40 protein-coding genes are annotated in these 42,804 nt (G+C 42.5%); 22 read left to right on the top strand and 18 right to left on the bottom strand.

Features of this window, described 5'->3' with window-relative positions:
* The first annotated feature begins 561 nt into the window (after positions 1 to 561).
* Positions 562 to 1,089 (top strand): gamma carbonic anhydrase family protein, encoded by a 528-nt coding sequence (locus KYS23_RS19450; RefSeq protein WP_420838766.1) that lies wholly within the window; start codon positions 562 to 564, stop codon positions 1,087 to 1,089.
* 35 nt (positions 1,090 to 1,124) lie between these two features.
* Here the strand turns inward: KYS23_RS19450 and KYS23_RS19455 are convergent, their stop codons facing one another.
* Positions 1,125 to 2,069 carry a hypothetical protein gene (locus KYS23_RS19455; RefSeq protein ID WP_159534305.1) on the bottom strand — a complete coding sequence of 315 codons (945 nt, stop codon included), beginning with the start codon at positions 2,067 to 2,069 and terminating at the stop codon, positions 1,125 to 1,127.
* A 139-nt stretch (positions 2,070 to 2,208) separates the two neighbouring features.
* The gene (gene aroE / locus KYS23_RS19460; RefSeq protein ID WP_218419901.1) at positions 2,209 to 3,033 is read right to left on the bottom strand and encodes a shikimate dehydrogenase; all 825 of its coding nucleotides are present in this window, start codon (positions 3,031 to 3,033) and stop codon (positions 2,209 to 2,211) included.
* A gap of 25 nt (positions 3,034 to 3,058) precedes the next feature.
* On the opposite strand from aroE, the gene KYS23_RS19465 reads away from it, so the two are divergent.
* Positions 3,059 to 3,490 (top strand): group II truncated hemoglobin, encoded by a 432-nt coding sequence (locus KYS23_RS19465; RefSeq protein WP_057794997.1) that lies wholly within the window; start codon positions 3,059 to 3,061, stop codon positions 3,488 to 3,490.
* 100 nt (positions 3,491 to 3,590) lie between these two features.
* Here KYS23_RS19465 and KYS23_RS19470 read toward each other — a convergent pair whose 3' ends face one another.
* From KYS23_RS19470 to KYS23_RS19500, 7 genes are all read right to left on the bottom strand, one after another.
* Positions 3,591 to 4,265, bottom strand: a complete 675-nt coding sequence (locus KYS23_RS19470) for an OmpW family outer membrane protein (RefSeq protein WP_218419884.1) — start codon at positions 4,263 to 4,265, stop codon at positions 3,591 to 3,593.
* Between the two features lie 165 nt (positions 4,266 to 4,430).
* Positions 4,431 to 5,375, bottom strand: a complete 945-nt coding sequence (gene hemF, locus KYS23_RS19475; RefSeq protein ID WP_159534299.1) for an oxygen-dependent coproporphyrinogen oxidase — start codon at positions 5,373 to 5,375, stop codon at positions 4,431 to 4,433.
* Entirely contained in the window at positions 5,372 to 5,947 is a 576-nt protein-coding gene (tsaC, locus tag KYS23_RS19480) for an L-threonylcarbamoyladenylate synthase type 1 TsaC (RefSeq protein ID WP_126871557.1), read from the bottom strand. The genes hemF and tsaC overlap by 4 nt, the downstream gene beginning before the upstream one ends.
* A 21-nt stretch (positions 5,948 to 5,968) precedes the next feature.
* Positions 5,969 to 6,520: a DNA topoisomerase family protein gene (locus KYS23_RS19485; protein WP_159534297.1), complete on the bottom strand. Its 552-nt coding sequence runs from the start codon at positions 6,518 to 6,520 to the stop codon at positions 5,969 to 5,971.
* Positions 6,521 to 6,550: 30 nt separating this feature from the next.
* A complete protein-coding gene (locus KYS23_RS19490) occupies positions 6,551 to 7,027 on the bottom strand; it encodes a DUF494 family protein (RefSeq protein WP_013782529.1) in 477 nt (158 codons plus the stop codon).
* Position 7,028: 1 nt separating this feature from the next.
* Entirely contained in the window at positions 7,029 to 8,186 is a 1,158-nt protein-coding gene (dprA, locus tag KYS23_RS19495) for a DNA-processing protein DprA (RefSeq protein WP_246604511.1), read from the bottom strand.
* A 33-nt stretch (positions 8,187 to 8,219) separates the two neighbouring features.
* Positions 8,220 to 9,293, bottom strand: a complete 1,074-nt coding sequence (locus KYS23_RS19500) for a LysM peptidoglycan-binding domain-containing protein (protein WP_246604512.1) — start codon at positions 9,291 to 9,293, stop codon at positions 8,220 to 8,222.
* 216 nt (positions 9,294 to 9,509) lie between these two features.
* On the opposite strand from KYS23_RS19500, the gene def reads away from it, so the two are divergent.
* Genes def through trkA form a run of 4 tightly spaced genes read left to right on the top strand, consistent with a single transcriptional unit; the run spans position 9,510 to position 13,722 of the window.
* Complete coding sequence (gene def / locus KYS23_RS19505) at positions 9,510 to 10,019, top strand: peptide deformylase (protein WP_013782526.1); 510 nt, start codon at positions 9,510 to 9,512, stop codon at positions 10,017 to 10,019.
* Positions 10,020 to 10,027: 8 nt separating this feature from the next.
* Entirely contained in the window at positions 10,028 to 10,984 is a 957-nt protein-coding gene (fmt, locus tag KYS23_RS19510) for a methionyl-tRNA formyltransferase (protein ID WP_218419885.1), read from the top strand.
* Positions 10,984 to 12,318: a 16S rRNA (cytosine(967)-C(5))-methyltransferase RsmB gene (gene rsmB, locus KYS23_RS19515; protein ID WP_218419887.1), complete on the top strand. Its 1,335-nt coding sequence runs from the start codon at positions 10,984 to 10,986 to the stop codon at positions 12,316 to 12,318. The genes fmt and rsmB overlap by 1 nt, the downstream gene beginning before the upstream one ends.
* Before the next feature lie 24 nt (positions 12,319 to 12,342).
* Positions 12,343 to 13,722 carry a Trk system potassium transporter TrkA gene (gene trkA, locus KYS23_RS19520; RefSeq protein WP_013782523.1) on the top strand — a complete coding sequence of 460 codons (1,380 nt, stop codon included), beginning with the start codon at positions 12,343 to 12,345 and terminating at the stop codon, positions 13,720 to 13,722.
* Positions 13,723 to 13,750: 28 nt separating this feature from the next.
* On the opposite strand, the gene KYS23_RS19525 is transcribed toward trkA, so the two are convergent.
* Both KYS23_RS19525 and elbB read right to left on the bottom strand, forming a co-directional pair.
* Positions 13,751 to 15,202 carry a TrkH family potassium uptake protein gene (locus tag KYS23_RS19525; protein ID WP_159534287.1) on the bottom strand — a complete coding sequence of 484 codons (1,452 nt, stop codon included), beginning with the start codon at positions 15,200 to 15,202 and terminating at the stop codon, positions 13,751 to 13,753.
* Positions 15,203 to 15,311: 109 nt separating this feature from the next.
* The gene (gene elbB, locus KYS23_RS19530; protein ID WP_218419888.1) at positions 15,312 to 15,965 is read right to left on the bottom strand and encodes an isoprenoid biosynthesis glyoxalase ElbB; all 654 of its coding nucleotides are present in this window, start codon (positions 15,963 to 15,965) and stop codon (positions 15,312 to 15,314) included.
* 409 nt (positions 15,966 to 16,374) lie between these two features.
* Here elbB and polA point away from each other — a divergent pair, with 409 nt between their 5' ends.
* Positions 16,375 to 19,167 carry a DNA polymerase I gene (gene polA, locus KYS23_RS19535; RefSeq protein WP_159534283.1) on the top strand — a complete coding sequence of 931 codons (2,793 nt, stop codon included), beginning with the start codon at positions 16,375 to 16,377 and terminating at the stop codon, positions 19,165 to 19,167.
* Between the two features lie 383 nt (positions 19,168 to 19,550).
* On the opposite strand, the gene yihA is transcribed toward polA, so the two are convergent.
* Complete coding sequence (gene yihA / locus KYS23_RS19540; RefSeq protein WP_126871553.1) at positions 19,551 to 20,168, bottom strand: ribosome biogenesis GTP-binding protein YihA/YsxC; 618 nt, start codon at positions 20,166 to 20,168, stop codon at positions 19,551 to 19,553.
* 174 nt (positions 20,169 to 20,342) lie between these two features.
* Here yihA and KYS23_RS19545 point away from each other — a divergent pair, with 174 nt between their 5' ends.
* From KYS23_RS19545 to KYS23_RS19555, 3 genes are all read left to right on the top strand, one after another.
* Positions 20,343 to 20,966, top strand: coding sequence for a c-type cytochrome (locus KYS23_RS19545; RefSeq protein WP_159534281.1), 624 nt, complete (start codon positions 20,343 to 20,345; stop codon positions 20,964 to 20,966).
* Positions 20,967 to 21,497: 531 nt separating this feature from the next.
* On the top strand, positions 21,498 to 22,013 hold the full coding sequence (yihI, locus tag KYS23_RS19550; RefSeq protein WP_218419889.1) for a Der GTPase-activating protein YihI: 516 nt from the start codon (positions 21,498 to 21,500) through the stop codon (positions 22,011 to 22,013).
* A gap of 18 nt (positions 22,014 to 22,031) precedes the next feature.
* A complete protein-coding gene (locus KYS23_RS19555; protein ID WP_218419891.1) occupies positions 22,032 to 22,484 on the top strand; it encodes a DUF2489 domain-containing protein in 453 nt (150 codons plus the stop codon).
* Between the two features lie 75 nt (positions 22,485 to 22,559).
* Here KYS23_RS19555 and KYS23_RS19560 read toward each other — a convergent pair whose 3' ends face one another.
* On the bottom strand, positions 22,560 to 23,147 hold the full coding sequence (locus KYS23_RS19560; RefSeq protein WP_218419892.1) for a DNA-3-methyladenine glycosylase I: 588 nt from the start codon (positions 23,145 to 23,147) through the stop codon (positions 22,560 to 22,562).
* Between the two features lie 148 nt (positions 23,148 to 23,295).
* Here KYS23_RS19560 and glyQ point away from each other — a divergent pair, with 148 nt between their 5' ends.
* The 3 genes from glyQ to KYS23_RS19575 all read left to right on the top strand — a co-directional run bounded on the left by glyQ (position 23,296) and on the right by KYS23_RS19575 (position 26,827).
* Complete coding sequence (gene glyQ / locus KYS23_RS19565; RefSeq protein ID WP_013782512.1) at positions 23,296 to 24,201, top strand: glycine--tRNA ligase subunit alpha; 906 nt, start codon at positions 23,296 to 23,298, stop codon at positions 24,199 to 24,201.
* Positions 24,202 to 24,203: 2 nt separating this feature from the next.
* Positions 24,204 to 26,282, top strand: a complete 2,079-nt coding sequence (gene glyS / locus KYS23_RS19570; protein ID WP_159534273.1) for a glycine--tRNA ligase subunit beta — start codon at positions 24,204 to 24,206, stop codon at positions 26,280 to 26,282.
* Positions 26,283 to 26,377: 95 nt separating this feature from the next.
* Complete coding sequence (locus tag KYS23_RS19575) at positions 26,378 to 26,827, top strand: putative periplasmic lipoprotein (protein ID WP_159534271.1); 450 nt, start codon at positions 26,378 to 26,380, stop codon at positions 26,825 to 26,827.
* A gap of 169 nt (positions 26,828 to 26,996) precedes the next feature.
* Here the strand turns inward: KYS23_RS19575 and gyrB are convergent, their stop codons facing one another.
* The 4 genes from gyrB to dnaA form a co-directional block, all read right to left on the bottom strand.
* On the bottom strand, positions 26,997 to 29,417 hold the full coding sequence (gene gyrB, locus KYS23_RS19580; protein ID WP_159534269.1) for a DNA topoisomerase (ATP-hydrolyzing) subunit B: 2,421 nt from the start codon (positions 29,415 to 29,417) through the stop codon (positions 26,997 to 26,999).
* Between the two features lie 8 nt (positions 29,418 to 29,425).
* The gene (recF, locus tag KYS23_RS19585) at positions 29,426 to 30,514 is read right to left on the bottom strand and encodes a DNA replication/repair protein RecF (RefSeq protein WP_218419894.1); all 1,089 of its coding nucleotides are present in this window, start codon (positions 30,512 to 30,514) and stop codon (positions 29,426 to 29,428) included.
* Positions 30,515 to 30,617: 103 nt separating this feature from the next.
* Positions 30,618 to 31,718: a DNA polymerase III subunit beta gene (gene dnaN / locus KYS23_RS19590; protein ID WP_159534265.1), complete on the bottom strand. Its 1,101-nt coding sequence runs from the start codon at positions 31,716 to 31,718 to the stop codon at positions 30,618 to 30,620.
* A gap of 32 nt (positions 31,719 to 31,750) precedes the next feature.
* Positions 31,751 to 33,424: a chromosomal replication initiator protein DnaA gene (dnaA, locus tag KYS23_RS19595; protein ID WP_218397624.1), complete on the bottom strand. Its 1,674-nt coding sequence runs from the start codon at positions 33,422 to 33,424 to the stop codon at positions 31,751 to 31,753.
* Between the two features lie 604 nt (positions 33,425 to 34,028).
* Between dnaA and rpmH the strand changes: the two genes are divergently transcribed.
* The 6 genes from rpmH (at position 34,029) to mnmE (ending at position 38,387) form a co-directional block, all read left to right on the top strand.
* Entirely contained in the window at positions 34,029 to 34,163 is a 135-nt protein-coding gene (gene rpmH / locus KYS23_RS19600; RefSeq protein ID WP_049791785.1) for a 50S ribosomal protein L34, read from the top strand.
* A gap of 22 nt (positions 34,164 to 34,185) precedes the next feature.
* The gene (gene rnpA / locus KYS23_RS19605) at positions 34,186 to 34,545 is read left to right on the top strand and encodes a ribonuclease P protein component (protein ID WP_013786828.1); all 360 of its coding nucleotides are present in this window, start codon (positions 34,186 to 34,188) and stop codon (positions 34,543 to 34,545) included.
* Complete coding sequence (gene yidD / locus KYS23_RS19610; RefSeq protein ID WP_159534766.1) at positions 34,530 to 34,778, top strand: membrane protein insertion efficiency factor YidD; 249 nt, start codon at positions 34,530 to 34,532, stop codon at positions 34,776 to 34,778. Before rnpA ends, yidD begins: the two co-directional genes overlap by 16 nt.
* A 10-nt stretch (positions 34,779 to 34,788) precedes the next feature.
* Complete coding sequence (gene yidC / locus KYS23_RS19615) at positions 34,789 to 36,441, top strand: membrane protein insertase YidC (protein WP_218419895.1); 1,653 nt, start codon at positions 34,789 to 34,791, stop codon at positions 36,439 to 36,441.
* A 71-nt stretch (positions 36,442 to 36,512) separates the two neighbouring features.
* Positions 36,513 to 36,995: a YajQ family cyclic di-GMP-binding protein gene (locus KYS23_RS19620; protein ID WP_159534259.1), complete on the top strand. Its 483-nt coding sequence runs from the start codon at positions 36,513 to 36,515 to the stop codon at positions 36,993 to 36,995.
* Positions 36,996 to 36,998: 3 nt separating this feature from the next.
* Positions 36,999 to 38,387 carry a tRNA uridine-5-carboxymethylaminomethyl(34) synthesis GTPase MnmE gene (gene mnmE / locus KYS23_RS19625; RefSeq protein ID WP_218419897.1) on the top strand — a complete coding sequence of 463 codons (1,389 nt, stop codon included), beginning with the start codon at positions 36,999 to 37,001 and terminating at the stop codon, positions 38,385 to 38,387.
* A 35-nt stretch (positions 38,388 to 38,422) separates the two neighbouring features.
* Here the strand turns inward: mnmE and KYS23_RS19630 are convergent, their stop codons facing one another.
* The gene (locus tag KYS23_RS19630; RefSeq protein WP_218397618.1) at positions 38,423 to 40,069 is read right to left on the bottom strand and encodes an endonuclease; all 1,647 of its coding nucleotides are present in this window, start codon (positions 40,067 to 40,069) and stop codon (positions 38,423 to 38,425) included.
* Between the two features lie 277 nt (positions 40,070 to 40,346).
* Between KYS23_RS19630 and KYS23_RS19635 the strand changes: the two genes are divergently transcribed.
* From KYS23_RS19635 to KYS23_RS19645, 3 genes are read left to right on the top strand one after another with little or no spacing between them, the layout of a single operon-like run.
* On the top strand, positions 40,347 to 40,784 hold the full coding sequence (locus KYS23_RS19635; RefSeq protein WP_159534253.1) for a flavodoxin domain-containing protein: 438 nt from the start codon (positions 40,347 to 40,349) through the stop codon (positions 40,782 to 40,784).
* Positions 40,781 to 41,452, top strand: a complete 672-nt coding sequence (locus KYS23_RS19640; protein ID WP_218419899.1) for a DnaT-like ssDNA-binding domain-containing protein — start codon at positions 40,781 to 40,783, stop codon at positions 41,450 to 41,452. Before KYS23_RS19635 ends, KYS23_RS19640 begins: the two co-directional genes overlap by 4 nt.
* 4 nt (positions 41,453 to 41,456) lie before the next feature.
* Positions 41,457 to 42,278 carry an ATP-binding protein gene (locus KYS23_RS19645; RefSeq protein ID WP_218397614.1) on the top strand — a complete coding sequence of 274 codons (822 nt, stop codon included), beginning with the start codon at positions 41,457 to 41,459 and terminating at the stop codon, positions 42,276 to 42,278.
* Positions 42,279 to 42,804: the final 526 nt, after the last annotated feature.

Genomic DNA, 42,804 nt, shown 5'->3' on the forward strand with positions numbered 1-42,804 from the left:
ACTCTTCAATTAAATATATCGAATATGAATCGTCGTTGTGTGACACTCTTAATGAGTGCCCACACAGATTGTCTTGTCTAAATTGTTAAAGAACGTTGCGACTTCGTCGCAATTCACTAGAAGCCATTGCTTTTTCGTGACTCACTCTGCTTGAGCGAGGTGCGTATTATACGCTTGAAGTTTTCAGTGTCAACACTTTTTGAATTTTTATTTTCTGAAGTGTTTTCTTTAAAACCCCGTCACACTTGGCCTTAAAGGTAAGTAGTGACTTGCTTTGCCAGTGTAAGTTATTTCACTTTCCTGTCGAAGCGGATGCGCATTCTAGAGATTTCTGAGCCTGCGTCAACCTCTGATTTAAAAAAAGTGTCACATTTCGTTTAACTGCTTAAAATACCAACCACACAGCCTATAAATCACACATAAATACGGGTTTTCGCCAATTAACTATTACGTCCATTGCCTACTTTTACTTAAACAGTGGTGGAATAAGATTGGTTCTTTCCCCCTGTTCTCTGTTTTAATGCAATCACTATTGATGAATTTATGTATAAAGGTGCAATTTTGACAATTAGAACCTATCAATCAACTTCTCCCACACTCGGTGATCGCTGTTATATAGATGAGTCTGCCGTTATCGTTGGCGACGTTACCCTAGGCGACGATGCCAGTATCTGGCCATTGGTCGCTGCCCGTGGAGATGTAAATTATATTTCGATTGGTGCACGCAGCAATATTCAAGATGGCAGTGTGTTACATGTATCTCGTAAATCTGTGTCCAACCCAGACGGTTTTCCACTCATTATTGGTGACGATGTTACTGTGGGCCATAAATGTATGCTTCATGGCTGTGAGCTTGGAAATCGTATTTTGGTAGGGATGGGCGCTATTGTTATGGACGGCGTTATTGTTGAAGACGATGTGTTCATTGGCGCAGGTACATTGGTACCGCCAAACAAAAGATTAAAGAGCGGGTTTCTTTATGTTGGCAACCCAATGCAAAAGAAAAGACCGCTCAATGACGCTGAAATGGCATTTTTAAAACAATCGGCCGTCAACTATATTGTATTAAAAGATGAGTATCTTAAATAAAAACAGCATCCAATATTGGATGCTGTTTTTAAGAATTATTGATCTTCGACTTCGCCGATATCGGGATCATTAATATCTGTTATTGTTACTGTGCCACGTCGGCTATTCCAAGATAATCCAAGGTTCAAGCCGGCAAGCCAATTACTCATAGACGATTGATTACTTCCATTATACGCGAAAGTTTTTCCAAAAACGGCCTCAAGATTAGCAATTCCATTTTCCACTGGTATCTCAAATACTACTACTCCATTATCAATAACACTCAGTGCTTTAACTTCTGCTGAAACCCCATTCGCGCCATTGTAGGTTAACTTCACAGCAACAGTTAGATAATTATTACCTTTAAAATATACTGTCATTTGATTTGAAGAGGACTGAGTTACTGCGACAGAGGCTGAAATGGAACCCGTAATTACCTTAGATATTGCAGCTTGTAATGCCGCCGACAAACTAACTTGAACATCTACTTTTCTAAGCTCAGCCGCTCTTTGAAGCTTAGAAGAGATTGCGCTATTTATTTGATAAATAGACTGACTCAATTCCGGTAAACTCTGGGGCCCGTCCCATACATCACTAAGCATATATACAGGCCTTCCGTTGACTACACTTAATTTCGTAGATGCATCATCTAGTGTATTTCCAAGAGGATCGGTACTAAACCCGATGAATTCTGCAGCAGCTATAGTAACCTCATCGGGTAAAGTTGATACTTTTCGCGCTCCCACTGTATACATACCAGGGAATTCAAGCCCACCAGCATCAATCACCGCGACCTCATAGTGAAAACTCTTTCCATTTAGAATGTCCAACACAATTACATCAGCTGATTCGCCTTGAGCGACAGAAATAACATGGCTTTTCAATGCAGAATCAGAACAGGCTGAGTTACTCTGACAAACAGTAACCTTTGTCGTAGCATGCGAATAACCTGCGCTGATGATAAGGCCAGCGGTGAATAAGAGAGAAGAAATTGATTTCATAACTTTCCTTGTTTATAAATTTTATTGTAAGTCCTTAGCGACTATTGACGACCGTGTAAATACAAGTAATCACTTTCGCCAACTATCGTGAAAATATCAAACTACGAGGGGGGGGGGGCAACCATTTCCTTAACTAAACCTATCCAACGACGACTTTTCTGAGATATTCAATAACGTCTTTTGTATTCGGTTGTTTGTCCGTCCATATATAGAATGATTCGGCAGCTTGTTCAACTAACATCCCTAGCCCATCTATCTGTGTCTTTACACCCAACTCTGCCGCATCTCTCATAAAACGCGTGGGCGAGTTTTTATAAACCATGTCGTAAACCACTTCACAGTGATGTAAAACACCGCCATCTAAACTACACGGTAACTCATTGCTTAAACTGGCGGCTGTTGAATTGATAATAATATGTGGGGCTACTGTATCGCAGTCTTCTATACCAACAACCTTAACCTTTCCTCCGCCCGTTTCACTTGCCACTATTTCTGCTTTAGCCTTTGTCCTGTTAGTAAGATGTAACGACGCTATGCCTGAAGCAATAAGTGGCGCTATCACGCCTCTTGCTGCTCCACCGGCACCTATTAATAGCACACGTTTATTTTTTAGCTGTACGCCGTGGTTAAGTAAATCATTCACCAGCCCCACCCCGTCGGTATTAAAACCTGCAACAGTGCCATCGCTGCGCTTCATTAAGGTGTTAACTGCTTTTGCGTCTAACGCAGCCTGGTCGTCTACGTTGGCAAGGGCAAAGGCATCTTGTTTAAACGGCATAGTGACATTACAACCCACTGCGCTCGGTTGCGCTAGGAATGCCTTCGCTTCAGGCGTAAAACCATCTTCTGGCGCAAGGATCTTTTCGTAACTAATTTGCTCGCCACATTGCTTAGCGAACATTTCATGAATAGTTGGTGATAGACTCTGAACAATAGGGTTACCGAAAACGGCAAACTTTTTCATTGGATTATTAATAAGGCTGTCTGTCATGGGAATGTCTAACTTCTTTAAATCGATACGAAAGGAAAAACCTGCTGTGTCAGAGACTACACCATATTACCGTATAGGTGGAGAAGATAAGGTACGCCTTTTGGCAAACCGCTTTTATGATGTTATGCGTGATGATCCTATTGCGAAGGAGCTTTACGCCATTCATCCTCAGCCAACAGATAGAATTAGAGAAGTGTTTTTTCTTTATTTAAGTTTGTGGTTAGGCGGACCTGACACCTATCAGCAACAATATGGTCACCCAAGGTTACGTTCACGGCATCTTTCTTTTAGTGTTACACCTGAATTAAAAGACCAGTGGATGTATTGTATGCGCAAAGCCATGCACGAGACTGTTGATGACCTCCCCCTCGCACAGCAACTTCTTAATGCACTCGATCAACTTGCCGAGCATATGATTAATAGTAAATAAAAAAGCGCTCCGTAAAACACGGAACGCTTTAGATTACGATATAAGGTTTTATGCCTTGCTAAGCTGCTTATTTAAGGCAACTTACCTTATTAAACGAACCTTAGAATGTGTAACCTACTGACAAGGTATAAACCCAAGGGTCGATGTCAATATCGTTTACGCTACCTTCTGCACCACCTACGGTAAATGACGCCTCGGTATTAATATCGATGTAACGTACTGACGCATTTACATGCCACTCTTTATCTATTTGATAGTCCATCCCTACTTGTGCAGAAATGCCTACAGAGTTATCTAAAGATAAATCATCAAGCCCCGCTTCCTTATTTGCAGCAGTAAATGATTCATCAAAGATAAAGGTATAGTTTAAACCCGCACCAACATATGGCTGAAACGCTGAGTTTGCGTCGTTGAAGTAGTAGTTAACGGTAATAGTAGGGGGTAAGTGCGTGACCTCTCCCAATGTGTTACCTGTACCTAGTGGATCGCTTACCGAAAAATTCACGTCGTGAGTAAACGGCGTTGCGGCCAACAATTCAACATTGATATTGTCGGTGATGAAATAAGCAACGTTTAATCCTAACTGGGTATCGTTATCGATAGTCAGTGCTACACCTAAATCGCTACCACCGGCAATGATGTTAGAGGATGATTCGTCGGGCGCAACGGTTGTTAATCCACCACGAACTATCCAATCACCCTTTTCATGAGCAGAAGCAAAAGGAGCGGCAAGCGCTAAAGAAATACATATGGCTGAAAGTGTGTGTGTACGCATTGTGTGTCTCTTGTGTGTTTAATGATAATGACGACACTGTAAACGTTTAAAAAGAAAATAATTTGATCCAGCGCAAGGTGCAATCTAGCTACATACCTTGGTAATGAGGGAATTTGATGTGGATCAAGGGAATGGCACCACAGGAAGAACCCATGGTGCAAAATATTACCAGTTTGTAGGCTGAAGCCAATCAGTTAGCTTTGCTTCCGCGCTACCTGGGGCTGGAGTATAGCAATACTCCCATCGGGCAAGTGGTGGCATAGACATTAAGATTGATTCGGTTCTACCACCAGTTTGTAACCCGAACAAGGTGCCTCTATCGAATACCAAGTTGAACTCTACATAGCGACCACGGCGATAAAGCTGAAAGTCACGCTCTCTTTCACCGTATGAGGTACTTTTTCGCTTTTCTACGATAGGTACGTAAGCATCGACAAAACCATTACCCACTGCCTGCATAAAGTTAAATGAAGTTTCAAAACCCCAATCATTTAAATCGTCAAAGAATAAACCGCCTACACCACGTGTTTCATTGCGATGCTTTAAGAAGAAGTAGTCATCACACCACTTCTTATATTTCCCGTACACGTCTTCACCAAAGGGAGCACACAATTTCTTCGCGGTATTGTGCCAATGCACGACGTCGTCTTTAAAGGGGTAAAACGGGGTTAAATCGAACCCACCGCCAAACCACCAAATAGGGGCTTCACCTTCTTTTTCGGCAATAAAAAAGCGTACATTTGCATGAGACGTTGGAATATAGGGGTTGTGTGGGTGAATAACTAACGAGACCCCCATGGCTTGAAAGTTTCTACCCGCAAGTTCCGGACGGTTAGCCGTGGCAGACGCCGGCATTTGGCTACCAAACACGTGAGAAAAATTAACCCCACCTTGCTCTATTACTGCGCCGTTTTTAATAACCCGTGAACGCCCGCCACCACCTTCCTCGCGAACCCAAGAATCTTCTTTGAACTGCCCTTTACCGTCGGCAAGTTCTAAGGTTTGGCAAATGTTGTCCTGCAAAGACAATAAGTACGCTTTTACTTGTTCTATTACTTCACCGGCGTCTTTACCGTCTAACTGTTGATTTACGTGTTGGGGGTCAATCATGATCTTATTATCTCTCCGGTGTCGCCGTCACGGATGGTACTGGGTTTAGCGTGGCCACCTACTTCCCCATCAATATAGAAAACACTATCACCAAATATATTGATTGCATCCTGCTGCGTGATTGCGGGTTGTTGGCCAGTTAGGTTGGCACTTGTAGATACAAGTGGCTTTTCTAGCTTTTCACATAAAGCTTTAACCACTGGATGGTTGCTGACTCGAACCGCTATTTTTTCATGCTTGCCAGTTAACCATTGTGGCGTCGACGCCGACTTAGGTAGCAGCCAAGTATTTGGCCCAGGCCAACTAGACACAATTTCAGTACGTCTGTGCTGAAGTATGGCTTCATCATTTATATAAGGTAATAACTGAGAATAGTTAGCGGCAATCAAAATTACCCCTTTTTCTATGGGGCGCTGCTTCAATGCTAAGAGCGCTAACACAGCCGCTTCGTTGTCTGGGTCACAGCCTATGCCCATAACCGCTTCGGTAGGGTAAACCAATAAGTCACCATTTTTAAACGCGGATACAATTGGGTCGCTAGTGTCTACTTGCCCCTTGGTCGGGATACTCATTAGTGTTTTTCTCTGTAGGTGTTATTTATCGTCTTTTTTGAAGCCACACGCTGGCTGAGGGCAACAAATTTGGCCTTTCTTTTTAATCAGAACGGTCCATCCACAATCGGGGCATGTTTCATTTACTGGCGTGAAATTTAGCACATAACGACAGTGGGGATAATGGTCACACGCAAAAAACTGCTTACCGTATTTATTGGTGCGGGACGCAAGTTGTCCTTTTTTACACTTAGGGCAAGTAACGTGGGTGTCTTCTTGCTGTTTAATTGGCGAGATATAGTGGCATTCAGGAAAATTGGTACAGCCTATAAACATACCAAACCGCCCCTTCTTGATAGCCAAGGTAGAATCACATTCTGGGCAGGAAACTCCATCAAGTAGTTTTAATAAGGTAGTTTGTTTATCGTGTAATGGCTTGCTGAAATGACAGTCTGGGTAACCGGTGCAGCCAATAAAAGGGCCTGATTTGCTGTTTTTTATATGCAGTGGTTTACCGCAATCGGGACAATCACCGAAAGCGTCTTCTAAGGCATGTTCGTGCGCAGAGAAAAGTGAATGATCAATTTTCGACATAAACCAGCAACTAGCACGACATGAAGCACATTAGTGCAACACGCCGTCAGGTTCATCAAATAATAAATCTTCCATTTGTGCGTAGGCTTTTTCTTTACCTGGCACATTAAACAGTACCATTAGCACTACCCACTTTAGGTCTTCTAAACAGAATTCAGAAGAGTCTATTTCCATTACCCTGTCTATTACCATTTCTCGCGTTGACGCATCTACCACGCCCACTTGCTCTAAAAATAACAAGAAGCCACGGCACTCTACGTCTAATCGCATCTGCTCTTCATGCGTATAAATACGACTGAGGCTGGTACTAATCCCTTTACAAAAATAAGGCTTAATATCTGTTTCTTGCAAAGCCGCTAGCTTTTCAAGCCACGCTAATGCTTTGTAGATTTCATCATGATGGAAACCCGCGCGTACCAACTCCTCGGTAAGCTCGTCTTGATCGACTCGAATTTCAGTTTCACTGTGAATGAAGTTTTCAAACAGGTACATGAGGATATCGAACATATTATTTTCCCCTCAATTTAATGTAGCCACCAGGGACAGCAGCTACTAAACCACGCAACTCATATTCTAATAATGATGCCATAACCTCATTAACAGGAGAGGTACAGCGCTGCGCTATAACATCAATAGCGGTGATGTCGTAATCCACACTATCTAATAATTTATCGGTTGCCAAGTTATTCACTTCACTTTTTTTACTTAACGCTTCGTTCTGGCATTCTCTCTCACCAGTCGACACTACAATTTCATCGAAAATGTCATCAACACAGGTTACCAGCTTAGCGCCTTGCTGAATTAACCAATGACATCCTTCGGAGTAAGCATGGAAGATACTTCCAGGAACTGCAAATACTTCACGCCCCATATCTGCGGCCAAATTCGCAGTTATCAAGGTACCACTCTTTATTTTTGCCTCTATGACTAGGGTTCCAAGTGACATAGCAGCAATTATTCGGTTTCTTCGGGGAAAATGCCAAGGCTTAGCAGATACACCTGGAAAGAACTCGGTAATACAAGCGCCCCCTGCATTCACGATGTCCCGGTGTAGTGATACATTTTTAGGGGGGTACACAATATCAGGCCCCGTCCCCATTACCGCAAGGGTGCCACCTTCGCACACCAAACCACCTTTGTGGGCAGCTGAATCTATTCCTGCTGCCAACCCGCTGGTTACTGCTACGCCGTTACTTGCTAGTGCTTCGGCAAAATCAGTGGCAATTTGCTTACCTTGATGGCTAGCTCGCCTACTCCCTACTATCGCTATTTGGGGCATTACCAAGGTATCAATATTACCTATAACGAATAGCACCAGTGGTGGGTTTGGCAGGGTTTTTAATAGTTCAGGGTAATAGGCACACCCTAGGGTAACGATATGATGCTTTGCATGTGAAGCGTGCCAGTGTTTCGCTTTTTCAAGTAAGTTGAGAGATATTGATTGTGTAAGGGTATGAAGAACACCCGAGGTGAAAGCCGTTTTGTGAAAAGCATCGAGTAATGCTACTTCGCTAAGAGAGTGTGCTTCAAGCGCCTTGAGCCACTTCCCTGTAGCGATATTTATTGCTGACGCCATTGTCAGCCACGCCATCTGTTCTTTGCTTAAGGTTTTATCCAATACTTGAACAGAATCACTACTTGCTTCATGTGGTTGGGAAGTTGTCATTGCCGCTCCTAAATAATAAGCGGCAATAACGTATTAGGGTTTTGCCACAATGAAGCCGCGTCTTACGCCTTCTTTTGCTCGAGTTATAATGCCGTAGCTAGCTGAATCAAAAGTTTTAAACACAATGACTTCACCAATTTTAAGTGCAGGTTGCTGTACTTTATCGGTAAAAATCCCGTTTCCTTTTATAACATCACGGTTGCTTGCGTATTGGGGTTCTTCGCCATCTATAATGTCAGGCCCACCAGCGTAGATGCCCATTACGGTACCCGCTGTTAGCTCACGTGCGCCTAAATCTAACACCACAACATCGTAACGGCCGAGTAAGTCGTGATCGTGTAAATCGCCAATTACAAAACCCCGTTGTGATGTTGCTTCTTGCAGAACTAAATCATCGTCTAACGTAAAGTTACCCGTAAGTAGCTTATCTCCACGTTTTGCTTCTTGATTTGAATCTGAAAGCTTCACCATTCTAGCGTTTGGCAATGACACGTCATTCTCTAAGCTAGCTTTCGCTACATGGGTAAGTTGCACACCAAGCACCTTACCCTGCATATTGCGTATAATAGATTGCTTTCTTACCACCTGATACTGATCCTCAGTGCGGTTTTCTTTTTGGCTTACCACTAGGTCGTTAGACACAAAACTCACATTACCATCGTGGTTACCTAATAAATGAGGAAGTAATTCATACTCTTCCTCAGATACCAGCGTGTGTTGTTTTATATAAGGGGCTAATACCGACCATGATAGGGTCTCTATAGGTGTACTCTTCACTCTTCGGGTAGAACCAGGCGAAAGCACTAGGGTTGGCTTATCTCGATTTATCGAAAATACGGGTTCACCATTTATATAAGACACCGAGATAACATCACCGGGGTAAATTAAATGCGGGTTATCTATTTGGGTGTTGTGACGCCAAAGTTCAGGCCACAGCCATGGCTGATTTAAAAAAAGATTAGCGATGCCCCATAAGGTATCGCCTTGTTGAACTGTGTAAGTATCTGGCGCGGATTCTTTTAGCGGTTTGGCCATTGCTGAAAATGCGGCAAAACACGCCACTACTATTACCATTGCACGTGTTACATTCTTCAATCGATTTTTCAAATTAACCTTCCGCAATTTTTCCACTGCCATTTACTGTTGAAATTTCAGACAATACTACTATATCGATATTGTGCCCCAATACTGTGGCGCGGCAGCAAAAAACTGCACGATATAACTCGATATACGTTAGAATAGTAACTCAAAAGGCACTGTAAAGGGTGCGAGCGACTAGATCGTATATGAATTTATACAGCGAAAAGGTTAAATAAGCGACACATGGCAATTTTAGACGTATTAAGTTTTCCCGATGAGCGACTTCGTACCGTAGCAAAACCGGTAGAAGAAGTGAATGACGACATTAAACAATTGGTTTCAGATATGTTTGAAACCATGAAAGACGAGAATGGAATTGGTTTGGCTGCTACTCAAGTCGACAGACATGTTCAAGTTGTTGTAATGAACGTAGCGGAAGATCAAGACGAGCCTCGTGTTTTTATCAACCCGGAAATCACCAAAAAAGACGGCAGCACTATTAGTGAAGAAGGTTGTCTTTCGGTTCCAGGCAACTACGCAAAAGTTGAGCGCGCAGAAGAAATTACGGTAAAAGCACTGAATGAAAATGGTGAAGCATTTGAGTTGGAAGCAGACGGTCTATTGGCTATTTGTATTCAGCACGAATTGGATCATCTCAAAGGCAAACTGTTTATTGATTACTTGTCTCCGCTTAAACGCCAGCGTATTCGTAAAAAGCTTGAAAAAGAAGCACGTTTAGCTGCACGCGACTGAGGTTAGTTTTGATCAAACCATTACGCATCATTTTTGCAGGCACACCGGATTTTGCTGCTCAGCATCTGAGTGCTTTATTATCTAGCACTCATGAAGTTGTTGCGGTGTACACCCAACCAGACCGTCCTGCTGGACGAGGCAAAAAACTTACACCAAGCCCCGTAAAAGTACTTGCTCAAGAACATGAGATTCCAGTTTATCAGCCAGCCAGCTTAAAGAATGACGAAGCGCAGAAAATATTGGCAGACATTAACGCCGATGTAATGATTGTGGTTGCCTATGGATTAATTTTACCTAAGCCCGTACTTGATGCACCTAAATTAGGTTGCCTTAATGTGCATGGGTCAATTTTGCCTAAGTGGCGAGGTGCTGCACCGATTCAACGCGCGATATGGGCCGGTGATAGCGAGACTGGTGTTACCATCATGCAGATGGATGAAGGGCTAGATACAGGTGACATGTTGCATATAGCAACCTTGCCAATTAGCGAAAGCGATACAAGTGCCTCACTTTACGAGAAACTTGCTGAACTTGGCCCTACTGCACTATTAGATGTAGTAAATGGTATCGACACCCTATCACCTGTAAAGCAAGATGATAGCGAAGCAACTTACGCCAAAAAGCTTTCCAAAGAAGAAGCTTTTATTAATTGGCACGATAGCGCAGCGCAAATTGCACGAAACGTACGCGCCTTTAATCCATGGCCTGTAGCGTGGACTAAAATTGAGTCGCAAAATATTAAAATTTGGTCGGTGGATGTGGTTGACGGCCTACCAACTTCACATGCGCCAGGTACTATCATTCAAGCTGACAAGCACGGCATTGTGGTAGCCACGGGAACAAGTGCCCTTCGAATCAACACCCTGCAAATACCTGGGAAAAAAGCATTGCCCGCTGCAGATGTCGTTAATGCTCGCAAAGACTGGTTCACACCAGGTAACTGCATTGCCAGTACGGAAGAATAGTGAAACCCACTCCATTACCTAAACAAAAAAACCTGCGTGCCGATTGTGCATGGGTGATATACCAAATTCTAGAACAAGGTAAATCGTCAAGAGACTGTCTAGAGCGGGTTCAACGTCGCCATCATCCTAGAGACAATGCGTGGATCCAAGAAATGTCTTTGGGCGTCATGCGTAAACTTCCCATATTACAGCACTGGTTACGAGAGTTACTCGATCGCCCTTTAAAAGGGAATAAAAAAGTAATAGAGCACCTTATTCTGTTGGGGCTGTACCAGTTAGCGTTTTCTCGCGTAAGTCAACATGCTGCGGTAGGCGAAACCGTTAATGCCTCTCCTTACTTAGGCGGCACAGCTTTAAAAGGCTTAGTTAACGCTGTACTGCGCAACTTTATGCGCCAAGAACTGGTTAACAAACCTATCGATAATCCCATTATTGCCAGTGGGTTACCCAAGTGGTTATTTAAGGCTCTAGAAGATGCCTATGGCCAAGATGCTGATGCCGTGCGCGAAGCTACCAATGCCATGGCGCCTATTTGGCTAAGAGTAAATACTAAACAAGTATCTCTTACCGATTACGCTGCTGCATTGGATGCTGCTGAGATTAACTATTCGTTAAGTGCTGAACACCCAGATGCTATCAGACTTGAAGGCCGAGAGGATATTACGGGGCTGTCAGGGTTTGAAAAAGGCCACTTTGCTGTACAAGATGGTGCAGCTCAGCTTGCAGCCCATTATTTAGATGCTCAACCACACGAGCGCGTATTAGATTGTTGCGCAGCCCCTGGTGGTAAAACGGGTCATATTATTGAGCGTACCCCTGAATTAGCCTATTGCCTTGCCCTTGATGCTGACGAGAACCGCTTAAAGCGCGTTGAAGAAAACATGACTCGCCTGCAGCATACTCAAACCAATTTGCCCGTTATAAAGCAAGGCGATGCGGCTAAGCCTGATACATGGTGGGATGGACAACACTTCGACCGAATTTTGCTTGATGCACCCTGCTCTGCCACTGGTGTTATACGACGCCACCCCGATATTCGCTGGCTAAGAAAGTCTAGTGATATTGATGCACTTGCAGCACTACAAGCTGAAATACTGACTAGCTTGTGGCAAACACTCAAGCCCGGTGGCACATTGCTTTACGCCACCTGCTCGATTCTGCCACAAGAAAATAGTCAACAGATTAGCGCATTTTTAGAACGTAATGCAGATGCCACATTAGTACCTGTTATAAAAACGGAAACTCCGAGTAACCCTGGTAGACAAATCCTACCTGGTGAGCAACAAATGGATGGTTTCTACTATGCGAGACTGGTAAAGTCGTTGAGCAAATAAAAGCAATAAGGCACATAAACACCGATGAAAATCATCATTTTAGGCGCAGGGCAGGTTGGCGGAACACTTGCTGAAAACCTTGTAGGAGAGAAGAACGATATTACGGTTATCGATTCTGATCCCAATACCTTGCGTGCGCTTCAAGACCGATTAGATTTACAGGTGGTTAATGGCGTGGGTTCTCACCCGGACGTATTACGAAAAGCCGGTGCAGAAGATGCCGACATGCTTATCGCGGTAACGAACAGTGATGAAAGCAATATGCTCGCTTGCCAAGTTGCCTTTAGTTTATTCAAAACCCCGACCAAGATTGCTCGCGTTCGCTCAGAACAATACATTATTTACCAAGAACAACTCTATAAGCAGCAGGACATACCTGTAGACCACATCATTGCTCCTGAACAGCTAGTGACTAAAGCTATTAAACGGCTTATAGACTACCCTGGTGCTTTACAGGTTGTTGAATTTGCTGATGGTAAAGCCAGCTTAGTGGCGGTAAAAGCCTATTATGGTGGTTTACTGGTAGGTCATGCGTTATCAGCGTTAAAAGACCACATGCCCAATGTGGAAACACGGGTGGCAGCAATCTATCGCCGCGGTCGCCCTATTCGACCACTGGGTACTACCGTTATCGAAGCCGATGATGAAGTATTCTTTATTGCTGCAACTAAGCATATTCGTGCGGTAATGAGTGAACTTCAAAAATTAGAGTCTAGCTATAAACGTATTATGATAGCCGGTGGCGGCTTAATTGGTGCAGGACTAGCGAAAAAACTTGAACACAAACATAACGTGAAGCTGATTGAGTTTAGTCACGAAAGAGCAAAATACCTTTCTGCTCACTTAGACAAAACGATTGTGTTTAGCGGTGATGCATCAGATCCAGAGTTGCTCAGTGAAGAGAATGTCGAGCAAGTTGATGCATTCATTGCGGTGACCAATGATGATGAAGCTAACATTATGTCTGCCATGTTGGCCAAGCGCATGGGCGCACAAAAAGCCATGGTACTGATTCAACGTAGTGCTTATGTAGACTTAGTACAAGGTGGAGAAATAGACATTGCTTTTTCACCGCAACAGGCGACGATTTCGGCCCTACTTACCCATGTTAGACGCGGAGATATTGTAAACGTATATTCTTTGCGCCGTGGTGCAGCAGAGGCGATAGAAGCGATTGCACATGGTGATGAAAATACGTCCAAGGTTGTGGGTAAAGAAATCGGTAAAATTAAACTTCCTCCTGGTACTACCATAGGCGCGGTAGTAAGAGACGACCAAGTGATCATTGCCCATAGCGATACGCTTATTGAAGCAAATGACCACGTTATTCTGTTCTTAGTCGACAAAAAATACATTGGCGATGTAGAAAAGCTGTTCCAACCCAGCGCATTCTTCTTTGGGTAAATAGAACAATGCACGTATCGAAAGCGTATTAACTTCGCCAGAACGTAGGTGAAAATAGTACCAGTAACGAAAAGACCTCCAGTCGCCCAAACACCATTCCCACCACTAAAATCCACTTTCCAGCATCGGTTACGCCCGCATAGTTAGACGCAACACTGCCCAATCCAGGGCCAAGGTTGTTTAGCATGGCTGCGGTAGCGGTAAACGCGCTTAAGTTATCTAGTCCTGTTGCAATAAGCCCTATCATAAGTACAACAAACACCACCGCGTAAGCAGAGAAGAAGCCCCATACCGCCTCTACTACTTTATCAGGCATTGCACGTTCTCCTAACTTAACGGAATACACTGCCTTAGGGTGAATAAGCCTGTCTACTTCACGCTTCCCCTGAAGGAACAGTAAACAGACTCGAACCACTTTTAAGCCGCCTCCTGTTGAACTTGCGCAGCCTCCAATGAAACTTGAAAAGATGAGTAGTATGGGCAAAAACGTCGGCCAAATTGAGAAGTCTGTGGTCGCAAACCCCGCAGTAGTACTGATTGATACGGCTTGAATCATAGCTTGATCGAGCGCGGTTTCAGCAGAATCGTAAAAACCTGATAGCGTGAGTACCAAGAAGCACAGCATGATAAGTGTGGCTTGAATAAAGAAAAAGGCTTTAAATTCTGGGTCGTTAAAATAGCCTTTTACCGAACGGGTACTCACTGCTGCGTAATGGAGTGAAAAGTTAAGTGCAGCAATTAATAGAAAGACCGTACAAACCACATTCACCATTGGGCTATTAAAGTAGCCAAGGCTAGCATCGTGTGTTGAGAAGCCCCCAATGGCAACGGTTGAAAACGCATGGCAAATGGCATCAAACATATCCATGCCGGCCAACCAATACGCTGCGGCGCATGCAATAGTGATAGAAAGATAAATGTACCAAAGGTGTTTAGCGGTATCTGCAATACGAGGCGTCATTTTATTATCTTTAACCGGCCCTGGAGTTTCTGCACGGTACAGCTGCATACCCCCAACCCCTAAGATAGGCAGTATTGCTACGGCAAGTACAATGATACCCATACCGCCTAGCCATTGTAGTTGTTGTCGATAAAACTGTACCGAATGGGGTAAGAAATCAATGCCTTCGATTACCGTTGCACCGGTGGTGGTTAGTCCTGAGAATGATTCAAAAAAGGCATCCGTTATGGTCATGCTAGGCTGTTCTAGCAACATAAGAGGAATGGCACCCACACTTGCTAGTACCGACCAGAACAGGGCAACGATTAAAAAGCCTTCTCGCGCTCGTAAATCGTTTTTTTGCTGGCGGTTTGGGTACCAAAGCACCATACCGCCACCTACGCAAATAAAGAACGCAAGGGTAAAAGGCAAACCACTGCCGTCTTGATAAATCAGAGATACCACAGCTGGTGGGATCATGGTGACGCTAAATAGCGCAATAAGGAGCCCTAGAATTCGTACAATGGCACGGTAGTGCATGCTTCTTTATGCCTTTCGTTATTAGTAAACGCGCGATTAACAGTGTTCGCGGTTTTTAGAGGATACAAGGTTTCTACTACATTGACGCGATTATAGGGCTATAAGCAAATTATTTCATCGCTAGTACTGTTTCTACCATTTTACTAATACTAGCATGGGCTTGTAAGATATTTTGTGCCGTCATGTAGGCTGGCGTAGTAACCAGTTTATTTTCAACGTCTACCACCACTTCATTTACTTCACAGTTTACATGGCATGCCCCTAACGCGTTCAAGGCATTGGCGGTATCTTCATCGCTACCAATGGTCAGTTTAACATTGTTTCCATATACACTAGCTGCAATAGCAGGGGCAATGCATGCATAGGCCACAGGTTTCTTTGCTTTCGCAAAGTCATTGCACACCGCAAGCACATCTTTATCTACCCTACTTTTTTCACCATCAACGGCAAATGAGCATAAATTCTTAGCAGCACCAAAACCACCAGGTACGATAAGGTAGTCGAAGTCTGATACCTTACATTCTGTAACAGGCTTTACATTGCCTCGGGCAATTCGTGCAGACTCAACCAATACGTTACGAGTCTCATCTTCTGAAACTTCTCCCGTTAAATGATTCACTACGTGCATTTGAGCCTTATCTGGCGCAAAGCATTGGTATTTTACTCCGGCTTGTTCAATAGCTAAAAGCGTTAATACTGACTCATGAATTTCAGCGCCATCGAATACACCACACCCACTTAAAATCACTGCAACTTGCTTCATAATGTCCTCCTAGACCTTGCCAAACCGACTTATTCTATTTTTGGCTATAAAATCACCAGCCGTTTAAAAAAAAGTCTTAATAACCAGTATTGGATTGCTAATTTCTTATGCTACATTATCTGACCAATTTGGTTAAACGAAAAAAATAAGTTCACCAAGTTATCCACATAAAATGGAATGATGAGTTACAGGTACGCAGTCCACACTCTTATTTTTCATTCCCTTATTTTTATTGCTTTACAGCACGATCTTTCTTTTAAAAAAGATCATTATTTTTGCTGTGCGAATTTCATTAGATCACAATCTTATCCACAGATGATCTCGTTATTTATGTTGTGATGCTCTATGGCGATCCACTAGCGCCTATGGCATGCTTGCGCCTTATTCTAAGCTTGGTTAATGCATAGCTATGACAGATTCGAAAAAGCCCCCTTTTATTCTAGTAGATGGATCATCTTATCTATTTAGAGCATTTCACGGATTGCCGCCCCTGACGAACTCAAAAGGTCAGGATACCGGTGCGATCTATGGTGTTGTCAACATGCTGAAAAGCTTGATTAGACAATACAACCCTACTCACATGGCAGTCATCTTTGATGCCAAAGGTAAAACGTTTCGCGACGATATTTATGAAGAATATAAAGCGAATCGCCCACCTATGCCGGAAGAGTTACGCAGTCAGATAGCACCATTGCACACCATCATCAAAGCCATGGGTTTACCTGTCATCGTTGAGTCTGGCGTTGAAGCCGATGATGTGATTGGTACCCTAGCCTGTCGCGCCACAGAACATGGTATTGATACCCTGATCAGTACTGGCGATAAAGACATGGCACAACTGGTCAACGAAAATGTCACCTTGATCAATACTATGACAAATCAGATTATGGACATTGAAGGGGTAAATACGAAATTCGGTATTCCACCAGAACTGGTTATTGATTTCTTAGCCCTTAAGGGTGACAAAGTCGATAACATTCCTGGCGTACCTGGTGTGGGTGATAAAAGTGCACAAGCACTGTTAAACGGTATTGGTGGCATCAGTGCTATCTATGACAACCTTGATAAAATTGCCGATCTCTCGTTTAGAGGGAGCAAAACTATGGCAACTAAAATGCGAGAGTATGAAGAGCAAGCTCGCCTGTCATACACCCTTGCCACGATTGCCATTGATTTAGATCTACAATACAAAATAGATGAGCTTTGCCCTACATCACCAGATAACGAAACATTACAGTCATTATTTGCAGAGTATGAGTTTAAGCGCTGGCATACAGAAATTAGCGCATTGATCGCAAGCGATGGTAATGAGCCCTCAAAATCAACGGGGACTGAGAGCACATCAGATTCAAGCGATACAGATGAAGTACAACCAGAAAGTAATATCGATAAGTCTGGTTATGACGTGGTGCTAGATGAAGCTACGTTTGATAGCTGGATTAAAAAGCTAAAAGCAGCGCCGCTTATTGCTGTTGATACTGAAACGACCAGTGTTAACTACATGGAAGCTGAACTTGTTGGTGTTTCTTTTTGTATCGAACCCGGTGCTGCGGCTTACGTGCCTGTTGCTCATGATTATCCCGATGCACCCACGCAGTTATCACGAGATTACGTACTTACGGCATTGAAGCCTATTTTAGAGTCTGAAACCATTATCAAAGTGGGTCAGCACATTAAATATGACAAGAATGTACTCGCGCATTATGACATAACGTTAAATGGCATCGGCTTTGACACTATGCTGGAAAGCTATGTGTTAAACAGTACAGCGCAGCGTCATGACATGGACTCGCTAGCCCTTGCCTATTTAGGTCATAAAACAATTCACTTTGAAGAAATTGCAGGTAAAGGTGCTAAGCAGCTTACTTTTAACCAAATTGGATTAGAAGAAGCAGGTCCTTATGCTGCCGAAGATGCTGATATTACTATGCGCCTTCATCAAGCAATATGGGCAAAACTAGAAAACGAACCCAAGCTTAAAGCACTATTGGTTGATGTTGAAGTGCCGGTTGCCTGTGTTTTATCTCGTATGGAACAGCAAGGTGTATTAATTGAAAGCCAACGGTTACGTCAGCAGAGCCAAGACTTAGCTACGCGTATTGCTGAACTAGAAAAAGAAGTGCATGAAGAAGCCGGCGAGGTATTTAATTTAGGTTCGCCAAAACAGCTTCAACACATTTTGTTTGAGAAAATGTCATTACCGGTTATTAAGAAAACCCCCAAGGGTGCCCCTTCTACTTCAGAAGAAGTATTACAAGAACTCGCCCTTGAATTTCCGTTACCTAAAAAGTTAATGGAGTATAGAGGGTTAACCAAGCTTAAAAATACGTATACCGACAAACTCCCTAAAATGATTAATCATCGCACGGGTCGAGTTCATACTTCTTACCATCAAGCTATTACAGCAACGGGACGGTTATCGTCAACGGATCCAAACCTTCAAAATATTCCCATTCGAAATGAAGAAGGCCGTAAGGTAAGACAAGCATTTGTTCCACGTGAAGGTTACAAGATTGTTGCTGCCGATTATTCTCAAATTGAACTTAGAATAATGGCCCATTTATCGGGCGATGAAGGCTTGCTTGATGCATTTGCTCACGGCAGAGACATCCACAAAGCAACCGCGGCAGAAGTGTTTGGGGTAACCCTTGATGAAGTCACGACTGAACAACGTCGCAGTGCTAAAGCTATAAACTTTGGTTTGATCTATGGAATGAGTGCCTTTGGCCTTGCCAAACAACTTAATATTCCACGTCACGAAGCCCAAAAATACATGGACTTATATTTTGAACGCTACCCTGGTGTGCTTGAATACATGGACAGCACCAGAGAAGGCGCTAAAGAAAAAGGCTACGTGGAAACTGTGTTTGGTCGCCGCTTGTACCTACCGGATATCAAAGCCAGCAATGGCGCACGTCGCAAAGGCGCAGAGCGCGCAGCAATCAACGCGCCTATGCAAGGTACAGCTGCCGACATCATCAAAATGGCGATGATAAAAGTTGACGATTGGATCACCTCACTTGAAAGTGATGACGTACTCATGATGATGCAGGTACATGATGAATTGGTATTTGAGATTAAAGAAGAGCATCTTGAGGAACAGGTTAAAAATATTGTCAGCTTAATGGAGCAAGCCGCAGTATTAAATGTGCCGCTTGTGGTTGAAGCGGGCGTGGGCGATAACTGGGATGAAGCGCACTAAAAAGTAATTAGATTACAAAAAACAGTGAGCAATAGCTCAAAACTGGGCGAGTTTGGTAATTTTATTACACTCTTACTTGCCTTTTTTCACCATTATTGTACCCTAATGCGTGTAGGGTACAGAGGTGAGAAATCTGTTTTCAAACCTTTGCTTTAACCCCGACAGATTTGTCGGGGTTTTTTTATATCTGCAATAAAGCTTCCAAACATTCTTTAAATAAAAACACATAATAATCATATACTTAAATACAAATAAAGATCTTTTTGTATTTTATAGTGAACTAACCGAAATCTGCCTACTCTATATATTCGGTTTTTATGTGTTTTCTCTCAGTATTTTGGCCCTGCTTTTTAGCGGGGCTTTCTTTTATCTGGCCTTTTATTTTATTCTGCGTCAGGAGATTTTTCGTCAAGTGCCAACCACTTATTCAACACTTTTTCGAGCTCTGGCAATCCCTGTCGATTTAACGATGAGAAGGTATTTACGGTCACATCACCCATAAACGCCAGTGCAGCTTCCTGCGCCATAAGCAGCTGAGCTTTTCGCTTACCCGACTTGAGCTTATCTGACTTAGTCAGCAAGGCTAATACAGGGATATTGGAATCTACTGCCCAATGAATCAAATCTTGATCAAGATCTTTAAACGGGTGACGAATATCCATAAGCACCACTAAACCTTTAAGCGATTTACGCTTTTGAAGGTATTCACCTAATGCTTGTTGCCATTTATTTTTCATTGCAAGTGGTACTTGCGCAAACCCATAACCAGGCAAATCGACTAAACGACGGTCTTCTTCAAGATTAAAAACGTTGATGAGCTGTGTACGACCTGGTGTTTTACTGGTTCTTGCTAGGTTCTTTTGACGAGTGAGTGTATTTAATGCGCTCGACTTGCCCGCGTTAGAACGGCCAGCAAACGCCACCTCAATACCGCTGTCATCTTTTAAATGGCGAATATCAGGTGCACTGGTAAAGAACTTTGCTTTGGTGTAATACGACATCTAGACTTACCTCAAATGCGTCATAACCCTAGAATTAAACTCTATTAATGATCTAAACCTGCTAAAAACCATAGTTTTATCATGGAATAGGTTTTTCTGACGCGTTAAATGTGTAAAATACGCATGATATCACGTATGTTACGCGAGCCGTTGGATCCATTTAAGAGATTTATTATGAAAAAACTGTGTTTGTTATTGTGTGTGTCTTTAGGTATTTCAGTTTCTGCGATGGCAGAAGGTGATGCTGAAGCAGGTAAAGCAAAATCTGCAGTATGTGCAGCATGTCATGGGCCTGATGGTAACAGCATGATAGACATGAATCCCAAAATAGCAGGACAGCACGAAAAGTACCTCGTTAAGCAATTAATGGAGTTCAAACTTGCGTCACAGACAGGTGGCGAAGAAGGCCGTAACAATGCGGTAATGAATGGTATGGCAGCCCCTCTTTCAGAACAAGACATGAAAGACTTAGCCGCTTACTTCTCTAGCCAAACACCTAAAGAAGGTGAAACAGCAGAGCAATACATTGAAGCTGGTCGCGCTTTATATCAAGGCGGTGATGAGTCTCGCGGCGTTACCGCATGTATCGCATGTCACGGTCCTAAAGGTAACGGAATGGGCTTAGCTGGCTTCCCTGATATCAGTGGCCAGCATGTAACCTATACCACAGCACAATTGAAATCTTTCCGTTCAGGTCAACGCCATAACGATATGAATGGCATGATGCGTGATATTGCGATGAAATTAACCGATGAAGATATCGAAATTTTATCTAACTATATCGCGGGCTTACACTAAGACTCTGAAATTATACCCGCATTTGTTAATTAATTGTTGCGTATAAAGTTGTATTTCAAAATTATTCGTGTAGTCTATCGCAATAGTTTGTAGGTTTGTCTGAAACACTACAGGCTAAATAACAAGAATAATAATAAAAATACAACACGGAAGATTGGATAAAGCGCCAAGAAGGCCAAGAACAAAAATGAGCTCTGCTAAAACCAATAAAAAGGAGAGCCAAGCTGGGAAGCACAATTACACATAGAAGTGTAAATAACGGGAGAGGTGTCATCTGACACTCAAACAATGTAAGGTGATGGTGAAAGCCATCGCCTTTTTTCTTGCCTAAATTTAAGTGTATACCAGCGTTTGTATTACTTATTATTCGGCAAACACCTACTTATTCGTAGACCCTCAAGCTGTATTATCGCGAACAGGCCCGTCGGCAAATTCACTTTCCAATGAATCATGCTGTATTGATGAAGAAGCTTTGAGCAATTCGCGCTATAATATGTCCTTTCAATCTCTAAAATTTGATACCTTTTATATATGGCAAGATCAAAAAAGTCTCGTAAAGTTGGACTCATTGGCGTCAGGAAAGATCCTGATCGCAAACCTGGGCAAAAGCGTCAGGAAAGTACCCCTCGTCCAAAGAAGCATAAAGGCAAACCTGCTGGTAACCGTCACAACGTTGAGCAGAGTGAGAACGGTGCTTCTAAGCGTCGTGAAAACCAAGACCCACGGTTAGGCAGTAAGAAACCTATTCCTCTAGTCGTTAAGAAAACGACAATGACGACTACGCCGACGCAAAAGAAAAAATTCGCCACGCCAAGCGAAGAGCTGGCAGCACTTGAAGCCGATCAACGTTTAGCGTCATTGTTAGATAAGCTTGATGACGACAAGCAACTTACTAAAGAACAACAAACTTACGTTAATGAAAAAATGGCACGCCACCGCATTCTCTGCGATTTGCTAGGCATCGTAGAAGACGATGGTGAGGATGACGACGAAATGGATCCATTAGATGATTTAGACGCTATAGATATTAACGACTTTAAGAATTAGTAAGGCAGGCTCTGTTTTATGCTGTGGACAGTGTTAGTTATTGTGGCGCTATTGGTTATAGTCGCACTTGGTTTTTACGCAGGTCGGTTGTTGTTCCAGCTGAAGCAACAAAACCAACGCCAGCAGAAGGTGAGAGAAGAGCGTATAAAAACGATTAGCGAAAGTATTTATACTATCGCTAAGGCAATGGAACAACAACAGTGCGACTTATCTGAAGGGGTTATTCGGATAGTCAATTTATTGGGTGCATTACCTATTTTATCTCCACCAGATCATAAAGCGTCCTACCCTCATACTTATGCGTTATTCGTAGAAGTGAGCGGCTTTGCCGTACTTGAAGATAGGCAAAAACTGACTAAACAAGAAAGGCGTAAGCAAGACTTCGCCAGAGAGCAAATTGAGTCAGATTATGAATCTAAAGTGTTAAGTGAAATGCCAGCAATAAAAGCTTATTGCCAGTCTATTACCTAGCTGGTTGCTATAATACCAGTCCCCCCTTTAAAGGCGCTTCTTATGAAGCGCTTTTTTATTGGGGTTTATTTAGGGTTATCGCCTTGCTAGTTGACAGGTTTCTTCGTAACAATGACAGCCTGTAACATGGTCATTCACAATGCCTACCGCTTGCATGAAAGCATAACAAATGGTTTCACCTACAAATGAAAAGCCCTTTTTTTTAAGCGCCTTCGACATTGCTTTGGATTCGGCGGTAAAGGTAGGAGCCTCTTTAACGTCTTTCCATTCGTTGATGATAGTTTTACCATCGGTAAACTGCCAAATAAAGTCGGAAAAACGTTCCCGTTTTTCGATGTTTAAATAGCCATGGGCATTCTTAATAATGGACGCGACTTTTAGTTTGTTGCGCACAATGCCAGGATTCTGCAAGCATGCCGCTATTTCTTGCTCATCCATTTGAATTATTTTTGTAGGTTCAAAGTTATGAAAAGCAGCTTCGTAATTTGCTTGTTTTTTTAAAATGGTTATCCACGACAACCCGGCCTGTTGACCGTCTAAACAAAGTTTAGCGAACAACTCTTTGCTATCTAAAACAGGTCGCCCCCACTGTTCATCGTGATATTTTTGATATAGAAGGTCATCGCTCACCCAGCCACAACGATTCAATTTAGTTGATGCCATAATTTAAATAGCCTTGTTAATCCACGTTTAAGTCATCTTTTAACGGGTTTCATGGCGCTTTTTAACGCTTTACACCTACATACTATGCGTTACAAATTGTATACTATCCCACCTTTAAAGATACAGATAACCAATAAGCAGCGGATGTATGCAGAAATACGATATTAATACCTTTCAAGGTTTGATCCTTGCGCTTCAAGATTATTGGGCGCGTCAGGGGTGCGTAATCATTCAGCCCCTTGATATGGAAGTAGGTGCGGGTACCTTTCACCCAATGACATTTCTTCGTTCATTAGGCCCAGAGCCTATGAGCAGTGCCTATGTTCAAACTTGCCGTCGCCCCACTGATGGTCGTTACGGTGAAAACCCAAACCGCTTACAACATTACTATCAATTCCAAGTAATGTTGAAGCCTTCTCCTGACAATATTCAAGAGTTGTATCTGGGTTCTTTGAAAGAATTAGGTTTTGATCCGTTGGTGCATGACATTCGCTTCGTAGAAGACAACTGGGAGTCACCTACCCTTGGCGCATGGGGTCTTGGTTGGGAAGTATGGCTTAATGGTATGGAGGTAACTCAGTTCACTTACTTCCAACAAGTTGGCGGTATTGAATGTAAGCCAGTTACCGGCGAAATTACTTACGGCCTAGAACGTTTAGCCATGTATGTACAAGGCGTAGATAGTATTTACGACTTAGTATGGGCAGATGGCCCTATGGGTAAAGTAACCTATGGCGATGTATTCCATCAAAATGAAGTAGAGCAATCTACTTATAATTTTGAGTACGCCAACGTTGATGCGTTATTCCGTACATTTGATGAATGCGAAGCAGCTAGCCAACTGCTTATCGAGAAGAACTTACCACTGCCTGCCTATGAGCAAGTAATGAAGGCATCTCACGCATTTAATATGCTAGACGCTCGCCATGCTATTTCAGTGACAGAACGTCAACGCTATATTTTGCGCGTGCGTACTCTCGCCAAAGCATGTGCTGAGAGTTATTTCCAGAAGCGTGAAGCGCTTGGTTTCCCACTTTGTAATAAGGAGTCTTAAAGGTGCGAACAGAGAATTGTTTGATAGAGCTTGGAACAGAAGAGCTTCCACCTAAAGCGCTTAAGTCTCTTGGCGAAGCCTTTGCACAGCAATTTGAGGCAGCACTTACTGCGGCTGAGCTCAACTTTACCAGCGTAAGCTGGTTTGCTGCACCACGTCGGTTAGCGGTTTATGTGTCAGCTTTGGCTGAAAGCCAAGATGATAAAACGGTAGAAAAACGTGGCCCTGCTGTTAGCGCCGCTTTCGATGCTGATGGTAATCCTACCAAGGCAGCCCAAGGTTGGGCTCGTGGTAATGGTATTAGTGTAGAAGATGCAGAACGTCTTGTTACAGACAAAGGTGAATGGCTATTACACAAAGCGCATGTGCCAGGTAAACAAGTTGGCGAGTTATTAGCGTCTTTACTTAACCAAGCTATTGCCAAGCTTCCTATCCCTAAAGCGATGCGTTGGGGTAACTACACTACCCAGTTTATTCGCCCAGTTCATACCCTTGCAGCTGTGTATGGAAGTGAAGTAGTGAACTTGTCAGCATTAGGCTTAGCAAGCGGTAGGACTATTCAAGGCCATCGTTTCCACGGCGAAGCGCGCTTTGAGCTGGACCATGCCGACAACTACGCAAGTGCCTTGGAAGCCCATTATGTGGTAGCTGATTTCACAGCGCGTAAAGACAAGGTACGTCAGCAACTACAAACTGCCGCTGATGCGCTTTCTCTTACACCCGATTTTGATGAAGATCTTCTTGAAGAAATCGCCTCACTGGTTGAATGGCCGGTAGTGATGCAAGCGAGTTTTGAAGAAGGCTTCTTAGCGGTGCCTAAAGAAGCACTTATTTACACCATGAAAGATGATCAAAAATACGTTCCACTGCTTGATAGTGATGGTCAGCTTTCTAACACGTTCTTATTTGTCAGTAATATTGAAAGCCAAGATCCTATTCAGGTAATAAGCGGAAATGAAAAAGTTATTCGCCCTCGCCTAGCTGATGCTGAGTTTTTCTTTAATAGTGATAAAAAGACTTCACTCGAAAGTCGGCTTGCCAGTCTTGAAAGCGTTCTTTTCCAAAAGCAATTAGGTACGCTTAACGAAAAATCTAAACGTATTTCTACGTTATCTGGTTTTATTGCTTCACAAATTAACGCTAATGAAGCGCTCGCTGCTCGTGCGGGGTTACTTGCTAAAACCGATTTAATGACCAACATGGTAATGGAATTCCCAGACGTACAAGGCGTTATGGGTAAATACTATGCGTTAAACGATGGCGAAGATGCCGCGGTTGCTGAAGCGCTTTATGAACAGTATATGCCTCGTTTTGCGGGTGACGCTTTGCCTTCGCCAGGAATTAGTGCTGCAGTAGCACTTGCTGACAAGCTAGATACTCTTGTTGGAATTTTTGGTATTGGCCAACTACCGAAAGGTGATAAAGACCCTTTCGCGTTGCGCCGTGCAGCTATTGGTGTATTGCGTATTATCACTGAGCTTTCATTGCCTCTCGATCTCGAAGTCCTTGTTGCTAAAGCCGGTGAAGTATACGGTGATAAGCTGTCTAACCAAGATTTCCAAGCACAAGTCGTTGATTTTGTGTTAGCAAGGTTTGTTGCAATGTTACAAGACCAAGGTATCGCTATTGATGTTATTCAAGCGGTTTCTGCCAGACGCCCTACTCAACCGAGTGATTATGTAGCCCGTGTAAACGCCGTAGCCGAGTTTAAACAGCTTGATGAAGCTGACGCCCTGGCCGCGGCTAATAAACGCGTGGCGAACATTCTAGCTAAGCAAGGCGTCGACAGCAGCGTAAGTGCTACAATTGTTGAATCCTTGTTAAGTGAAGATGCTGAGAAAGCACTTTATCGCGCGCTAATTTCTGCTGAATCTGTGGTAACCACAGCTGTTCCTACTCAAGACTACACTAAGATACTTTCTACAATGGCAACACTACGTACTGCTATTGATAGTTTCTTCGATGACGTGATGGTTATGGCTGAAGACGATGCTGTTAAGCAAAACCGACTTGCGTTGTTATCGCTTTTAAGGCAACTTTTCCTTACTACAGGCGATATATCATTGTTGGCTAAGTCTTAGATATTTAGGATTACGGTTTAAGGGCGCGCACCCTTACACGACAATCATTTTATAACGCCCAACCCACGTTGGGCGTTTTTGTATTTGGAGCAAGTGTGAATAAAACCCTTTTAGTTATTATTTTTTCGTTTCTGTTAACAGCCTGTGCAAATCGTTCAGGGTTCTCTATTCCTGAAGTGATGGAGCCTAGTCCACAGGTTAATTTTAAAAACCTTTATCTGCGCGGTGTATTTAATTGGTGGGAATCATCCCCGGCCTATCGGTTCACGAAGGATACCGACGGTTGGTTTGTTGATGTTGAACTTATTGCCGATGGCCAGCCTTATGACTTCCGTTTGTCTGACGAAAACTGGACGCCATCACAAAGTTGTGGTGGAAAATATAAAGGCCAACCGGTAATGGTTGAGTCGGTGGTTTATTTAGTGTGTCAGCAAAATTCTGAGAATTTGCAGTTTACCCCATCAACCACGGGTATCTATCGTTTTGTCGTTTCGCCCGCTGGTACAGGCGAAGTAAGTCTAGTTATTAGGCGTCGAGGAAACTAGATAGCTGTGGCGTTTTTGCGTCTTTGTATGCCTAACTAAGGGGCTATGCGGCCTACCTTCAAATAAACATTTAAAAGCCCGGTAACTTTTCAGTTAACCGGGCTTTTCTATTTTTAGCAACTTATGTTTTAGTTGTTCATATCATTATTCAACGATGAACTTAACTAGATTACACGTCTAAGTTTTCTACTCTTAAGGCGTTAGCTTCAATGAAGTTTCGTCTTGGTTCTACTTGGTCGCCCATTAGCGTAGTAAACAATTGATCACACGCAATGGCATCTTCAATTTTCACTTGAAGCATTCTACGGCCTTCAGGATCCATGGTTGTTTCCCAAAGCTGACTTGGGTTCATCTCACCTAGCCCTTTATAGCGTTGAATGTACTGACCACGTTTAGCTTCACTCATTAACCAATCTAGTGCTTCTTTAAATGACTCTACCGGCATTTTACGATCACCACGTTGTATAAACGCATTTGCGCTCATCATGTCGTTAATCGCTAAATTAAGCTCTTTAAGACGCTGATATTCAGTAGACTCAATAAAGTCGTGACCAATTACGTATTCGTAATCAATACCATGCATACGCATAATAATGGTGATATAAAACTCACTGAGTTCAATGTCTCTGCGAATTTCGTAACGATAAGTTGCGCCATCATTTTCACGTTCAGTAAGCTGCGCTACAAAGTGCTCAGCCACGTTCGCTAACGTACTTTCATCTTTTAAATCTTCTAGATTCAATGTAGGCGTATAAATCATTCGATAAAGAATAGATGATGGCATTAGGCGCTTCATGCGCGTAATCATCTTCTCTGCTGATTGATATAAAGTTACCAATTGCTCTAACGCTACACCGCTTATACCTGGGTCATCATCACTAGTATGCAGAGATGCACCATCAATTGCGATAGAGGTCAGGTATGCCGTTAACGCATCATCATCTTTCAAATACTGCTCTTGCTTACCCTTTTTCACTTTATAAAGCGGCGGCTGTGCAATATAAATATAACCACGCTCAATGATTTCTGGCATTTGACGATAGAAGAATGTCAGTAGCAATGTACGAATGTGCGAGCCATCCACATCAGCATCCGTCATGATAATGATACTGTGATAACGTAGTTTTTCTGGGTTATATTCGTCGCGTCCAATACCACAACCTAGTGCAGTGATCAGTGTGGCAACTTCTTGTGAAGAAAGCATTTTGTCAAAACGTGCTTTCTCAACGTTTAATATTTTTCCTTTAAGTGGAAGAATAGCTTGGTTCTTACGGTTTCGTCCCTGCTTGGCTGAACCGCCAGCAGAGTCTCCTTCCACTATATATAGTTCGCTTAGTGCAGGGTCTTTTTCCTGACAATCAGCAAGCTTACCTGGCAAGCCAGCTAAGTCTAACGCACCCTTACGGCGAGTCATTTCACGTGCTTTACGTGCTGCGTCACGAGCCCGTGCAGCATCGATAATTTTGCCTGCAATAATTCTACTTTCGGCAGGGTTCTCAAGTAAGAACTCAGCAAGCTTTTCGTTCATTGCTGATTCAACTGCTGTTTTCACTTCTGATGAAACCAGCTTATCCTTAGTTTGAGAAGAGAATTTAGGGTCAGGAACTTTCACTGATACAACAGCCGTTAAACCTTCACGCGCATCATCACCGCTCGTGTTAGTTTTGGCCTTTTTGTTCATACCCTCTTTTTCCATGTAGTTATTAAGCGTTCTTGTTAACGCACCACGGAAACCGGCTAAGTGAGTACCACCGTCCCTTTGAGGAATGTTGTTGGTAAAGCAGTAGATATTTTCTTGGAAACCATCATTCCACTGCATAGATACTTCTACTGAAATACCATCTTCTTGTTCATGCGTAAAATGGAAAACCTTCTGGTGAACAGGTGTTTTCTTTTGATTCAAGTATTCAACGAAAGCTTTAATTCCGCCTTCGTACATGAAGTGATCTTCTTTACCGTCTCGCTCGTCTTTCAATCGAATTGAAATACCAGAGTTAAGAAAAGATAACTCTCTTAAACGTTTAGCTAGAATATCGTAGTGAAATAATGTGTTGGTAAAGGTATCTGAGCTTGGCCAAAAGCGAACGCTAGTACCTGTTTTATCAGTTTCACCAATGACAGCCAAAGGTGATTGAGGAACACCATGTTGATATTCTTGTTCGTGTGTCTTGCCTTCACGGCGAATACGAAGCTTCAATTTACTCGATAATGCGTTTACTACTGAAACACCAACACCGTGTAGTCCGCCAGATACTTTATAAGAGTTATCATCGAACTTACCGCCAGCATGCAGAACTGTCATAATAACTTCAGCCGCAGACACGCCTTCTTCTTCGTGCACTGCGGTGGGAATTCCTCTACCGTCATCGTATACAGAAACAGAGCCATCTGTGTGTATTTGCACAACGATTTCTGAACAGTGTCCAGCCAAAGCTTCATCTATCGAGTTATCAACAACCTCGAAAACCATGTGGTGAAGTCCTGTACCATCGTCCGTGTCACCGATATACATACCAGGACGCTTTCGTACGGCGTCTAATCCTTTAAGTACCTTGATACTGGACGAGTCGTAATTATTCTGTTCTGACATACTAGGTTTTACTCCTCTTTCACGCTTCCATGTTCCACGTGAAACATTTTCTTTTCGTTATATTTTTGTATGAATTCAAGCTGCGAAGATTCAATTGCAGTAACGAAAACCTGCGTATCCATATCTAACAGCCCGTCTATAAATAACTCACGTTTATCGGCGTCAAGTTCTGCGCCTACATCATCTAACAAGAAGATACTTTTCCTGTCAGTTAAAGTATTAAATAGTTCGGTTTGCGCCATTTGCAGCGCCGCAACAGCCATTCTAAGCTGCCCACGAGATAATAACTCTTGGGCATTAACCCCATTCACTTTTAGCTTAATATCAGCCTTGTGGGGGCCAGAAGTTGTATGACCTATTTTACCATCATACTCACGTTTTTTAACTAAGCTTTCTGCTAAAGACGCATCTTTTTCCCAACCTTTGTAGTAATTCAGTGAAACTTCATACTCTGGTAGAAATGTTGTCGCATATTTTTTAAATATAGGCGTCAATTTCGAAATATATTCTTCTCGTTTGCGCGACAAAGCTTCCGCCCGTTCTAAAAAACACTGCTCCCAATACTGATTTTGCGTTGCCAACAAATCGGATTGTAGTTTCAATAAAGCATTACGATGCTTTAGGAACTTCGAAAATTGCACAGACAACAATTGGAAGCTGTGTTCCACGTGAAACAATCCCCAATCACAAAACCGTCTACGCTCAGAAGGTGAACCCAAAATAAGGTCCGTGCTTTGCGGTGTAAAGAGTTGAACTGGCACTAAGCTCACTAAATCAGAAAGCTTATTAGAATGTTCTCCGTTAATACTACACGTGAATGTATCGTTTCTTCGCCGCTGAAAGCCTACGTTTAAAGATTCACTATTCTCGTTTCTGCAGCTTGCAAATACACTAAACTCCTCTTCCCCCGTTTTGATAACAGATGTGTGTTTATTCGTTCGGAATGAGCGGCCAAAACCTAAATAAAAAATAGATTCAACAAGAGACGACTTTCCACTACCGTTTACGCCGCGAATAATTGTTAACGCTGGAGAAGGTGAAAGGCTTGCAGAAGAAATGTTACGGAAGTTCGTAAGCTGGACCTTGTCCAGTTTCATAAGAAGACTCGGTAAAAATCACGATGATAAAAGATAAACGGCGATGGAAGGTAACGAATGACCGCTACCACCAACACCGATAACCAATGGATTGTATTAATAACTACAAACGCATTGGCATAATGACATAAAGTGCAGCATCGTCAGCTGCATCTTCAATTAATGCACTTGCGTTAGAGTCGGACAAACTAATTTTTACATCGTCAGAACCTAGCGAGTTCAATACGTCAATAAGATAGGCTACATTAAACCCAATTTCTAAATCGTCGCCTTGGTAATTTACATCTACAATTTCTTCGGCTTCTTCTTGCTCTGGATTGTTTGCTGTAATTTTCAGTTCACCCGAAGAAAGATTTAACCGAACGCCACGAAACTTTTCATTAGATAAAATAGCTGCACGTGAAAAAGCGTCTTTCAATACCGCTTTACTGGCAATAATTTCTTTATCACCATCTTGAGGCAATACACGACGATAATCAGGGAATCGGCCATCTACAAGTTTAGATGTAAAGATGAAGTCGTTTGAAAAAATACGTAAATGGTTTGCACCAATTTGTACTTTTAATGATTTATCGTCTTCCGTTATTAAACGCGATATTTCAAGCACCCCCTTGCGAGGAATAATAACTTGTCGGGCAGGAAGTGTTGTTTCGTAGCTTAAACGACAAAGTGCTAGACGGTGACCGTCAGTGGCGACGGTGCGAATAATATTTTCTTCCGTTTCTAACGACATGCCATTTAGATAATAGCGGACATCTTGCTGTGCCATTGAAAAGCTCGTTGAATCAATTAGGCGTTTCATATCGCTACACGTAATTTCAAACTCAACTTCGCCTTCCCAATCTTCTAGATTTGGATAATCGTTGGCTGATAACGTTGAAAGTGTGTAACGACCACGCCCTGCTTTGATCAGCGCTTTGTTACCATCTAAAGAAAAATGAATATCGGTACCTTCAGAAATACCTCGAATAATATCGAAGAGTTTCTTGGCAGGAACGGTGATTTCGCCTTCGGTGAACTCCCCTTCTAACTTAACGCTAGAAATGAGTTCAACCTCTAAATCTGTACCCGTTAGCCATAGTGCGTCTTCACTAACTTTAATGAGCACATTCGAGAGAATAGGTAATGTGTGTCTACGCTCTACAGCCCCCGATACCAGCTGAAGGGGTTGTAAAAATTGTTCGCGGCTTATACTAAATTTCATTGCTGTGCTATCTCGCCTCTAAAGGTCATTTTTTAGGAAGACAAAGTCCGAATGAGGTTCTTATAGTCTTCTTTTATATCATGACTTTCTTCTCTAAGCTGCGTTATTTTTCTGCAAGCATGAAGTACCGTTGTATGGTCTCGTCCACCAAAGGCATTTCCTAACTCAGGCAAACTGTGATTGGTAAGCTCTTTCGCTAATGCCATCGCCACTTGTCTGGGCCTTGCAACACTTCGACTTCTTCGCTTAGATAAAATGTCAGCAACTTTAATCTTATAATAATCTGCCACAGTTTTCTGAATATTATCAACCGTAACTAATTTTTCTTGAAGCGCTAATAAATCTCTTAGGGCTTCACGTACAAAATCGATGGTTATCGGACGACCGGTGAAATTAGCGTTAGCAATCACTCGGTTCAACGCGCCTTCCAGTTCGCGAACATTCGAACGCAAACGCTTAGCGATAAAGAAAGCAACTTCATTGGGTAACTGTATTCGGTTCTCGGCAGCTTTTCGCATTAAAATAGCGACACGAGTTTCTAATTCAGGTGGCTCAATAGCAATGGTTAGCCCCCAGCCAAAACGAGACTTAAGGCGGTCCTCTACCCCGTCAATTTCTTTAGGGTATCTATCGGACGTGAGAATGATTTGTTGATTACCTTCAAGTAACGCATTAAAGGTATGGAAGAATTCTTCTTGAGAGCGTTCTTTATTCGCAAAAAATTGAATGTCATCAATTAATAGAGCATCCACTGAGCGGTAGAAGCGTTTAAAGTCTTCTATCGCGTTATTTTGAAGTGCCTTAACCATATCTTGAACAAAGCGCTCAGAATGCATATACACGATTTTGGCATTTTCGTTATTAGCGACAATACCATTACCAACAGCATGCAATAAGTGAGTTTTACCTAAACCTGTTCCGCCATAAATAAACAACGGGTTATAAGAACTACCAGGGTTATTAGCCACTTGAGTGGCTGCTGCTCGAGCTAATTGGTTAGATTTACCTTCAACGAAGTTATCAAACTGATAAGTCGGGTTGATATTACTTTTATGCTTAGCAGCTTCCGGGATCGGGATCACTTTAGGCTGTTGAGGTGCTGATCGCATAGTGTTAGATCCAGCACTTCGTTGATCATACTGTCTGTTATCATGAGTAGACGTAGAATGACTTTGTTGACTGTAACCTGTTTGAGGCATAGCAGAGCGAGCACTCGCCTGTACAGGTGACGACGCACTATTGTTATTATTATCAATAGATTGCTGATCGTTTCCCGCTTGACCTGCCATATTTCCGGATGATCGCCCTGAATATGGGTTATATAGCTGACTAGGTGCTTGGTTATACGATTGATGAGCCGGTTGGCCTTGGTTTTCGCTGAAGCTCTGCTTCTCGCTGTGACCCTGATTTTGGCTTTGGGATTGCTGCGGCGTAGCTGAAGCAGCAGCTCTACTGCGGCTTAAGCTTTCTCTACTCATAACATCAAGGCGTAACTGAGGTGCGTTTGGACCTGCAAATTCCCGCAATAACCCAGTAATGTTATCGAGATACTTATCTCTTACCCAATCAAGAATAAAACGGTTAGGGGCAAATAAGGCTACAACACCTTCTTCCTCTTGAGGAACCAAAGGTCTGATCCACATACTAAATTGTTGCGTGGGTAATTCTTGACGCAAACGTTCAAGACATTGATTCCATAAAGACATGTAAGTTACTTAGCTCCGGTAACTCGCAAATAACAACCAATACAAAGAAACAGGCACCGAGATGCGCGCCAGGAAGAAAATTAGGCGGATGTATATTGTTGGGTAGCAGCGAGAAATTGTTTTATCGTTTTAATAGCTGTGGATTATCTTACTTTATCAACAAAAAGTAAATGGCGATCTTTGAAGATCATCAGGATCAATTTCATAAACCATTGATTTAAATCAGAAGACTCCTTATTCGAAAATGTGCTTAATTTAGTTAAATTAAGAATTAAAATACGCATAATTGAATAAGATCATAGGCTAAAAACCGTTCATAGTGACTTAAAAATTAAAAATCTGTGGATAAAATGGTTATTATGACCAGCTTATTCACAGTTAAAATTATGGCGACTGATTAGCATTTAAGCCTCTTCAGTAAACGTTGTTCACAATTTCTACCGAAATAGTGGATTATTGATTGACAGTAGCCCCCGAGATCTCTAGAATTCAGCGTCCTTTTTCGATGGGCTTTTCTGGTGATAAGCACAACTTATTCTGGCAACAGAATAAAGTGTTTACCAAAAACGCCTATGTTTAATTAAATATAAGTGAGACTTTGGTCATGAAAAGAACATTTCAACCGAGCAATTTGAAGCGTAAGCGTTCTCACGGTTTTCGTGCACGTATGGCGACTAAAAATGGTCGTAAAATACTAGCAGCTCGCCGTGCAAAAGGCCGCGCTCGTCTTTCTGCTTAAGCTTAAGTAGAAAGCACCTAAAGTGGGCGAAAATCATTTTTCACGGGAGTTACGTCTGTTAACTCCCACCCACTTTACCTATGTGTTTGATAATGCAATTCCAGCTGTATCTCCCTCGTTTACCATCCTTGCAAGAACAAATACTCTACCATCCCCACGTTTAGGCATTACACTTGCCAAAAAGCGCATTCGTAAAGCTCACGACCGAAATCGTTTAAAACGCTTAATTCGTGAAAGTTTTCGCCATAAGCAACATGACCTTCCAAATGTGGATATTATCGTAATTGGTAAATCTGGTGCTGACAAACTGAGCAATCAAGAGATTTTCGCAACGATGGATAAGCTATGGAAAAAATTAGCCAAACGTTGCAACGCGTCTTAATCGCGCTACCACTGATACTCATAAAATTGTATCAATGGTTTATATCTCCTATTTTAGGACAACGCTGTCGTTTTCATCCATCATGTTCTTGGTATGCTATTGAAGCATTAAAAACACATGGATTAGTAAAAGGCGGTTGGCTATCAATCAAACGCATATTAAGATGCCATCCTTTGCATGCCGGTGGTTACGACCCAGTACCGGAAAAACAACAAGATAAACACTCAAAATAAAGAGACCTATATGGAATCGCAACGTAGTTTTCTGATAATTGGCCTGGCGCTGGTCAGCTTTTTGCTTTGGCAACAATGGCAAAAAGAATACGGACCTCAACCTGTACAGCAAGTACAAACAGAGCAAGCCGAACAGGTATCACAAGGTGTACCATCATTTGATGATGCACAATCTGAAGATGTGCCTACTGGTGATAGCGTTCCAGCGGCTAAACCAATGGCTAGCGCATCAAATGCTAACCGCATTATCGAAGTTAAAACTGATGGCTTAGACCTTCGCATCGATTTATTAGGTGGCGACGTTATTACCGCCGACTTATTGAAGTTTCCAGTTACCCAAGGCTCAGAAGAACCTTATAGCCTATTACGTTCAGGTAATGGCCTGTATGTAGCGCAAAGTGGTCTTATTGGTGCTAACGGACCTGATGCTAGCAGTAGCGGTCGCCCTGTTTATCGTACCGATAGCAATTTTTATGAAATGACCGGTGACAGCCTAGAAGTGCCTTTGGTGTGGAAAAACGACCAAGGACTTTCTGTTACCAAAACGTTTATCTTCAAAAAAGACCATTATGAAGTTGCGGTAAATTACACCGTAGAAAATAATTCTGGTGCTGCGGCTAATGTGCAGCAATACGCACAGCTTAAGCAAGTCATCGACGCGGAAGACGACGGCAACATGTTTATGCCTACCTATCGCGGCGCAGCGTATTCAACCGAAGAAGACCGTTATCAAAAATACACGTTTGATGATATTGCAGATGACAAGTTGCGTGAAACGACCAAGGCTGGCTGGGCTGGTATGCTAGAGCACTATTTTGTTTCTGCTTGGGTACCACCACAAGATCAAGTTAACACCATTTACTCGCGCAATATTTCAAATCAATACGCGGTTATCGGTGTATTGATGCCTGCGGCAGTGGTTAATACCGGCGAAGCAAAAACGTTGTCTAGCACCCTTTATATGGGTCCAAAAGATCAAGACAAGTTAAAAGAGATCGCCCGCGGATTAGATTTAACCGTCGATTACGGCATTCTATGGTGGATATCGCAATCACTGTTTTCTTTGCTTACGTTCCTTCACAGCTTAGTGAATAACTGGGGTGTGGCCATCATCTTAATTACTATCGTAGTGAAAGGGGCAATGTACTGGCTGACTAAGAAGCAGTACGAATCTATGGCTCGCATGCGTAACCTAGCGCCTAAAATGCAACAACTTAAAGACCGTTTTGGCGATGACAGACAAAAAATGTCTCAGTCGATGATGGAGCTTTACAAGAAAGAAAAAGTTAACCCAATGGGTGGTTGTTTACCGCTCGTACTTCAAATGCCTATCTTCCTAGCGCTCTATTGGGTGTTAATGGAAAGTGTTGAATTACGCCATGCAGATTTTGCATTGTGGATCACTGACTTATCAGTGAAAGACCCATACTTTGTATTGCCTATATTAACGGGCGCAAGTATGTACTTGTTGCAGAAATTACAACCGACAACAATTACTGACCCTATGCAGCAAAAGATAATGCAGTTTATGCCTGTGGCTATGAGTGTGTTCTTCTTATGGTTCCCTGCAGGTCTAGTATTATACTGGTTGGTGAGTAACATCATTACGTTAGTACAAGCCAAAATGATATATGCTTCTATGGAGAAGCGGGGAATTAAATAGCAACGTCTATTTCTTTTATAATAAACAGCCCGCCAATTGCGGGCTGTTTTGTCTACGAGGATAAATTAACTATGCCATCATTTGATATTGTGTCTGAAATCAATATGGAAGAAGTGCGCAACGCCACTGAAAACGCACACCGAGAACTTGCCACACGTTTCGATTTTCGCGGTATTGAAGCGAGCTTTGAATACAAAGAGAAAACCGTGGTGATGAAAGCGGAAGCTGAATTCCAGCTACAGCAAATGGAAAGCATGTTTAGAACCGCATGCTCTAAACGAAACCTAGATACGTCGTTTTTAGATGTAAAGCCGTTTGATGCGAATGGGAAAACCTATCGTCAAACTATCGCATTCAAAGAAGGCATAGAACAGCCCATTGCCAAAAAGATCGTAAAAATAATTAAAGACGCGAAAATTAAAGTACAAACGGCTATTCAAGGTGAAGAACTTCGAGTAACGGGTAAAAAGCGTGACGATTTACAACAAGCTATGGCCTTGGTCAAATCATCAGATTTAGGTCAGCCTTTTCAATTTAAGAACTTTCGCGACTAAAATATGGATTCACATATCATCACAACCGATACCATTACCGCTCAAGCCACTGCCCCTGGGCGCGGTGGTGTTGGAATAGTGCGGGTTTCAGGTCCATACGCAAAAGCTATCGCTGAAGTATTAGTTCCCACACCGCTAACGCCAAGATTGGCGACCTATACCCCGTTTGTCGATAGTCAACAAAACGTTATCGACCAAGGTATCGCGCTATTCTTCAAAGGGCCTAATTCATTTACGGGCGAAGATGTATTAGAACTACAAGGTCATGGCGGCCAAGTTGTGATGGATATGCTCATTGATGCTGTGCTTTCCACTGGTAAAGCACGATTAGCTAATCCAGGTGAGTTTAGTGAACAAGCATTCATTAATGATAAGCTCGATTTAGCGCAAGCTGAGGCGATTGCTGATTTAATTGATGCCAGTTCTAAACAAGCGGCAAGAAGCGCGCTACGTTCGTTACAGGGCGAATTTTCAACCCAAATTCAAACCTTATCCGACCAAATTGTTCATCTACGCATGTACGTTGAAGCCGCTATCGACTTTCCTGAAGAAGAAATTGATTTCTTATCTGATGGCAAAGTATCTGGTGACTTAGCCGCCATACTTGCGCATCTTCAAGTGGTGAGAGAGCAAGCAAAGCAGGGAAGCCTGCTCAGAGAAGGGATGCAGGTGGTTATTGCCGGGCGTCCTAATGCGGGTAAATCAAGTTTACTTAATGCATTAGCAGGCCGAGACAGTGCCATTGTCACCGAAATTGCAGGCACGACCCGAGATGTATTAAAAGAGCATATTCACATTAACGGCATGCCGGTGCACATCATTGATACCGCCGGGCTTCGTGATAGCCCTGACAAAGTAGAACAGATTGGTATTGAACGGGCGTGGCAAGCAATTAGCGAAGCCGATCACGTACTTTTTGTCACTGATTCAACCACTACCGATGTGGCAGATCCTTATAAAATTTGGCCTGAGTTTATGGCTCGCTTACCACAAGGTATCCCTACCACGGTAATCAAAAATAAAGCGGATCTTAGCGACTTGCAAGTTGGCTTGAATCAAGTAAAAACAGAGCATGGCGAGATGCCCGTTATTAATATTTCGGCAAAACAAAGTGACGGTATAGATACCCTACGGGATCATTTAGCCAAAACCATGGGCTTCGACACCACCACTGAAGGGCAATTCATCGCCAGAAGACGTCATCTCGATGCGTTGGAAAAAGCCTACGAATATGTAGTAATAGGCGAACAACAACTTCACGATGCTATGGCCGGCGAACTACTTGCAGAAGAACTTCGTTTAGCCCATCAGTCATTATGTGAAATAACCGGTGAATTCACCTCAGACGATTTACTTGGAAAGATATTTTCATCTTTCTGTATTGGTAAGTAATAGGTCGCCAGAGAGTCTCTGGCGACCCAACCAATCTAGTTCCCCCAAATGTCATTCACATAATCAGGATTATCAATAAACGGATTTCGATTCGACTGAAAACTATAAGCAGCCTCATTTCTATCAATTTCCTTTTGACTAACTGGGTCCTGTTGATGCCAATTTAACAACATTGTTAAAAACCATGATTCAAAAACTTGGCTACTTGTTCCATTAAGCACCGCATCACCATAGCTACTATTAGATTCCCATGAACTGATGACATCTTCATATCGTGTAGCCATATAAAAATAAGCGCGAGCAATATCGCCTTTAAATTCATCAATAGGTTCAAATACCGTACCGGAATAGCCTAAACCGGAAACCGCTGCACCTAATAGTGAGCCATTTTGAGAGGTAAATGTGCTACTGCCCACTTCCCCATAAGGGTAACTACTGCGCTTAGAGTTCACATATCCATCGGTTGGAAATACATGATGAATATCTGTATTCATTGGTGCTACAGCGCCACCAAACCAACTACGAGGAAAGGAATGCTCTCGGTTATAACAATCGCCTTCTCCAGAGTAGTTTCCACATTGATCACTACTAGAAGTAAAACTATAAGGGTCGTTAGAAGAAGGAAGTTCAGAATAAATATCCAATATACTGCCATCGTTTTCATAATAGCTATCTAGGCCATAAGAAACATAAAACGTCCAAAGGTCACCATATGACTGTGAGCTGTGCCCTTTAATAATATTGTAAAGTGCAGTCTTTAATGAATAACCTGTCATACCTGACGCATTTGAATAATAGTCTGATGTATCGTTATTACCGCCGCTTCCGTCACCTCCTCCATTATCGCCGCTATTTCCTAGCGTGAAGGTAGTAGCTTCTGAAGACGTAAATTCACCACCACTCGCCACGGTAACGTTATCAAATGTTAACGAATAACTGCCTGAGCCAAAGCTGCAACAAATGCCATCACCGTAACTGTCTTGTATTGTTAATGTGTAAGTGTCGTCAGTGAGACATACCGATTCGCTATAGGTGGTGTTACTTTCATAACCACTACCTTGATATTCCACAGCGTTTGCACTATTGGTAATAGTCCAACTAGTCTCACTACCATAGTTATCGGTAACGAGAGAGAACGAACCTGAATTAGACTCGCAGGTTTCTCCTCCCGGCTCCTCACTTGTGCTGTCTGTTGGCGAAAATAAGTCAACGTACACGAGTTCAGACCCGTCAAATGATGACTGATCATAGAACCTCAGTCCTATGTCTATAGATGAAGTACTAGAAGCGGTATAGGCGTAGCTTAATTCTTGCCACTGCCCAGTATTTGATGGTGTCGAATAACCTTGGTAACCATCTACGTAAAGACGCGCAGATACGCCACCCTCTGTATGATAAACCCACACACTAAAAGTGTATGACTCACCACTGACTACATCAACTGACTGCCTAAAATCGGTAGAGCCTTGCGTTGTGGTATTTACCGTAATCGCCGCAGCACTATCGCCGTTGTAAACAATACTATTAGATTGAGAAACCTCTATACCTGAGTCAATGGTATCCCAACTATTGGGAACGCCATTGCTCCAGCTTTCAAAATCGCCATTCACCACATCGGCAAAAGCAAATGCGTGAAGCGTTAACGTCATTACACCTATTGTGCGAACTATATTTTTATTCATTATTTTATTTTCTCTTTTTTTTTTCGACATACTCGGTGTCATCAAAATAATTACACAATATGACAGCACTGTGAACAATAAACGACCAATTTGCATATAAATATAAATAAAACCTTATATCTAAATGCTATCGTTAAATTATTAGGGTGGTTCTCGACTTTTCTTTGTAATCCCAAGACAATCTTTTATCATGGTAAAAAGCCGAACAAATAGCAGGCTAGAGTGAGCAATAGCAAGTACGGCACATAAACATTTTGATGGCTAAGGTAGGTAGAAAGTGAGTAAACATTATTCCATTATCGTGGGCTCTATGCTCGGCGCATCTGAGTACGTCGCCGATGCATTGGCGAAATCATTGATTAATATGGGGAATACTGTAACTATCCATAACACGCCTACATTAGAAGACGTAAAAGACGAACCCAATTGGATTGTCTGCACATCGACACACGGAGCCGGAGAGTTACCCGATAACATTAAACCGTTTGCTAAAGCACTAGAAACTGCTGATTTATCCAAGGTAAACGCGTTTATTATTGGGTTAGGAGATACCAGTTATGACACGTATTGTTTCGGTGCTCTTATGATGGAAAATCTATTAAAATCACGAGGTGCTACATTAGAGGCATCAGCCCATTTAATTGATGTTTTGGAGCATCCTATACCGGAAGATGAAGCGGTAATGTGGTTTGAACGAATGCTGGAAACTGCATGAGTACAACGCTAACGCAAGCAGAACTCGCGGTACTGCAATCGCCGCTATCCAATGATTGCCGCGTACTTTACTTACTTGGCTTACGCCCAACCGCCAATACAGCATCAACAGCAAGTGCTGCTATTGATTATAAATTCTTACTGTCGATGTTAAACGGAGAGCATAAAGACACTCCCTATCAACGTGGCCGGCAAATTAATAGCCTTTTAAAGCAGCTTGAACTTGTTGGACTGGTGGCGCTTCCAGAAGCGTTGGATTTAGAGCACTCCATTAATGGTAAAGCCCTACTTCTTCCTTTGATAAACAATGCACAATCAAACTTTGATACCTTGCATAAATCTCACTTTGCTATTTCAGCAGACTGGAAACCAAACAAGGATCTGTTCTTAGAGATGGCCTCGCTACTAGGCATTATTGACACAGAATATGATGAAAATGAAGTTGGTGAATTCATTTCCTATTGGCTGGGCAGACCAACCACTATATTAAGTGAGTTTCAGTGGACACAGAAATTTGCTCACAATATAAAGCATAAGCGGGTAGCTGCAGGTTATTCTCCTGTAAGAAAAGTAGGAAATCAGCAAGTGAAAGTTGCAGCTGGTATCGAAGCAGATGATAATGCAAGAAAGCTGGTGGAAAAATACGCCACGTCCACAAAGAAGAATTGATGCTATGGATCGAATTACAGATAAAATTGCAAATCTTGCAAAGGCACTTAACAAGCCTTCAGAGCCTAATGATGAATATATCGATTACGCAACGCTTAGAAAGCAATATGAGAACCAAGCAAACCAAGAGATTGGTCAACTACAACAGCGCTCTAAAAAAGCGCGCGTAGAAGCCATTCATGGGCGTTCTGATCTAAATCCAAAATGGACATTCACAAATTTAATTGAAGACAGTGACGATGTTATTGAAGCAGTATCTATCGCTCAATCGTTCATTGCAGCTCACGATGATCCAGCCTGGCGCCAAAGCGGTTCACACATGATGTTATTTTATGGTGATTATGGCCGAGGTAAGTCTCATATTGCAGGCGCGATCGCGCATCAACTCATAGAGCAATATGAGATATCCGTATTATATAGGCAACTTTCAACCCTATTGGAAATGCGTTATTCCTCTTACGATTTTAGTGCCACAGACAACATAGGCCAGAAATTTAGAGAAGCAAACCAAGAACTACTAGAAGTCGATTTACTCATTCTTGATGAAGTGTGTGTGAATGAAACCGTACTTAAAAAGAATACCCAAAGCTGGTTGGGTAACTTATTACGCCAACGATTGGTGAATAAAAAGAACTGTATCTTAATCACCAACCATAGTTTAAGCGAACTAGAACACGCTATGGGGCGCTATTGCTTTGAGTCAGTTAAAGAATACGATACTTACAAAGTACGCTTTCAAGGGCCAAGTAGACGTGAAGGCTTAACCCAAGATGAAGCCGAAGCACAGAATATCACACCAAGATATCAACCTAATCAGGTACGCTAAACCAAAACCCACAGGCAGTAAGCGTTAAAAGATCATTAAAATCCCCCTCGTAATTCTCTAAAAGGGTGTCATTAATAATGATCATTACTCCCTAGTGGCACTGATTTTTTCTGTTTACTCCATAAATTTTCAATTATTTTCCTGATCACATAATAAAAGATAATGAGTGATCATATGATCCACTCAAAAATTGTGGAAAGATCTCATCCACAGTTAGATCGCTCTGAAAGCCATATTCTATGCTTAGTTAACGATCTAACAGTAGTATTAACCAACATTTTATCCCCAATGCGATCACATCTTGATCAGTGCTGTGGATAGGATCCTACAAACCACTGTGTATAAGCTCTTACTGAAGAATGAGTAACTTTATTCACAATTGCCCATGTGGATAACTAAGGGGTTTATACACAAGATTATGAGGGGGTTATCGATCTGTATTACACAACCTTTTAGATCGTGTAACTTCATGATCTGAAACTGCTTTAAAGGGTTACTAACAGATCTTGCTGATCCTAATAATAAT

The organism is Alteromonas lipotrueae, assembly GCF_019249255.1.
Taxonomy (GTDB): Bacteria; Pseudomonadota; Gammaproteobacteria; order Enterobacterales; family Alteromonadaceae; genus Alteromonas; species Alteromonas lipotrueae.

Bases quoted from the DNA above. Each gene is read 5' to 3' on its own strand.
- KYS23_RS19630 (WP_218397618.1), bottom strand. From the start codon at position 40,069: ATGAATAAAAATATAGTTCGCACAATAGGTGTAATGACGTTAACGCTT.
- elbB (WP_218419888.1), bottom strand. From the start codon at position 15,965: ATGAAGCAAGTTGCAGTGATTTTAAGTGGGTGTGGTGTATTCGATGGC.
- tsaC (WP_126871557.1), bottom strand. From the start codon at position 5,947: ATGAGTATCCCGACCAAGGGGCAAGTAGACACTAGCGACCCAATTGTA.
- KYS23_RS19455 (WP_159534305.1), bottom strand. From the start codon at position 2,069: ATGAAATCAATTTCTTCTCTCTTATTCACCGCTGGCCTTATCATCAGC.
- mnmE (WP_218419897.1), top strand. From the start codon at position 36,999: ATGGATTCACATATCATCACAACCGATACCATTACCGCTCAAGCCACT.
- KYS23_RS19640 (WP_218419899.1), top strand. From the start codon at position 40,781: ATGAGTACAACGCTAACGCAAGCAGAACTCGCGGTACTGCAATCGCCG.
- yidC (WP_218419895.1), top strand. From the start codon at position 34,789: ATGGAATCGCAACGTAGTTTTCTGATAATTGGCCTGGCGCTGGTCAGC.
- KYS23_RS19470 (WP_218419884.1), bottom strand. From the start codon at position 4,265: ATGCGTACACACACACTTTCAGCCATATGTATTTCTTTAGCGCTTGCC.
- KYS23_RS19555 (WP_218419891.1), top strand. From the start codon at position 22,032: ATGCTGTGGACAGTGTTAGTTATTGTGGCGCTATTGGTTATAGTCGCA.
- def (WP_013782526.1), top strand. From the start codon at position 9,510: ATGGCAATTTTAGACGTATTAAGTTTTCCCGATGAGCGACTTCGTACC.
- yihI (WP_218419889.1), top strand. From the start codon at position 21,498: ATGGCAAGATCAAAAAAGTCTCGTAAAGTTGGACTCATTGGCGTCAGG.
- KYS23_RS19525 (WP_159534287.1), bottom strand. From the start codon at position 15,202: ATGCACTACCGTGCCATTGTACGAATTCTAGGGCTCCTTATTGCGCTA.
- glyQ (WP_013782512.1), top strand. From the start codon at position 23,296: ATGCAGAAATACGATATTAATACCTTTCAAGGTTTGATCCTTGCGCTT.
- recF (WP_218419894.1), bottom strand. From the start codon at position 30,514: ATGAAACTGGACAAGGTCCAGCTTACGAACTTCCGTAACATTTCTTCT.
- gyrB (WP_159534269.1), bottom strand. From the start codon at position 29,417: ATGTCAGAACAGAATAATTACGACTCGTCCAGTATCAAGGTACTTAAA.
- rpmH (WP_049791785.1), top strand. From the start codon at position 34,029: ATGAAAAGAACATTTCAACCGAGCAATTTGAAGCGTAAGCGTTCTCAC.
- polA (WP_159534283.1), top strand. From the start codon at position 16,375: ATGACAGATTCGAAAAAGCCCCCTTTTATTCTAGTAGATGGATCATCT.
- yihA (WP_126871553.1), bottom strand. From the start codon at position 20,168: ATGTCGTATTACACCAAAGCAAAGTTCTTTACCAGTGCACCTGATATT.
- KYS23_RS19620 (WP_159534259.1), top strand. From the start codon at position 36,513: ATGCCATCATTTGATATTGTGTCTGAAATCAATATGGAAGAAGTGCGC.
- trkA (WP_013782523.1), top strand. From the start codon at position 12,343: ATGAAAATCATCATTTTAGGCGCAGGGCAGGTTGGCGGAACACTTGCT.
- KYS23_RS19645 (WP_218397614.1), top strand. From the start codon at position 41,457: ATGGATCGAATTACAGATAAAATTGCAAATCTTGCAAAGGCACTTAAC.
- dprA (WP_246604511.1), bottom strand. From the start codon at position 8,186: ATGACAACTTCCCAACCACATGAAGCAAGTAGTGATTCTGTTCAAGTA.
- KYS23_RS19490 (WP_013782529.1), bottom strand. From the start codon at position 7,027: ATGTTCGATATCCTCATGTACCTGTTTGAAAACTTCATTCACAGTGAA.
- aroE (WP_218419901.1), bottom strand. From the start codon at position 3,033: ATGAAAAAGTTTGCCGTTTTCGGTAACCCTATTGTTCAGAGTCTATCA.
- KYS23_RS19545 (WP_159534281.1), top strand. From the start codon at position 20,343: ATGAAAAAACTGTGTTTGTTATTGTGTGTGTCTTTAGGTATTTCAGTT.
- dnaA (WP_218397624.1), bottom strand. From the start codon at position 33,424: ATGTCTTTATGGAATCAATGTCTTGAACGTTTGCGTCAAGAATTACCC.
- dnaN (WP_159534265.1), bottom strand. From the start codon at position 31,718: ATGAAATTTAGTATAAGCCGCGAACAATTTTTACAACCCCTTCAGCTG.
- hemF (WP_159534299.1), bottom strand. From the start codon at position 5,375: ATGATTGACCCCCAACACGTAAATCAACAGTTAGACGGTAAAGACGCC.
- KYS23_RS19485 (WP_159534297.1), bottom strand. From the start codon at position 6,520: ATGTCGAAAATTGATCATTCACTTTTCTCTGCGCACGAACATGCCTTA.
- KYS23_RS19560 (WP_218419892.1), bottom strand. From the start codon at position 23,147: ATGGCATCAACTAAATTGAATCGTTGTGGCTGGGTGAGCGATGACCTT.
- KYS23_RS19465 (WP_057794997.1), top strand. From the start codon at position 3,059: ATGGGAATGTCTAACTTCTTTAAATCGATACGAAAGGAAAAACCTGCT.